Source organism: Burkholderia catarinensis (genome assembly GCF_001883705.2).
GTDB lineage: Bacteria > Pseudomonadota > Gammaproteobacteria > Burkholderiales > Burkholderiaceae > Burkholderia > Burkholderia catarinensis.
The window spans coordinates 282056-339726 of sequence record NZ_MDEQ02000005.1; the positions used below are offsets into that span (position 1 = coordinate 282056).

General features: G+C 66.3%; 50 protein-coding genes (2 of these 50 running past the window's edge). 32 read left to right on the plus strand and 18 right to left on the minus strand.

Annotated features, from left to right (window positions below; genetic code table 11):
• Positions 1–601, plus strand: the 3' portion of a protein-coding gene (locus BFF94_RS10430) for a mechanosensitive ion channel family protein (protein WP_128843937.1). 641 nt of this gene lie to the left of the window's left edge; only the last 601 of its 1242 coding nucleotides appear in the window; its start codon lies off the left edge, out of view; the stop codon is at positions 599–601.
• Between the two features lie 55 nt (positions 602–656).
• On the opposite strand, the gene BFF94_RS10435 is transcribed toward BFF94_RS10430, so the two are convergent.
• Complete coding sequence (locus tag BFF94_RS10435; RefSeq protein ID WP_219139292.1) at positions 657–2078, minus strand: aminotransferase-like domain-containing protein; 1422 nt, start codon at positions 2076–2078, stop codon at positions 657–659.
• Positions 2079–2232: 154 nt separating this feature from the next.
• On the opposite strand from BFF94_RS10435, the gene BFF94_RS10440 reads away from it, so the two are divergent.
• Both BFF94_RS10440 and BFF94_RS10445 read left to right on the plus strand, forming a co-directional pair.
• Positions 2233–4557 (plus strand): FdhF/YdeP family oxidoreductase, encoded by a 2325-nt coding sequence (locus BFF94_RS10440; RefSeq protein ID WP_128843938.1) that lies wholly within the window; start codon positions 2233–2235, stop codon positions 4555–4557.
• A gap of 12 nt (positions 4558–4569) precedes the next feature.
• A complete protein-coding gene (locus BFF94_RS10445; RefSeq protein WP_128843939.1) occupies positions 4570–5490 on the plus strand; it encodes a bestrophin family protein in 921 nt (306 codons plus the stop codon).
• Positions 5491–5512: 22 nt separating this feature from the next.
• Here BFF94_RS10445 and BFF94_RS10450 read toward each other — a convergent pair whose 3' ends face one another.
• A complete protein-coding gene (locus BFF94_RS10450; protein ID WP_219139293.1) occupies positions 5513–7543 on the minus strand; it encodes an FUSC family protein in 2031 nt (676 codons plus the stop codon).
• A 146-nt stretch (positions 7544–7689) separates the two neighbouring features.
• Here BFF94_RS10450 and BFF94_RS10455 point away from each other — a divergent pair, with 146 nt between their 5' ends.
• From BFF94_RS10455 to BFF94_RS10475, 5 genes are all read left to right on the plus strand, one after another.
• Positions 7690–8592, plus strand: coding sequence for a LysR family transcriptional regulator (locus BFF94_RS10455; protein ID WP_128846836.1), 903 nt, complete (start codon positions 7690–7692; stop codon positions 8590–8592).
• Positions 8593–8999: 407 nt separating this feature from the next.
• Positions 9000–10559: a DHA2 family efflux MFS transporter permease subunit gene (locus BFF94_RS10460; protein WP_128846833.1), complete on the plus strand. Its 1560-nt coding sequence runs from the start codon at positions 9000–9002 to the stop codon at positions 10557–10559.
• 175 nt (positions 10560–10734) lie between these two features.
• The gene (locus tag BFF94_RS10465) at positions 10735–11064 is read left to right on the plus strand and encodes a hypothetical protein (protein WP_128846830.1); all 330 of its coding nucleotides are present in this window, start codon (positions 10735–10737) and stop codon (positions 11062–11064) included.
• 257 nt (positions 11065–11321) lie between these two features.
• Entirely contained in the window at positions 11322–11654 is a 333-nt protein-coding gene (locus tag BFF94_RS10470) for a sugar ABC transporter ATPase (RefSeq protein ID WP_128846828.1), read from the plus strand.
• A 127-nt stretch (positions 11655–11781) separates the two neighbouring features.
• On the plus strand, positions 11782–13371 hold the full coding sequence (locus BFF94_RS10475) for an ABC transporter substrate-binding protein (protein WP_128848244.1): 1590 nt from the start codon (positions 11782–11784) through the stop codon (positions 13369–13371).
• A 115-nt stretch (positions 13372–13486) separates the two neighbouring features.
• Here BFF94_RS10475 and BFF94_RS10480 read toward each other — a convergent pair whose 3' ends face one another.
• From BFF94_RS10480 to BFF94_RS10495, 4 genes are all read right to left on the minus strand, one after another.
• Positions 13487–14794 carry an Nramp family divalent metal transporter gene (locus BFF94_RS10480; RefSeq protein ID WP_219139294.1) on the minus strand — a complete coding sequence of 436 codons (1308 nt, stop codon included), beginning with the start codon at positions 14792–14794 and terminating at the stop codon, positions 13487–13489.
• Positions 14795–14875: 81 nt separating this feature from the next.
• A complete protein-coding gene (locus BFF94_RS10485) occupies positions 14876–16132 on the minus strand; it encodes an oxalate decarboxylase family bicupin (RefSeq protein ID WP_128847106.1) in 1257 nt (418 codons plus the stop codon).
• A 414-nt stretch (positions 16133–16546) separates the two neighbouring features.
• On the minus strand, positions 16547–17881 hold the full coding sequence (locus BFF94_RS10490; RefSeq protein WP_128847109.1) for a type II toxin-antitoxin system HipA family toxin: 1335 nt from the start codon (positions 17879–17881) through the stop codon (positions 16547–16549).
• Positions 17882–17884: 3 nt separating this feature from the next.
• The gene (locus tag BFF94_RS10495) at positions 17885–18133 is read right to left on the minus strand and encodes a helix-turn-helix domain-containing protein (protein ID WP_128847111.1); all 249 of its coding nucleotides are present in this window, start codon (positions 18131–18133) and stop codon (positions 17885–17887) included.
• Positions 18134–18388: 255 nt separating this feature from the next.
• On the opposite strand from BFF94_RS10495, the gene sapR reads away from it, so the two are divergent.
• From sapR to BFF94_RS10540, 9 genes are all read left to right on the plus strand, one after another.
• Positions 18389–19267: a sap1 transcriptional regulator SapR gene (gene sapR, locus BFF94_RS10500; RefSeq protein ID WP_219139295.1), complete on the plus strand. Its 879-nt coding sequence runs from the start codon at positions 18389–18391 to the stop codon at positions 19265–19267.
• 17 nt (positions 19268–19284) lie between these two features.
• Positions 19285–19848, plus strand: a complete 564-nt coding sequence (ddpX, locus tag BFF94_RS10505) for a D-alanyl-D-alanine dipeptidase (RefSeq protein WP_162285520.1) — start codon at positions 19285–19287, stop codon at positions 19846–19848.
• Positions 19849–19912: 64 nt separating this feature from the next.
• Positions 19913–21514 carry an ABC transporter substrate-binding protein gene (locus tag BFF94_RS10510; RefSeq protein WP_128841228.1) on the plus strand — a complete coding sequence of 534 codons (1602 nt, stop codon included), beginning with the start codon at positions 19913–19915 and terminating at the stop codon, positions 21512–21514.
• A 10-nt stretch (positions 21515–21524) separates the two neighbouring features.
• Positions 21525–22595 (plus strand): ABC transporter permease, encoded by a 1071-nt coding sequence (locus BFF94_RS10515; protein ID WP_128841229.1) that lies wholly within the window; start codon positions 21525–21527, stop codon positions 22593–22595.
• A gap of 66 nt (positions 22596–22661) precedes the next feature.
• Positions 22662–23576 (plus strand): nickel transporter permease, encoded by a 915-nt coding sequence (gene nikC / locus BFF94_RS10520; protein ID WP_128841230.1) that lies wholly within the window; start codon positions 22662–22664, stop codon positions 23574–23576.
• A 1-nt stretch (position 23577) separates the two neighbouring features.
• Complete coding sequence (locus tag BFF94_RS10525) at positions 23578–24492, plus strand: ABC transporter ATP-binding protein (protein ID WP_219139296.1); 915 nt, start codon at positions 23578–23580, stop codon at positions 24490–24492.
• On the plus strand, positions 24489–25280 hold the full coding sequence (locus tag BFF94_RS10530; protein ID WP_219139297.1) for an ABC transporter ATP-binding protein: 792 nt from the start codon (positions 24489–24491) through the stop codon (positions 25278–25280). Before BFF94_RS10525 ends, BFF94_RS10530 begins: the two co-directional genes overlap by 4 nt.
• 130 nt (positions 25281–25410) lie before the next feature.
• Positions 25411–25665 (plus strand): GlsB/YeaQ/YmgE family stress response membrane protein, encoded by a 255-nt coding sequence (locus BFF94_RS10535; protein ID WP_114179635.1) that lies wholly within the window; start codon positions 25411–25413, stop codon positions 25663–25665.
• A 364-nt stretch (positions 25666–26029) separates the two neighbouring features.
• On the plus strand, positions 26030–26365 hold the full coding sequence (locus BFF94_RS10540) for a type 1 fimbrial protein (RefSeq protein WP_128841232.1): 336 nt from the start codon (positions 26030–26032) through the stop codon (positions 26363–26365).
• A 22-nt stretch (positions 26366–26387) separates the two neighbouring features.
• On the opposite strand, the gene BFF94_RS10545 is transcribed toward BFF94_RS10540, so the two are convergent.
• The 3 genes from BFF94_RS10545 to BFF94_RS10555 form a co-directional block, all read right to left on the minus strand.
• Positions 26388–27260: a LysR substrate-binding domain-containing protein gene (locus tag BFF94_RS10545; RefSeq protein ID WP_128841233.1), complete on the minus strand. Its 873-nt coding sequence runs from the start codon at positions 27258–27260 to the stop codon at positions 26388–26390.
• Between the two features lie 107 nt (positions 27261–27367).
• Entirely contained in the window at positions 27368–28267 is a 900-nt protein-coding gene (gene bla / locus BFF94_RS10550) for a class A beta-lactamase (RefSeq protein ID WP_219139298.1), read from the minus strand.
• A gap of 212 nt (positions 28268–28479) precedes the next feature.
• Entirely contained in the window at positions 28480–29337 is an 858-nt protein-coding gene (locus BFF94_RS10555) for a peptidoglycan DD-metalloendopeptidase family protein (RefSeq protein WP_219139299.1), read from the minus strand.
• 502 nt (positions 29338–29839) lie between these two features.
• On the opposite strand from BFF94_RS10555, the gene BFF94_RS10560 reads away from it, so the two are divergent.
• The 3 genes from BFF94_RS10560 (at position 29840) to BFF94_RS10570 (ending at position 33836) form a co-directional block, all read left to right on the plus strand.
• Positions 29840–30736 carry a LysR substrate-binding domain-containing protein gene (locus tag BFF94_RS10560; protein ID WP_128843924.1) on the plus strand — a complete coding sequence of 299 codons (897 nt, stop codon included), beginning with the start codon at positions 29840–29842 and terminating at the stop codon, positions 30734–30736.
• Positions 30737–30782: 46 nt separating this feature from the next.
• The gene (locus BFF94_RS10565) at positions 30783–31169 is read left to right on the plus strand and encodes an ester cyclase (protein ID WP_128843925.1); all 387 of its coding nucleotides are present in this window, start codon (positions 30783–30785) and stop codon (positions 31167–31169) included.
• 498 nt (positions 31170–31667) lie between these two features.
• Positions 31668–33836, plus strand: a complete 2169-nt coding sequence (locus tag BFF94_RS10570; protein ID WP_219139300.1) for a hypothetical protein — start codon at positions 31668–31670, stop codon at positions 33834–33836.
• A 102-nt stretch (positions 33837–33938) separates the two neighbouring features.
• Here BFF94_RS10570 and BFF94_RS10575 read toward each other — a convergent pair whose 3' ends face one another.
• Positions 33939–34679, minus strand: coding sequence for a sulfite exporter TauE/SafE family protein (locus BFF94_RS10575; RefSeq protein ID WP_128843926.1), 741 nt, complete (start codon positions 34677–34679; stop codon positions 33939–33941).
• Between the two features lie 495 nt (positions 34680–35174).
• Here BFF94_RS10575 and BFF94_RS10580 point away from each other — a divergent pair, with 495 nt between their 5' ends.
• From BFF94_RS10580 to BFF94_RS10590, 3 genes are read left to right on the plus strand one after another with little or no spacing between them, the layout of a single operon-like run.
• Entirely contained in the window at positions 35175–35420 is a 246-nt protein-coding gene (locus BFF94_RS10580) for a PAAR domain-containing protein (protein ID WP_128843927.1), read from the plus strand.
• Positions 35421–39275, plus strand: a complete 3855-nt coding sequence (locus BFF94_RS10585; RefSeq protein ID WP_219139301.1) for a type VI secretion system Vgr family protein — start codon at positions 35421–35423, stop codon at positions 39273–39275.
• Position 39276: 1 nt separating this feature from the next.
• Positions 39277–40131 carry a hypothetical protein gene (locus BFF94_RS10590; protein WP_219139302.1) on the plus strand — a complete coding sequence of 285 codons (855 nt, stop codon included), beginning with the start codon at positions 39277–39279 and terminating at the stop codon, positions 40129–40131.
• A 444-nt stretch (positions 40132–40575) separates the two neighbouring features.
• On the opposite strand, the gene BFF94_RS10595 is transcribed toward BFF94_RS10590, so the two are convergent.
• Entirely contained in the window at positions 40576–41592 is a 1017-nt protein-coding gene (locus tag BFF94_RS10595) for an aldo/keto reductase (RefSeq protein WP_219139303.1), read from the minus strand.
• 142 nt (positions 41593–41734) lie between these two features.
• Between BFF94_RS10595 and BFF94_RS10600 the strand changes: the two genes are divergently transcribed.
• Complete coding sequence (locus tag BFF94_RS10600; protein WP_128847555.1) at positions 41735–42646, plus strand: LysR family transcriptional regulator; 912 nt, start codon at positions 41735–41737, stop codon at positions 42644–42646.
• A 42-nt stretch (positions 42647–42688) separates the two neighbouring features.
• Here BFF94_RS10600 and BFF94_RS10605 read toward each other — a convergent pair whose 3' ends face one another.
• On the minus strand, positions 42689–43843 hold the full coding sequence (locus BFF94_RS10605) for a porin (RefSeq protein ID WP_219139304.1): 1155 nt from the start codon (positions 43841–43843) through the stop codon (positions 42689–42691).
• A gap of 379 nt (positions 43844–44222) precedes the next feature.
• On the opposite strand from BFF94_RS10605, the gene BFF94_RS10610 reads away from it, so the two are divergent.
• Together BFF94_RS10610 and BFF94_RS10615 are read left to right on the plus strand one after the other, a co-directional pair.
• A complete protein-coding gene (locus BFF94_RS10610; RefSeq protein WP_219139305.1) occupies positions 44223–45320 on the plus strand; it encodes an OpgC domain-containing protein in 1098 nt (365 codons plus the stop codon).
• Between the two features lie 61 nt (positions 45321–45381).
• Positions 45382–46317 carry an alpha/beta hydrolase gene (locus tag BFF94_RS10615; protein WP_128843181.1) on the plus strand — a complete coding sequence of 312 codons (936 nt, stop codon included), beginning with the start codon at positions 45382–45384 and terminating at the stop codon, positions 46315–46317.
• 126 nt (positions 46318–46443) lie between these two features.
• Here BFF94_RS10615 and BFF94_RS10620 read toward each other — a convergent pair whose 3' ends face one another.
• On the minus strand, positions 46444–47658 hold the full coding sequence (locus BFF94_RS10620) for an FAD-dependent monooxygenase (protein ID WP_128843180.1): 1215 nt from the start codon (positions 47656–47658) through the stop codon (positions 46444–46446).
• Positions 47659–47824: 166 nt separating this feature from the next.
• Here BFF94_RS10620 and BFF94_RS10625 point away from each other — a divergent pair, with 166 nt between their 5' ends.
• Entirely contained in the window at positions 47825–48769 is a 945-nt protein-coding gene (locus BFF94_RS10625; RefSeq protein WP_128843179.1) for a LysR family transcriptional regulator, read from the plus strand.
• Between the two features lie 138 nt (positions 48770–48907).
• Positions 48908–49666 carry an SDR family oxidoreductase gene (locus BFF94_RS10630; RefSeq protein ID WP_128843178.1) on the plus strand — a complete coding sequence of 253 codons (759 nt, stop codon included), beginning with the start codon at positions 48908–48910 and terminating at the stop codon, positions 49664–49666.
• A 123-nt stretch (positions 49667–49789) separates the two neighbouring features.
• On the opposite strand, the gene BFF94_RS10635 is transcribed toward BFF94_RS10630, so the two are convergent.
• Positions 49790–50125 (minus strand): H-NS histone family protein, encoded by a 336-nt coding sequence (locus BFF94_RS10635; protein ID WP_164497731.1) that lies wholly within the window; start codon positions 50123–50125, stop codon positions 49790–49792.
• A 327-nt stretch (positions 50126–50452) separates the two neighbouring features.
• Here BFF94_RS10635 and BFF94_RS10640 point away from each other — a divergent pair, with 327 nt between their 5' ends.
• The gene (locus tag BFF94_RS10640) at positions 50453–51079 is read left to right on the plus strand and encodes a TetR/AcrR family transcriptional regulator (protein WP_128843176.1); all 627 of its coding nucleotides are present in this window, start codon (positions 50453–50455) and stop codon (positions 51077–51079) included.
• 133 nt (positions 51080–51212) lie between these two features.
• On the opposite strand, the gene BFF94_RS10645 is transcribed toward BFF94_RS10640, so the two are convergent.
• Entirely contained in the window at positions 51213–51419 is a 207-nt protein-coding gene (locus BFF94_RS10645; protein WP_219139315.1) for a hypothetical protein, read from the minus strand.
• 483 nt (positions 51420–51902) lie between these two features.
• On the opposite strand from BFF94_RS10645, the gene BFF94_RS10650 reads away from it, so the two are divergent.
• Positions 51903–52340: a helix-turn-helix domain-containing protein gene (locus BFF94_RS10650; protein WP_128843175.1), complete on the plus strand. Its 438-nt coding sequence runs from the start codon at positions 51903–51905 to the stop codon at positions 52338–52340.
• On the opposite strand, the gene BFF94_RS10655 is transcribed toward BFF94_RS10650, so the two are convergent.
• Positions 52330–53307, minus strand: a complete 978-nt coding sequence (locus tag BFF94_RS10655; protein WP_128843174.1) for a quinone oxidoreductase family protein — start codon at positions 53305–53307, stop codon at positions 52330–52332. The two genes, BFF94_RS10650 and BFF94_RS10655, sit on opposite strands and share 11 nt — an antisense overlap.
• Positions 53308–53704: 397 nt before the next feature.
• Between BFF94_RS10655 and BFF94_RS10660 the strand changes: the two genes are divergently transcribed.
• Complete coding sequence (locus BFF94_RS10660; RefSeq protein WP_128843173.1) at positions 53705–54613, plus strand: LysR family transcriptional regulator; 909 nt, start codon at positions 53705–53707, stop codon at positions 54611–54613.
• Between the two features lie 292 nt (positions 54614–54905).
• On the opposite strand, the gene BFF94_RS10665 is transcribed toward BFF94_RS10660, so the two are convergent.
• The gene (locus BFF94_RS10665) at positions 54906–55073 is read right to left on the minus strand and encodes a hypothetical protein (RefSeq protein WP_158061941.1); all 168 of its coding nucleotides are present in this window, start codon (positions 55071–55073) and stop codon (positions 54906–54908) included.
• Between the two features lie 166 nt (positions 55074–55239).
• Here BFF94_RS10665 and BFF94_RS10670 point away from each other — a divergent pair, with 166 nt between their 5' ends.
• Complete coding sequence (locus BFF94_RS10670) at positions 55240–57114, plus strand: amidohydrolase (RefSeq protein ID WP_219139306.1); 1875 nt, start codon at positions 55240–55242, stop codon at positions 57112–57114.
• A 194-nt stretch (positions 57115–57308) separates the two neighbouring features.
• Here BFF94_RS10670 and BFF94_RS10675 read toward each other — a convergent pair whose 3' ends face one another.
• On the minus strand, positions 57309–57671 hold the end of the coding sequence (locus BFF94_RS10675; protein WP_128848098.1) for a mechanosensitive ion channel family protein. The gene runs 1101 nt beyond the window's last position; the window shows 363 of its 1464 coding nt (coding positions 1102–1464); the start codon falls outside the window, past its right edge — the gene reads right to left on this strand; its stop codon occupies positions 57309–57311.

A 57671-nucleotide genomic window follows, 5' to 3' on the forward strand; every position in this document is an offset into this window, starting at 1 on the left:
CACCGTCAAGGTCGCGAACTTCGATCACACGATCATCACGGTGCCGACCTGGAAACTGATCACCGAGAGCTACCAGAACTGGCGCGGGATGACCGAAGCGGGCGGCCGCCGCATCAAGCGCGCGCTGTTCGTCGACGCGACGAGCGTGCGCTTTCTCGCCGACGACGAGATCGATCGGCTCGAACGCCTGACGCTGCTGAAGGATTATCTCGAGGACAAGGTCGATGCGATCGAGCAATGGAACGGCACGCTCGGCGCGGCCGGCGACTGCCCGGCGAACCGCCGCCAGCTGACGAATCTCGGCACGTTCCGCGCGTATGTCGCGAACTACCTGAAGGGCCATCCGCGCATCCGCCGCGACATGACCTGCATGGCGCGGCAACTGCCGCTCACGGCCGAAGGCATTCCGCTCGAACTGTACTGCTTCACCGACACGACGACGTGGGTCGACTACGAAACCATCCAGGCCGACCTGTTCGACCACCTGATCGCGGTGCTGCCGGAGTTCGGGCTGCGCGTGTACCAGCACCCGTCGGGCTTCGACATGCGGCAGATGGCCGGCGCCGCGCAAGCCGGGCTGCAGGCGCCGCGCGCGGGTTGATGCACAACACGGCGGCCGGCCGACGGCCGCCACTTGCCGCTCGATACAGCGGCGCTCACCGCGCCGCGCACTCCGACGCGAGCCGCCCCAGCACCTTCAGCGCTTCCTCGATCTGCCGCGACCACGGATAGCTGTAGTTGAGCCGGATGAAATGCCGGTAATCGGTGCCGGCCGAGAACATGTGCCCGGGCCCGACCGTGATCCGCTGCGCGAGCGCAAGCGCATACAGCTTCATCGCATCGACCTGCGGCGGCAGTTCGACCCACAGCACATAGCCGCCCTGCGGCTGCGACAGCCGCGTGCCCTCGGGAAAGAAGCGCCGCACCATCGCGCTCATCAGGCTCGCCTGCTGCGCGTACTGCTTGCGCATGCGCCGCAGGTGGAAGTCGTAGCCGTCGTGTTTCAGGTACTCGGCGATCGCGAGCTGCTCGATCGCGGGCGTCGCGAGCGTGTTCAGGAATTTCAGCTTCTCGACCTGGTCGCGGTAGCGGCCCGGCATCGCCCAGCCGATCCGGTAGCGCGGCGACAGGCTCTTCGTGAACGATGCGCAATGCAGCACGAGCCCGTCGCGGTCGAACGACTTCAGCGCGCTCGGCGTCGTGTCGCCGAAGTGCAGCTCGTGATAGACATCGTTCTCGATCGCCGGCACGCCGTGCTTCGCCAGCAACTCGACGAGCGCACGCTTGCGCGCGTCGGGCATCTGGAAGCCGAGCGGATTCTGGAAATTCGGCATCACCATGCACGCGGCGATGCGCTCGCGCTCGAGGATCCGTTCGAGCGCGTCGAGATCGATGCCGTCGCCCGGGTGGGTCGCGACTTCCAGCGCGCGCATGCCCATCCGCTCGATCGCGTGCAGCATCGCGTAGAACGTCGGCGATTCGACGGCGATCGTGTCGCCCGGCCGCGCGACCGCCTGTAGGCACAGGTTGATCGCCTCGGTCGCGCCGATCGTCATCACGATCTCGCCCGGCTCGACCGCGATCCCGCGCTCCGCGTAACGCCGCGCGATCTGGCGCATCAGCTCCTGGTTGCCGGGCGGCAAATCGTCGATCACGCCCCAGCGCGTGCGGCGGCGGCCGATCGCCTGCGCATAGCGCGCGAGGCGCTGCACCGGGAACTGCGAAGCATCGGGATACGGCGAGCCGAGCGGCACGGCGTCGTCGCGCGCGATCGAGCGCAGCGTCGACAGCACGAGCCGGCTCACGTCCACCGCCGACGGCTCGGCGGCCGGCGCCGACATGTGCAGCTCGGCCTCGGCCGGCGCCACCGCGCGCGCCCGCACGAAATAGCCCGACTGCGGCCGGCTTTCGATCAGGCCGCGGCTTTCCAGCACGAGGTACGCGCGCAGCACGGTCGTGACGCTGAGCTGCTGCTGCCGGCTCGCCTGCCGCACCGACGGAATCCGCTCGCCGGGCCGGTACACGCCACGCTCGATCTGCGCCTGGAGATCGTCGGCCAGTTGTTCGTAACGCTTCACGCGCCTCCCTTTCAAATTCCCTTCAGCAACACAGTTGCGATCCGCACGGTATGAATGGCCGCAACTGTACTCTTTTTTGAAGTGAACAGGTGTACACACAGCCCGGCGGGCGCCCCGCGTACTCTGCACGCATCGCCCCGACACCCGCTGCATCATGAAAAAGAAATCCGCCACCGCGCGCATCGAACCGTACACCCACCCGGCCGCCGGCTGGGGCGCGCTGAAAGCCGTCACGATCAACCTGATCAAGGAAAAGGTCGCCGGCGGCAACTACCGCACGCTGCTGCGCCAGAACCAGCCGGACGGCTTCGACTGCCCCGGCTGCGCGTGGCCCGACCGCCAGCACGCATCGACGTTCGAATTCTGCGAGAACGGCGTGAAGGCGGTGGCCGCCGAAGCGACGAGCAAGCGCGTGACGCCCGAATTCTTCGCCGCGCACACGGTCACCGAACTGCTCGAACAGTCGGACTTCGAACTCGAACAGCACGGCCGGCTCACCGACCCGATGACGTACGACGCGCAGACCGACCGTTACGTGCCGATCGCGTGGGACGACGCGTTCGCGCTGATCGCGCGCCACCTGCGCGCGCTGCCCGACCCGAACCAGGCCGCGTTCTACACGTCCGGCCGCGCGAGCAACGAAGCGGCTTTCCTGTACCAGTTGCTCGTGCGGCGGTACGGCACGAACAACTTCCCCGACTGCTCGAACATGTGCCACGAGGCGACGAGCCGCGGGCTGCCGGCCTCGGTCGGCGTCGGCAAGGGCACCGTCACGCTCGACGATTTCGAGCACGCGGACACGCTGCTGATCTTCGGCCAGAACCCGGCGACCAACCACCCGCGGATGATGGGCGAGCTGCGCGAGTGTGCGAAGCGCGGCGCGACGATCGTGTCGATCAACCCGCTGAAGGAACGCGGCCTCGAACGCTTCGCCGATCCGCAAAGCCCGCTCGAGATGCTGACGATGTCGGGCACGAAGATCGCATCGACGTTCATCCAGCCGACGATCGGCGGCGATTTCGCGCTGATCAAGGGCATGGCCAAGCGCGTGCTCGAACTCGACGACGCCGCACGCGCCGCCGGTGCGCCGCGTGTGGTCGACACCGCGTTCATCGGCGAGCACACGGCCGGCTTCGACGCGTTCGCCGACGACCTGCGCAACGAAAGCTGGTCGGCGCTGACGGCCGAAAGCGGCGTGCCGTACGAGCAGATCGACAGTCTCGCGCAGCTCTATGCGCGCAGCGAGCGCGTGATCGCGACGTGGGGCATGGGCATCACGCAGCACAAGCATTCGGTCGCGACCGTGCAGATGCTGACGAACCTGATGCTGATGCGCGGCAACATCGGCCGCCCCGGTGCCGGCCTGTGCCCCGTGCGCGGCCATTCGAACGTGCAGGGCAACCGCACGGTCGGCATCGAGGAAAAGCCGTCGCAGGCGTTCCTCGACCGGCTCGGCCACGTGTTCGATTTCGAGCCGCCGCGCCACCACGGCTACGACGTCGTCGAGACGATCGAGGGGATGCTCGAAGGCCGCGTGAAGGTGCTGATCGGCCTCGGCGGCAACTTCGCGATGGCGACGCCCGACACGCCGCGCACGTGGGAAGGCATGCGCCGCTGCGACCTCTCCGTGCACATCACGACGAAACTGAACCGCAGCCACCTGATCCACGGCCGCGACGCGCTGATCCTGCCGACGCTCGGCCGCACCGAGATCGACCTGCAGGACAATGTCGCGCAAGGCGTGACGGTCGAGGATTCGATGAGCATGGTTCACGTGTCGTACGGGATGAACAAGCCGGCGTCGCCGAACCTGATGTCGGAGCCCGCGATCGTCGCGCAGATGGGCCATGCGCTGTTCGGCAGCGGCAAGATCGACTGGCTCGCGTACCGGGACGACTACGCGAAGATCCGCGACGCGATCGAGGCGACCCTCGACGGCTTCTACGACTACAACACGCGCATCGCTCGGCCGGGCGGCTTCCACCTGCGTGTCGCGTCGCGCGAGCGCGAATGGCTCACGCCGACGGCCAGGGCCAACTTCATCGCGCACGCGCTGCCGACCGACACGCCGATCCAGCGCGCCCGCGCGCTGCACGGCGAACGGCTGATGACGCTGATGACGACGCGCTCGCACGACCAGTACAACACGACCGTCTACGGGCTCGACGATCGCTATCGCGGCGTGTTCGGCCAGCGCCGCGTGGTGTTCGTCAACCGCGACGATCTCGCGATGCTCGGCCTGCGGGCCGGCGAATGGGTCGACATGGAAACCGTGTGGCACGACGGCATCGAGCGGCGCGCGAACGGCTTCCTGCTCGTCGAATACGACATCCCGCGCGGCTGCATCGGCGCGTACTACCCGGAAACCAACCCGCTCGTGCCGCTCGACAGCGTCGGCGACGTGTGCAACACGCCCACGTCGAAGTCGGTGCCCGTGCTGCTGCATCGCGCGGCCGCGCCGGCCTCGCTCGCCGCCTGACGGAGCACGACGATGATCGTTCGTCCGCGCGAGCACTGGCTGCGGATGCTGCTCGTCTGGAACGGCTCGGTGCTGCCGACCATCCTGCCGCAGCTCGTGCTGACGCTCGCGATCAGCCTCGTCGCGGTATGGGGCGGCGGCCGCGTGCTCGGCGAGAAGGTGCCGCTGAACCCGACGCCGTTCACGCTGATCGGGCTCACGCTCGCGATCTTCGCGGGGTTTCGCAACAACGCGAGCTACGACCGCTACCGCGAGGGCCGACAGCTGTGGGGCGGCGTGCTGACCGCCACGCGCACGCTGGTATCGCAGGCGCTCTGCTACGGCGCGGTCGACCGCGACGACGCATCGCGCCGCGCGTTCGTGCGCACGGTCGTCGCGTACGTCCATGCGCTCAAGCACCAACTGCGCGGTACCGATCCGGCCGCGGACCTGCGCGGGCTGCTCGACGGCGCCGCCTATGCGCGCGTCTGCGCTGCCCGGTTTCGCCCGGTCGCGATCGTGCACGCGCTGCGCGAAGCGTTCGCCGCGCGCGCCGATGCGGGCCGCCTCGCCGACACGCGCCTGTGGATGCTCGACGCGCGCCTCGACGAACTCGTCGCGATGGTGAGCGGCTGCGAGCGCATCGTGTCGACGCCGATCCCGTTTTCATACGACGTGCTGCTGCACCGGACCATCTATGCATACTGCGTGCTGCTGCCGTTCGGCCTCGTCGACTCGATCGGCGCGGCGACGCCGTTCGTCACCGTGTTCGTCGCCTATACGCTGATCGCGCTCGACGCGATCGCACATGCGATCGCCGAACCGTTCGGCGACGGGCCGAACCATCTCGCGCTCGATGCGATGACGCGGCAGATCGAGCGCACGCTGCTCGAACTGAACCGCGAGCCGTTGCCGGCGGAAGTCACGCCGGGGCCGGCCTATCGGCTCACCTGACGCGCCGCCCGCCGCGCACGGCTCAATCCCCGCGGCCGGTCAGAAAACGGCCGTGCCCGGCGAGCGCATCCGCGATCGTCCGCAACAGCACGACGCCGCGCAGCAGCGCGTGCCCGTCGTCGCTGTCGGGATCGGTCACGCGCCGCCGCAGCACGCGCGCCGCCCTATCGCAGGTCCGTTCGAGCCCGACGAAATCCGCCCGCCCGATCCGCCCCCGCACCACGGCAGCCGGGCGGCGCGCCGCCGGCTCGCGCACCGCCAGCGCGACGAGCGCCAGCAGGCTGTCGCCGATCGCCCAGATCGCCAGCAGGTCGCGCATGTCGCGTTCGATGAGCGTCTGCGGCAGGCTCCCGGCGAAGCCGAGCTCGCGCCCGAGGCGGTCGGCCGTGCGGCTCAGCCACGCGCTCGCCGGCCACGCGCGCGGGTCGTGCGCGATGCCGGCGAGGTCGCGGCGCACCGCGCGATGCAGGCGCCGCCGGCTCGTGCCCGGGTCGCCGGGAAACACGAGCGCGAACACCAGCGCGCCGAACGCGATCCCGAGCAGCGTGGAGAGCGCGGCATTGAGGAACGACGCGTCGCCGATGCGCGCCGTATTGTCCGGCGACGTGAAATTCCAGAAAAAGATCGAGAACGCGCTGCCCATCGCGGCGGTGCGCGGATGACGCATCGCGATGCCGGTGCCGATCAGGAACACGCCCAGGATGTAGGCCAGCATCTCGAAGCCCGATACCGCCGGCAGCAGGATGAAGTTGCACACGACGCCCGCGACCGCCGCGCAGGCCGCGCCCTTGAGGAAGCCGATGACGGCCCGTGCCGAATTCGGGCGGGTCGAGAACAACGCGCAGACCACGGCCGTGATCGCGACGAACCCGCCCCCCGACGGCCACGCGCTGAAAATCCAGATCGCCGATGCGGCCAGCACCGCGATGAACGCGCGGATGCCGTTGTGCCACGCGAGCACCGCATCCTGGTGGAACGCGTAGCGCACGCGCGACGCCGGCGGGTTCGGCAAGTCGATCAGCGTCTTGCTCGCGAACGCACGGTCGACCCCGGCGAGCAGCGCCGCCAACCGGTCGAGCGTGAGCAGGCGCGACGTGTCCGGGCCGGACGGTTCGGCAGCCGCGGCGCGCAGCGCGTCGTCCACGCGGGCCCGCAGCGCCGCCAGCGCGGGCCCGGCTTCGCCCGTTGCGGCCACGCCGTCGAGCACGCGCGCGGCATCGTCGACCAGCGGATCCGGCGCGTCGCCGCTGCGCGCGGCATGCTCGCGGATCGCCTGCCCCGCGGCCTGCGCGGACAGCACGCTGAGCGCCGCGGCGCGCAGATGGCCGATCGCGTTGCGCACCGGCGGCGCGCCGGCCGCCGCATATTCGGCGGCGGTGTCGAGTTCGAGCGCGTCCGCGAACAGCCGATGGACCGCCGCGGCGTTCGGCTCGCGGCGCAATGCCGCCGCGCCGACGCCGGCCGCGCGTTCGAGAAAGCGCGCGAGCCGCGTGCGGACGTCCTCGAGCGGCGAGCCCGGCGCGAACACCGTTTCGAACGCCGCGCCGCACAGAATGCCGACCACGACGTACAGGAACCGTGCGATCGCGATGTCGAACGCGTGCAGCGGCGCAGACACCGCGTCCATCGCGATGATCGCCGCCGTGTAGCCCGCGAGCACCGCCGCATACGCGCGGAAATTCCGCTGGAACGTCGCGACGCCCGCGCACAGGCCGATCCACGCCGCGAGCGCCGGCAGGAACAGCCCGGGCGTCTGCGCGAACGCGCCGGTCAGCGCGAGCGCGACGGCCGCGCCGATCGCGGTGCCGAGAATCCGGTATTGGCTCTTCGACAGCCCCATCCCGCGGCTGCCCTGCGCGACGATCCACACGGTCGACGCGGCCCATTTCGGATCGTCGAGGTTCATCCGGAACGCAATATAAAGCGCGAGCAACGACGCGGCCGTATTGCGCAGCGCGAACGCGACCGCACCGGCCGGCAGCGTCGGGCGTGCGTCGCGCAGCGCGGTTCCGATAGCCGCGAGCGGCGGCAGGCGGGGGAAGGCGAATTTCATCCGGCGAGCTTACGATCGCGCACCGGCCGCCGCTACGGGGCACCGGCGGGATGCGTTATTGCACCGGGCGGGATAATCGGCGCGACACGCAACGAACCTGCGCGCGACGGTAAGATGCGCACACATCGAACCCTGAAACGACCCGTATGGACTTCGAGAGCATCCGGATATTCTTGCGCGTGGTGGAACGCGGCAGCTTCACCTCCGCCGCCACGCAACTCGACATGCCGCTCAGCCGCGTGAGCCGCAAGGTCAAGCAGCTCGAGGACGATCTCGGCGTCCAGCTGCTGTACCGCACCACGCGCCGCGTGTCCGTCACCGAAGCCGGGCGCGACTATTACGAGCGCTGCCTGCGCGCCGAGGAGATCCTGCTCGACGCGGACCGCCAGGCCCGCGCGCTGCGCACGGAGCCCGAAGGGACGCTGCGCGTGCTGGTGCCCTACTCGATCGGCCTGTTCGAACTGGAGCCGGCGCTCGCCGAGTTTCACCGGCGCTACCCGCGGGTCCAGCTCGTGCTGATCTACGACAACAGCGCGCTCGACCTCGTCGAGCACGGCTTCGACGTCGCGCTGCGCGTGGGCGTGCTGACCGATTCCGGCTATGTCGCGCGTTCGCTCGGCTGGTCGCACGCGAAGCTCGCGGCCAGCCCGCACTATCTCGACCGCGCCGGCCGGCCGCAAACGCCGCAGGATCTCGCCGATCACGACATCCTGTTCGTCGGCCGCGACACGCCCGGCCTGACGCTGCGGCTCACCAACGCGGCCGGCGAAGTGGCCGACGTGGCGGTCCGGCCGGTGCTGATCTCGAACGAATCGATCACGGTGCTGCGCCAGGCCGCGAGCGGCGGCGGCATCGCGCTGATTTCCACGCATTACACCGCGCGGCGGCTCGAGAAGAACGAACTCGAGATCGTGCTGCCCGACTGGCACCGCACCGACGACGTCGAGCTTCATGTGCTCTACCCGCGGCGCGCCACGCTCGACAGCAAGGTGCGCGCATTCGTCGAGTTCCTGACGGAGGTCTTCACCCCGTGGCGGACCGTGCCGTAACCGGCACCGCGCGACCGGTAACCGGCACGCGCCGGCCGCATTATTGCGGCGCGCGAAAGGAATTAATGAGCGCGCGAGCGTTGATCGGCGTCCGCCGCATCGTTAGCCTGTGTCAATGCAAAACGACCCCACCCGCTACGGCAGCCACGTGCCCGCTGCCCGCCGGCGCGTCACGCGCGTCGCGCCTTCCTGACCGGCGATATCCCGCCTCGCGAAGCCCGCCACGGCTTCGCCGATCCGATTGAACGATTGAACCGCACGCTGCGCGCGGACGGCCCCGCTTGCCGGGCCGCCCGCGCGCGGTGCGCATCCGTCCGTTTCGCGGCCCGCCCGCGCAGGCGTCGCGCGCGCGTGCGCGGCCGTCAACGCGCACGCCGCCCGGTCATCCTCCATCACGCAGGAACATCATGTCCTCTCCGTCATCCCCGGGCCCGCTGTCGGGCGGCCGGCTCGCAATCGGCACGATCGCGGTATCGCTCGCGATGTTCATGAACGTGCTCGACTCGTCGATCGCGAACGTCGCCATTCCGACGATCTCGGGCGACCTCGGCGTGTCGGTCGACGAAGGCACGTGGGTGATCACGATCTTCGCGGCCGCGAACGCGGTGTCGATTCCGCTGACGGGCTGGCTCACGCAGCGCTTCGGCCAGGTGCGCCTGTTCGTCACGTCGATCCTGCTGTTCGTGTTCGCGTCGTGGCTGTGCGGAATCGCGCCGAACCTGCCGACGCTGCTCGCCGCGCGGATCCTGCAGGGCGCCGTCGCGGGGCCGCTCGCGCCGCTGTCGCAGGCGCTGCTGCTCGGTGCGTGGCCGCGGCAGAAATCGTCGAGCGCGCTGGCGCTGTGGTCGATGACGGCGCTCGTCGGCCCGATCGCGGGGCCGTCGCTCGGCGGCTGGATCACCTACGACTACAACTGGTCGTGGATCTTCTACATCAACATTCCGGTCGGCTTTTTCGCGGCGGCGGTCACGTGGATCGTGTTCCGCGACCGCGAATCGGCCACGCGCCGCACGCCGATCGACACGATCGGCCTGCTGCTGCTCGTGCTGTGGGTCGCGTCGCTGCAGATCATGCTCGACAAGGGCAAGGATCTCGACTGGTTCAACTCGCCCGTCGTCGTCGCGCTGGGCATCGTCGCGCTGATCGGCTTCGCGTTCTTCCTCGTGTGGGAGCTGCACGAGGCCAATCCGATCGTCGACCTGCGGCTCTTCACGCAGCGCAATTTTGCGGGCGGCACGATCGCGATCTCGGTCGCGTACGGGATGTTCTTCGGCACGCTCGTGCTGCTGCCGCAGTGGATGCAGGGCTATCTCGGCTACCGCGCGGTCGATTCGGGGCTCGCCACTGCACCGCTCGGGCTGTTTGCGGTCCTGCTCACGCCGGTCATGGGGCGCCTGCTGCCGCGCACCGATCCGCGCTATATCGCGACGCTCGCGTTCGTCGGCTTCGCGGTCGTGTTCATGATGCGCACGACGTTCTATACCGACGTGTCGCGCTGGGATCTCGTGCTGCCGACGCTGCTGCAGGGCATTCCGATGGCGATGTTCTTCGTGCCGCTGACGTCGATCATCCTGTCCGGGCTGCCGCCGGAAAAGATCCCGGCCGCCGCCGGCCTGTCGAACTTCGGCCGCACGTTCTGCGGCGCGGTGGGCACGTCGCTGATCAGCAATGCATGGAACGACCGCACGATCCTGCATCACGTGCGGCTCACCGAACAGGCGAGCGTCACCAACCCGATCTTCGCGCAGCAGGTCGACACGACGCGCTCGCTGCTGCACCTGAGCCCCGATTCGGCGCTCGCGTTCTTCAATGCGTCGGTCGATTCGCAGGCGGCCGTGATGGGGTTGAACGACATCTTCTACGTGTCGGCGATCATCTTCATCGCGATCATTCCGCTCATCTGGATCACGAAGCCGTCGCGCTCGGGCGGCGGCGATGCCAATGCGGCGGCGGCCGGCGCGCATTGATCCGCACCTGTTGCGGGCAGGCCTCGCGCCGCGCCCGCCGGCGCCCGCGCCGCAACCCGCAGAAGTAATAAAGACTTGCAATCGATACAGGCAGAAACGTCAACAGCCGGTGCCCTCTCCGCGTTTTTTGGACAAGCGCCCACGATCCGGACGCGCAACGACAGGAGAAAACACCATGCGAGCCCTTACCCGCCATTTCGCGATTGCCGCCACCCTGATGTCGGTGCTGACCGGCACCGCGTTCGCCGACACGCAGTGGCAACAGGCGCATCCGCGCCGCGAAGAGGTCAACCAGCGCCTCGCAAACCAGAATCGCCGCATCCATCACGAAGTGAAGGAGGGCGAGATGTCGCACGCACAGGCCGCGCGCCTGCACCGTGACGACCGCAAGATCCGCCAGGAAGAGCGGGACATGGCTGCGCAGGATCACAGCCACATCACGAAGAGCGAAAAGCACGTGCTGAACCAGCAGGAAAATGCGGTCAGCCACAAGATCGGCCAATAACATCGACACACCGGCAAGCGCCCATTCGCCATCGCCTGAAACGCCCGCTGCCGCCGTGCGGCAGCGGGTGCTTGTTGTTGTATCGAATCGTTTCAACGCGCCAACGGCGTCAAATGCCGCGGGTATACTCCGTCGTCAGCCGCCTGCCGTCTCGTCGTCCGTCAAAAACGGCCCGATTCCGGGCGGTTTCGTCGCGAAGCTTCGCGTTTCGCGTACCCCGCGCCCCAGCCTCGATACGAGACACACGACGACCGACCATGAAACGATTCCTGCTGCTCCTTCCCGCCGCCCTGCTCGCCGCCTGCGGTTCCGCTCCCTCGTCCGACTCGGCCGACTCCGGCGCGGCGCCGATGATCTACGTGTCGTCGCAACGTCCGGCCCACGCGATCGCCAACTGCCTCGACAGCCGCCTGTCCGACACCCGGCAATCGCAGCACAACGGCGCGACCGACATCGCCGTCGGCTCGAACGCGTACTTCGTCACGCTGACGCCGTCGGGCAACGGCTCGGTCGTCAAGGTCGTGCGCGGCTCGGGCAGCGAGCCGGCCGAGGAAGCGATGCGCTTCGCGATCGCGCGCTGCGTGATCTGACGCGTTCCGGCGCCGGGCGCCCGCCCGGCCCGCCCCTGCGCGCCCGCCCGGCGCGCACGCCGAATATTTTCATCCGGCCGCCGTCGATGAGAGAATCGCACCACGATTCCTTTCCGATGGAGCCTGCATGAAACACCTGCTGTCCCGGCTGTTCGTCAGCGCCGCGCTCGTCGCGCTTGTTCCGGCGCTGCCGGCGCAGGCTGCCACGCCGCCCGGCATCTTCGTGGTCGCCACGCAGCTCGGCGAATTCACGACCCTCGACCCCAGCGGGATCTACGAACTGGTGCCGTCCGAGTACGTCGCGAACACCTACGAACGGCTCGTGCGCGTCGACCTGAAGGACCCGACACGCTTCGACGGACAGATCGCGCAATCGTGGACGGTCGGCGCCGACGGCATGACCTATACGTTCAAGCTGCGCCCCGGCCTCACGTTCCATTCCGGCAACCCGGTGACCGCCGACGACGTCGCGTGGTCGCTGCAGCGCACCATCCTGCTCGACAAGGGGCCGGCCGGCGTGCTCGCCGATCTCGGCCTCACGAAGGCAAACGTGATGCAGAAGGTGCGCGTGGTCGATCCGCAGACCGTCGTGCTCGAAACCGACCGCAAATATGCGCCGAGCTTCGTGCTCAACGTGCTGAGCGCGTGCCCGGCATCGGTCTTCGACAAGAAGCTGCTGCTGTCGCACCAGCAGGGCAACGATTTCGGCAGCGGCTGGCTCAGGACCAACGATGCGGGCTCGGGTCCGTACCAGCTCGTCAAGTGGACGCCCAACGAGAGCATCGTGCTGCAGCGCTTCGAGAAATACCGCACGCCGTACCCGATGAAACGCGTCGTGCTGCGCCATGTGCCCGAAGCGTCCGCGCAACGGCTGCTGCTGGAGAACGGCGACGCCGACGCCGCGCGCAACCTGAGCCCCGACAGCCTCGCCGCGCTGACGAAGGCCGGCAAGATCAAGGTCGCGTCGTGGCCGGTGTCCGCGCTGCTGTACCTGAGCCTGAACACGAAGAACCCGAACCTCGCGAAACCGGACGTGCAGCAGGCGATGAAATGGCTGGTCGACTATGACGGCATCCAGCGCAACATCGTCAGCACGACCTACAAGGTGCATGAGACCTTCCTGCCCGAAGGCTTCCTCGGCACGCTGAACGCGCGGCCGTACAAGCAGGACGTCGCGAAAGCGAAGGCGCTGCTCGCGAAGGCCGGCTTGCCGAACGGCTTCGACGTGACGATGGACATGCCGAACGACTATCCGTACCTCGAGATCGCCCAGGCGCTGCAGGCGAACTTCGCGCAGGGCGGCATCCGCGTGAAGCTGATTCCCGGCGATGCGAAGCAGGCGATCGGCAAGTATCGCGCGCGCCAGCACGACATCTTCATCGGCGAATGGTCGCCCGACTACATGGACCCGAACAGCAATGCGCGCGGCTTCGCGTGGAATCCGGACAACTCGGACCAGTCGCCGACCAAGATGCTCGCATGGCGCAACAGCTGGGACATTCCGCAACTGACGAAGGACACCGAGGCCGCGCTCGTCGAGCCGTCTCCCGCGAAACGCGCGCAGCGGTACGAAGCGCTGCAGAAGGCCGTGCTCGCGAACTCGCCGTTCATCATCATGTTCGAGAAGGTCGTGCAGGTCGCGACGCGCCCCGGCGCGACCGGGCCGGAAATCGGGCCGATCAACGACCTCGTGTCATACCGGACGCTCGCGAAGTAATCGCGGCTGCCCGCGAGGCCGGCCATGCCGGTGCGCGGGTAATCGCGACGCCCCGCCGTGCCGGCGCTATGCCGTGGGGCCGCGGCGATCGAGGGGAGCGCCGGCCCGCTGCCGTTCAATTGAATGCTGCCCACACCAGGTACGCATTCAACCCGACGATCACGATCGTCGCCGCGCCGGCGACGATCCGCAGCGGCATCCGCATCGCATACGCACCCATCACGTCCTCGCGCGCCGACAGCATCAGCAGCGCGATCATCGGCATCGGCAGCACGAAACTCAGCACGACCTGGCTCGCGACCATCGCGCGCGTGACGTCGCAGCCGAGCGCGACCACCGCGAAGGCGGGCGCGATCGTTACCGCGCGCCGCACCCAGACCGACATGCGGCGGCGGATGAAGCCCTGCATCACGACCTGCCCGGCCATCGTGCCGACCACCGAACTCGACACGCCCGACGTCAGCAGCGCAACGAGAAACAGCGCGCCGGCCGCCGGCCCGAGCACCGGGATCAGCGTGTGATACGCGGCGCCGATGTCGGTCATGCCCGGCGCGCTCAGGTGGAACGCCGACGACGCCATCATCACCATCGCGAGATTCACGAACCCGGCCAGCCCGAGCGCGACGACGACCTCGCGGTTCGAAAAACGCACGAGCCGCCGCCGCTCCGTATCGTCGCGCGGCGCGGTGCGATCCTGCGTGAGGCCCGAATGCAGATACAGCGTGTGCGGCATGATCGTCGCGCCGATGATCCCGACCGCAATCGTCAGCGCCGCGTGATCCGGAAGCTGCGGGACGACCAGATGGAACGCGACCGCGTGCCAGTCCTGCGGCGCGATCAGCAGTTCGCCGAGATAGCACGCGCCGATCACGCCGACCAGCGCCGCGATCGCGGCTTCCAGCGGCCGGAAGCCGCGCTTTTCGAGCGCGAGGATCGCGCAGGTCGCGAACGCCGTCGCGATCATCCCCGCGAACAGCGACAGGTGGCACAACAGCCCGAACGCGAGCGCGCCGCCGAGGAATTCGGCGAGATCGGTCGCCATCGCGGCGATCTCGGACGCGACCCACATGCTCCACACGACCGGCGCGGGAAACCGGTCGCGGCACAGCTCCGCGAGATTGCGGCCGGTCACGATGCCGAGTTTCGCCGACATCGCCTGGAACAGCATCGCGATCGCGTTCGCGGTCAGCACGACCCACAGCAGCCGGTAGCCGTACGCGGCGCCGGCCTGGATGTTGGTCGCGAAGTTGCCGGGGTCCATATAGCCGATCGACGCGATCACGGCCGGGCCGACGAACGGCAGCAGCGCGGCGACGCCGGTGCGCCGCCCTTCCAGCGCGGCGCGCGCCGCGCCGTCGGTGCGCTCGGTGGACCGGCCCGGCAGCGCGAAGCCGCCGGCGGGTTTGCTCGGGACAGGAATCATGGTGGTGTTCCGTTCGAATGAGGAAGGCTGACTCGGGAGCGGGCGCCGCGGCCGGCATGCCGCCTGCCGGCCACGGCCGCGTTACAGCGGCACGACGTCGGGACGGTTGCGCGGAAACTGCGCGATCACGTCCGGCGCGACGTTCAGGTGCGCCTCGACGAGCTTCGGCGGCGTATGCGCGAGCCAGTCGGACAGCGACACTTCCGCATAGCGGTCGGTCTTGAAGATCTCGAGGAACACCAGGTCGGTGTTGCCCGTGTTCTGCACGTAGTGCCCGAGGCCCTTCTTCACGTACCCGACGTCGCCCGCGCGGAAGTCGGCCGTCTGCGCCTTCGGCCCCGTGTCGAACACGGTCATCCGCGCCTCGCCCTGCAGGTAGTACTGCCATTCGTCCGCGTTCGGGTGCCAGTGCAGCTCGCGCATGCCGCCCGGATGCACGGTGACGAGCGCCGCCGCGACGGTCGTCGACACGTTGAAGTTCGTGCTGTCCGCGATCCGCACTTCGCCGCCGCGCGTCTTCCTGACCGGTTTCATGCCGCCGAGCGAGAAGATGAACGGATGCGGCGGCGCACCGGCCAACGAAGCCGACGCACGCTGGGCTTCCCCGAGCGGGCCAGGCTCGTCGCCCTGGAAGATCCACAGGTTGTCGAGCGGAATATTCCTGAACGCATCGGCCGGCACGCCGAAGTTGAGCGCGAGCACGTCGGGCGGTGTGTGCGCGACCCAGTCGGTCAGCAGCAGCGTGTTGAATTCCGACGCACGGCCGTTGTCGAACGCGAGCAGGAATTCGGCGCCGTCGGTGCCGACACCCTGCAGCGAATGCGGCAGGCCCGGCGGGAAATACCAGAGATCGCCGGTTTTCACGTCCTGCACCGACGGCCGCCCCAATTCGTCGAGCACCGTGATCCGGCAGCGGCCGTCGAGCATGATGGCCCACTCGGCCTGCTGGTGCCAGTGCATCTCGCGAATGCCGCCGCGCGTCAGGCGCATGTTGACGCCGGAAATGGTTTCGGAAATCGCAAAATCGTCCTGCGTGACTTCGCGCGCCCACCCGCCATTTTGAATTCTTTTATGCGCATTATTGAAAGATGCCCAGAATAACGGCATCCCGTTGATATCGGTGGCCGGCGGATCCTGAAAAGACGGAAACTGATTCGCGATTGCCGGATTTTTAGGACCCGGGTCGGTCAGGCCCTGGCGGTTGCGCGCATTCACCGCGCCTTCCGGCGGGCTGTCCGGATTGCCGAACGATGCGGCCTTGGCCGATACGGCAATTCCCGCTGCGGCAATGGCGCCGGCCGCGCCCGCCAGCATCCTGCGTCGAGAAAGATTCGTCATGATTTCCTCTTCATTTCTGCAATTAATCGGATTTCCATTACGGAACACATGCCGTTTTTCAGATTATTGAAAATCGAACATCCCGTGACGCAAGTTAAATCCAAATCGGATAAAAACTTAAATGAATAATTTATCTGAATTAATGATTTAATCTGCTGGATTTAATTTTGTAATTATTGTGGTGCCGCGGGATGTCTGCGGCAGATACCGGTGAACCGGTCGATTCCGGTAAATGCGGAAACACGGCCGGGCGCGGCTGTCATGCCCGGAACGGCGGCAAGAGGAGATTTGATGTGCGCAGCGCGCGATCACGTTGCGGCGCAATCGATCCGGACAACTGATCATCCGGCTGGAAGCTTGCGAATGCCGAGACGTCGAACGTGGGCTAGCCCGGCCGCGCCGAAGAGAGGCGGCTCACTCCCGCGGCATGTCGGCGAGACGCTGCGCGGCGAACTGCAATCCGCCCAGAATGCGCTCCGCGACCCTCGCCGGAAACCCGGGAGGCAATGCAGCACCGACCGACTCGATCACTTGCGGCGTCATGGCGACGAGCCGTTCGACGATCGGCGTCGCGATATCGCCGAGCAGGCAGGTTTCGGCCATCGCGCTGAAGTGCCGGCGCGTAATGTCGCGCATCGCATAGTGCTTGCGCTTGCCGTGCACGGCCATCGCGAGTTTCGCCTTGTGCCACGACCACTGGTTCGCGCCGTCGCCTTCGACCGGCCAGATCGACATCACGTCGTAGAGCGGCGTGAGGCGAAAGCGGCCGCCCGGCAGCAGGCGCAGGCTGAAGTTCTTCGCGTGCCCGTCCGGTGCAGCGAGCATCCAGAACACGATCAGCGCGGCGAACAGCGTGTCGAGATCCTGCTGCGCCGCTTCCGAACGGCGCAGGATGCCGGCCAGGTCGGGCACGCCTGGGCCGCCCTGCGACTCGTATTTCAGGTGAGGCGGCACGCCGAGCGCCTGACAGAAGTCCTCCTGCGGCAAGCGCAACAGCCATCCGCCGTCACGATGCAGCGCACGATCGAAACGCTCGACCGACAGCACCTTGTGCCCGCCGAAACGCACGATTTCCGCCCGCGCCGCCGGCAGGCCGAATGCGCGCAGGATCGCGAGACACAGCCACTCGTTCTCGACGGAGGCCGTGAGATCGGCTCGCTTGTTGCCGACCAGCCCGAGCGGCAACTTGAGGATATGCGTCGTCGGCGTCGCACCATGCGGGCGCATCCATCGTCCGTCGTGGAAAAGCAGTGCCGTTTTTTCCTGCGCACCGGCCAGTGACAGCCGGAAATCGTCGTCGTCCCCGCCCGCCGCCGCCACACCGCTCGCCTGATCGAGCACGCGTGCAACGTCATCGTCCGACAGCGGCGTACCGTCGATGCGATCCAGGCCGGCAGGCGCATCGTCTTCGCCGAGCAATTGCACCGCCCCGACGCAGTCGCGACCGAGCGCGGCGAGCAGATCGAACGGCTCGATCGTCGCCGTGCCGAACCGGGCGGCCAATCGGCGCCGGATGGCGTCGCTGTCCGGAAGCAGGTTGTCGAAATAGTGATTGACGCGTTCGCCGCGCAACGGTGCGTCGCCGACACCAAACGGCAGCGACAGCGACAACGGGCGGCCGACGGCCGACTGCTTCCAGCCGGTGTCGTACCGCAGTTCCATGTCGCCGCGCGCGGGAATCCGCCATGTGCCGACCCGCTGGCCATTCGCCCAGATCGACAACGCGCGGGTGTGCGATTTGCGGCCCATTGCTTACCACTCGACGTCGGCTGCGTCGCGCCCGTCCTTCGTGCGGATGCTGAGCTCGAGACCGTACAGCGCGGTCAGTTCGAGCAACTGGCTGAGCGACAGGCTTTCGGCACGCGTGGATTCGAGCGACGACAGACGCGACTGCCCCACGCCGATTCGCGCCGCCGCTTCGGCTTGCGTGAGGCCCTTGGCCTGACGCGCGGACGACAGGATTTCGCCCAGTTGCGCGGGGGTATTGACGATGAAATTCACGGCGTGGATTCCGGTAGGCAATCCCTGCAGTATATTGCTGTCAGGCATAAACGCAAATTATCTCTGTCAGACATAAACGTAAAATATTCCTGACAGAGATAAAACCCCCGTTTGCACGCGTCTGCCTGGCTCTTGATCACGCTTTCGACCCTATCACCTATCCTCCGACCATAGTTTTTCCCTGCTGGCGCGAATGATTTTGGCTTTGTTAGATGGATGACATTCGATCATCAAACGACAACGATCTAACATCCGATGACCTGCGCGTTCGCCCATACCGTCGAATCCCGCTACGCCGAGCTGACGCCGACCGCGAAGCGCATCGCGAGCTACATGCTCGCGAACCTCGACCGGCTCGGGCTCGAGACGGCCGACCAGATCGCGCAGCAGGCCGGCACCAGCGGCATCTCGGTCGGGCGCTTCCTGCGCAGCGTCGGCTACCGCAATCTCGACGACCTGAAGCGCGAGCTGCGCGGCGGCGGCGATCGCCCGTGGATGATCACCGACCGGCTCGACGAATACCGCCGCGTCGCCGGCGCGCAACCGGCCGAAGGCAACAGCAACGGCAACGGCACGCTCGCGTCGTCGCTCGAACGCGAGCTCGATGCGATCCGCCACGTGTACCGGCTCGCCGAAGGCCCGGTTTTCGCGCAGGTTGCCGACCGGATCGCGCATGCCGATGCCGTGTTCATCCTCGGCATCCAGTCGACGCGCGGGATCAGCACCGCATTCAGCAGCTACCTCGAATACCTGCGCCCGCGCGTGTTCTATTCCGACGGCCAGTCGGGCTCGTATGTCGATTCGCTGAATTCCGAATTCGAGCGGCCGTACTGCATCGTCACCGACACGCGCGCGTATTCGCGCAGCGCGCGCCGCTATTGCCAGGCGGCCGCCGAGCGCGGGCAGCCGTTCGCGCTGGTCACCGATCTCTCCTGCCCGTGGGCGCGCGAATGGCCGGCCGACCTGCTGCAGGTGAAGACCGACGTCGGCCAGTTCTGGGATTCGCTCGCGCCGCTCACCTGCCTGTTCAACCTGCTGATCACGGCCGTCGTCGACCGCCTCGGCCCCGCAATCGACCGGCGTGTCGCGCGCAACCGCGAACTGCAGCATACGTTCGACCAATTCGAATCCTGAGCGAACCCACCCTGCCGATGAACGATCACCGCCTCGTCGAAATCACGCCAGCCACGCATCGCGTCGAACTCGATCTCGTCTATGCGACCGACCGCAATTTGACCGGCAAGCCGATCTACCGCCGCGCGCACTGCCTGCTGCTCGCGCCGGCCGAAGCCGCGCTGCGCCGCGCGGTGGACGTCGCCGAGCAAGCCGGCTTCACGCTGCGCATCTACGACGCGTACCGGCCGCCGCAGGCGCAGCAGGTGCTGTGGGATTTCCTGCCCGATCCGGACTTCGTCGCCGATCTCGGCCGCGGCTCGAATCACAGCCGCGGCACCGCGCTCGACCTGACGCTGGTCGGCGCGAACGGCGAGCCGCTCGACATGGGCACGGGCTTCGACGAGATGGTCGCCGCGTCGGGCCACTTCCACGCGGGGCTGCCCGACGCCGTGCAACGCAACCGGCTGCTGCTGCTCGGCGTGATGCATGCAGCCGGCTTCGCGCACATCGACAGCGAATGGTGGCACTACGAACTGCCCGGCTCGCGCGCATTGCCGCAGATCGACAACGCGGCAAGCGGCCCGTGGCGCCTGATGTGATGGCCATGCACCTTTCCCTCACCGTTCACGTTCAATGACTTCAACAACAGATGGAGCAGCGCACATGAAACTCCTGACATCCCGGCTCGTCGCGGCGCTGGCCGCCGCGTCCGTTCTCGCCGCCGTTCCGCTTTCCGCCGCGCGCGCGGAAACGCCGAAGGACCTGTTCGTGATGGCCACGCTGCTCGACGAATTCACGACGCTCGATCCGGGCGAGATCTACGAGCTGGTGCCGGAGGAATACGTCGCGAATACATACGACCGGCTCGTGCGCGTCGACCTGCGCGATCCGTCGAAATTCAACGGCGATGTCGCGCAGTCGTGGACGGTGAGCGCCGACGGGCTGACCTACACGTTCAAGCTGCGCCCCGGCCTCAAGTTCCACTCGGGCAACCCGCTGACGGCCGACGACGTCGCGTGGTCGATCCAGCGCGCGGTGCTGCTCGACAAGGGCCCGGCTGCCGTGCTGACCGGTATCGGCCTGACGAAGGCGAACGTCGCGGCCAATGTGAAGAAGCTCGACGACCTGACGGTGTCGGTCACGACCGACCGCAAGTACGCGCCGACCTTCGTGCTGAACGTGCTCGGCTCGTGGCCCGCATCGGTGCTGGACAGGAAGCTGCTGCTGTCGCACCAGCAGGGCAACGACTTCGGCAACGCATGGCTGAAGACCAACGAGGCCGGCTCCGGCGGCTACAAGCTGGTGAAATGGACGGCCGGCGACAGCCTCGTGCTGCAGCGCTTCGACGGCTACCGGCTGCCGCTCGCGATGAAGCGCATCGTGCTGCGCCATGTGCCCGAAGCCGCGAGCCAGCGCCTGCTGCTGGAAAACGGCGACGTCGATGCGGCGCGCGACCTGAGCCCCGACGATCTCGCGTCGGTCGTGAAATCCGGCAAGGCGAAGGTCGCGGCATCGCCGCAGGCGACGCTGCTGTATCTCGGCCTGAACACGAAGAACCCGACGCTCGCGAAACCCGACGTGCAGGAAGCGCTGAAATGGCTCGTCGACTATGCCGGCATCCAGGGCAATGTCGTGAAGACGACCTACAAGGTGCACCAGACCTTCCTGCCCGAAGGCTTCCTCGGCACGCTGAACACGAACCCGTACAAGCTCGACGTCGCGAAGGCGAAGGCGCTGCTTGCGAAGGCCGGCGTGCCCGACGGCTTTTCGGTGACGATGGATGTGCGCAACGACTATCCGTACACCGAGATCGCGCAGGCCGTGCAGGCGAACTTCGCGCAGGCGGGCATCAAGGTGCAGCTGATCCCCGGCGACAACAAGCAGACGCTCGCGAAATACCGTGCACGCCAGCACGACATCTACATCGGCGAATGGTCGGCCGACTACATCGATCCGCACAGCAACGCGCAGGGTTTTGCGTGGAACCCCGACAATTCCGACAAGTCGAGCTATAAAATGCTGGCCTGGCGCAACAGCTGGGACATCCCGCAACTGACGAAGGAAACCGACACGGCGCTCGCCGAACCGACTGCCGCAAAACGGGCGCAGCGCTATCAGGCGATGCAGAAGGACATGCTCGCGCGCTCGCCGTTCGTGATCATGTTCGAGAAAGTCGCGCAGGTCGCGACGCGGCCCGGCGTGAGCGGGCTCGAAGTCGGGCCGATCAACGATCTCGTGTCGTACCGTAACCTGAAGAAGCAATAAGATTCGCCGCATGTCGACTCCCGCCTCCTCCCTCGAAGCACTGCGCACGCTGCCCGCGCGGCGCCCGGCCGTGCGCTGGGCACTGCGCGTGCTGCGCTGGGCGCTCACGCTCGCCGTCACGTTCACGGGGCTGCTTGCGCTGACGTTCGTGATCGGCCGCAAGGTGCCGATCGATCCCGTGCTCGCGATCCTCGGCGATCGCGCGTCGGCCGAGGCGTACGCGGCCGAGCGCATCGCGCTCGGGCTCGACAAGCCGCTCGTCACGCAATTCCTGATCTACGCGCGCGACGTGCTGCACGGCAATCTCGGCATGTCGCTGCTGACGGCGAACCCCGTGCTCGACGACATCAAGCGCGTGTTCCCGGCCACGCTCGAACTGGCGACGATCGCGACGCTGATCGGCATCGCGATCGGCGTGCCGCTCGGCGTCGCGGCCGCCGTGAAGCACAACCGGCCGATCGACCACATCGCACGCTTCGTCGGGCTGATCGGCAATTCGGTGCCCGTGTTCTGGCTCGGGCTGATGGGGCTGCTGCTGTTCTACGCGCGGCTGCACTGGGTCGGCGGGCCCGGCCGGCTCGATCCGGTGTACGACGGAATGGTCGATCCGCGCACGGGCAGCCTGCTGATCGATGCGGCGCTCGCGGGCGAGTGGGATGTATTTCGCAACGCGGTGTCGCATATCGCGCTGCCGGCGGCGATCCTCGGCTACTACTCGGTTGCCTACCTGAGCCGCATGACGCGCTCGTTCATGCTCGACCAGTTGACCCAGGAATACATCGTCACCGCGCGCGCGAAGGGCCTGTCCGAGCGCCGCGTGATCTGGCGGCACGCGTTCGGCAACATCGCGGTGCCGCTGCTCACCGTGATCGCGCTCACGTACAGCAACCTGCTCGAAGGCTCGGTGCTGACCGAGATCGTATTCGCGTGGCCGGGGCTCGGCTCGTACCTGACAGGCGCGCTGCTGAACGCCGACATGAACGCGGTGCTCGGCGCGACGCTCGTGATCGGCGCGATGTTCATCACCGTCAACCTGCTGACCGACGCGCTGTACCGCGTGTTCGATCCGCGTGCGCGCTGAGGGCCGCCCCGACATGTCCGCTTCCACCCCGTTTCCGTCATCGCCGATGCCCAAGGTCGTCCAATCATGAACGCCGAGCGCCTCACGCTGCGCGCGTGGCTGCTTTCCGACGCGCCCGCGTCACGTTCGCAGGCCGCGCTCGGCCTCGCGTACCGACGCTGGCGCCGTTTCGCCACCAATCCGCTCAACCTGTTCGGGCTCGCGATCCTCGTCGGACTGATCGTCGTCGCGATCGTCGGCCCGCTGATCATGCCGCACGATCCGCTGCGCCAGGTGCTGTCCGACCGCCTGCTGCCGCCCGGCTCGCCGTCGCACTGGCTCGGCACCGACCAGCTCGGCCGCGACATCCTCTCGCGGCTGATCGCCGGTTCGCGCCTCACGCTCGGCATCGCGCTGCTCGTCGTCGCGATCGTCGTGCCGATCGGCCTGCTGATCGGCACGACGGCCGGCTATTGCGGCGGCTTCGTCGACAGCGTGCTGATGCGCATCACCGACGTCGCGCTCGCCTTCCCGAAGATCGTGCTCGCGCTCGCGTTCGCGGCCGCGCTCGGGCCCGGCGTGATCAACGCGGTCGTCGCGATCTCGATCACCGCGTGGCCCGCGTATGCGCGGCTCGCGCGCGCGGAGACGATCCGCATCGCGCAGGCCGACTACATCCACGCCGCGCGGCTGCAGGGCGCGTCGGGCCCGCGCATCCTGCTGCGCTACATCGTGCCGCTGTGCATGTCGTCGGTGATCGTGCGCGCGACGCTCGACATGGCGGGCGTCATCCTGACCGTCGCGGGCCTCGGCTTCCTCGGCCTCGGCGCGCAGCCGCCGAGCCCCGAGTGGGGCTTCATGGTCGCGTCGGGCCGCAACGTGCTGCTCGACGCGTGGTGGGTCGCGACGCTGCCCGGCATCGCGATCCTGCTCGTGAGCCTCGCGTTCAACCTGCTCGGCGACGGGCTGCGCGACGTCTTCGATCCCCGCCATGGAGCGTGACATGCCGATGAATTCCGCCACCGCGCCCGCGCCGCTCTGCGAGATCGACGGCCTGAAGATCGGCTTTCGCGGCCATGACGGCGTCGTCTCCGATGCCGTGCGCGACCTGTCGCTGACGCTCGCGCCCGGCGAACGGCTCGGCATCGTCGGCGAGTCGGGCTCCGGCAAGTCGCTGACCGGCCGCGCGCTGCTCGGCCTGCTGCCCGACGCCGCGCGCTGCTCGGCGCGCACGATGCGCTTCGCGGGCCACGATCTGCTCGCGATGTCGCCGCGCGAACGCCGGCGGCTGTGCGGCAGCCAGATGGGCATGATCCTGCAGGACCCGAAATACTCGCTGAACCCGGTGATGACGGTCGCGAAGCAGATGGGCGAGGCGTTCCGGCTGCACGAGCCCGGGCTGCGCGGCCGCGCGCTGCGCGAGCGGATCGTCGACGCGCTCTCGGCCGTGCAGATCCGCGACCCGGCGCGCGTCGCCGATGCGTATCCGCACGAGCTGTCGGGCGGCATGGGCCAGCGCGTGATGATCGCGATGATGGTGTCGACCGGCCCGCGCCTGCTGATCGCCGACGAGCCGACGTCCGCGCTCGACGTCGCGGTCTCGATGCAGGTGCTCGCGGTGCTCGACGCGATGATCGCGCGGCACGGCACGGGCCTGATGTTCATCAGCCACGACCTGCCGCTCGTGATGTCGTTCTGCGATCGCGTCGCGGTGATGTATGCGGGCCGCGTAGTCGAAACCTGCGCCGCGCGCGACCTGCGCGACGCATCTCATCCCTATACGCGCGGGCTGCTCGCGGCGAACCCGCCGCTCGCGAACCCGCCGGACGAACTGCCCGTGCTGCAACGCGATCCGGCGTGGCTCGACCCCGCGTCGCACGCCATCCCGCCCGCCGATCGACAGGAGGCCGCACGATGATCGACGTCGATCACGCATCGATCCGTTTCCCGACCCGCACGGGTCACGTCGACGCCGTGCGCGACGCGAGCTTCGCGGTGCGCGACGGCGAAGTGTTCGGGCTCGTCGGCGAATCGGGTTCCGGCAAGTCGACGCTGCTGCGCGCGCTGACGGGCCTCGTGCCGCTCGCGTCCGGCGGCCTGTCGATCGACGGGCGGCCGGTCGGCGGCACGCCCGATCGCGCGCTCCGCCGTCACGTGCAGATGGTGTTCCAGGATCCGTACGCGTCGCTGCATCCGCGCTTCACGGTCGACCAGACGCTGCGCGAGCCGCTGTCGATCCACGGCATGGGCCGCCCCGCGATCGGCGATGCCGATGCGCGGATCGCCCGTGCGCTGTCCGAGGTCGGCCTCGGCCCCGCGTTCCGCTTCCGCTATCCGCACCAGTTGTCGGGCGGCCAGCGGCAGCGCGTCGCGATCGCGCGCGCGCTGATCGTCGAGCCGCGCGTGCTGCTGCTCGACGAGCCGACGTCCGCGCTCGACGTGTCGGTGCAGGCCGAGATCCTGAACCTGCTGCGCCGCCTGCATCGCGAGCGCAACCTGACGATGATCCTCGTCAGCCACAACCTCGCGGTGATCGGCTTCCTGTGCCAGCGCGTCGCGGTGATGCAGCACGGCGAGATCGTCGAACTGCTGCGGATCGAGGACGTGCGCGCCGGGCAGGTCGCGCGCGACTACACGCGCACGCTGCTGCGCGCGACCGAAGGCTACCGCCGTCTCGACCCGGTGACGGACGCGCCGGCGGCCTGACATCCGCGCGACGCACCGGCCGTGCGATACTCGGCACGCCAAGCGTCGGCTTGCCGCCGTATGGAACCCTTGTGCGCCGCACGGGTCAACTTGCTTTCGTCAACGAATCAACAGCAATAGGGAGGCGTTCATGCTGCAATTCATCGAAACCCTGGTCGTCGGGCTCATCGTCGGCCTCCTCGCCCGCGCGCTCAAGCCGGGCGACGACAAGATGGGCATCCTGATGACCATCGTGCTCGGCGTCGTCGGCTCGCTGGTCGCCGGCTACGTCGGCCGCGCCGCCGGCTGGTATGCGCCGGGCCAGGGCGCGGGCTGGATCGCGTCGATCATCGGCGCGATCGTGCTGCTCGTGGTTGTCGGCGCGGTACGCAAGCGCGCGGGCTGAACACCGCATCGCCCGCTCCGGCGCAAAACGGCCGCTCGTCATCGCGAGCGGCCGTTTTCTTTTGGCGCACCGCCAGTCGCAAGATCATCGACGCGTCGAGCCCTCTGCGATTCACCTGCAAACCCCGTATCCGTTGACGCCTCTCCCACGAGCTTATGTCACCGGCAATACCCTGACTTGCGGTCGCACAAATTTGAGATAGATTGATAGAAGGAATGCGGCATCGTTTGCTCATGGCCGCCATTCCCGATTTTTTTATTCAAGAGGTTCGATGAAATTGCCGTTTACGCAGACAGCATTGCAGCGTTGACGGACTGCCATCCGAGCGGCCCCGCTGCGACGCGCTTCCTCTCTGGAGCCTGTCATGAAGCATCGCCTGTTCGCCGCCTCGCTCGCCCTGGCTGCCTCGCTTCTGGCCTCGTCCTCTTCGTTTGCCGCCGGCACGTCCGGCATCATCCACTTCACCGGCATGATCGTCGAGCCACCCTGCTCGTTCGCGCTCGATACCACCGACGCCGCGCATGCGCACGTGCGCCCCGACTGCCCGCGCCCGGCGACCGGGCAGGTCGCGTTCGTCGACGCGGCAAGCCTGCGCACGCTCAAGACCACGACCTTTACGCAGGCCTCGCGCGCAATCGTTTTACCTGACCGTCCGGGCAGCGCCCGGGCACCGATGATCGCCGTCGTGACCTACCAGTAAGAGCCGCCGCCGGGCTCGCGCGTCAGTCGCGATGGCGCGCGATCCAGTCGCTGAACGCACGGATCTTCTGCTGGCTGCCGATGTTCTCGGGATACACGAAGAAGTAGCGCGCGCCGGTCTCGAGCACGATGTCGAACGGCCGTTCGAGCCGGCGCGCGCTGACGTCGTCGTCGACGAGCGTCACGTCGCCGATCGCGACGCCGAAGCCCTGCATCGCCGCGTTCGTCGCGAGATCGAGCGTATCGAACGTCGGCCCGCGCGCGGGATCGACGCCGCGCTCGCCCGCATGATCGAGCCACGCCCGCCAGTCGCGATGGTCGCGTGTCGGATGCAGCAGCGTATGGCGCGCCAGATCGCCGACCGCGTCGAGCGGCGACGCTTGCCGCAACTCGGGCGCGCATACGGGCGTCAGCCGCTCGTCGAACAGCGGCAACGCGAATACGCCCGCGCCCGGCGACGTGCCGTAGACGACCGCCGCGTCGAACGGCTCGGTCGAGAAATCGACGACGTGCTGCCACGCGGTCGTGATCTGGACATGGAGATCGGGATGCTCGCCCTGGAAGCGCATGATGCGCGGCAGCATCCAGCGCATCACGCAGGTCGGCACCTTCAGCGCGAGATCGGTGCGCTGCCGCGTGAGCTTCATCGAGATGTCCTCGATCCGCGCGAAGCTCTCGTTGACGACCGGCAGCAGTTGCTCGCCCTCCGCCGTCAGCGTGAGGCCCTTCGCATGCCGTTTGAACAGCGGAAAGCCGTAATGCGCCTCGAGCGTCTGGATCTGCCGGCTCACCGCGCCCTGCGTGATGCACAGCTGCTCGGCCGCGCGCGTGAAGCTGCGGTGGCGAGCCACCGTCGAGAAGATCTGCAGCGCGTGCAGGGGCGGAAGTCGGCGCATGGCGAAGGGAAAACGGAAAAACGGCGCGGAAGGACCGCGCGCCGACACCGGCGCGCGCTGACCGACACGATAAGCCAAACGCCCGTTTTGCGCGAGGCGCGGGAAACTCAGGCCGTCGCGGTGAGCGCGCCCGCCGCGATGCGCGCCGCCGACGCGACGACGTCCGCGCGGGCCGCGGCGTCGGCCTGCGGCTGCGTGAACGACACGGCCATCACGAGCGGCGCGCGCGACGGCGGCCACAGCACCGCGATGTCGGTCGTCGTGCCGTAACCGCCCGTGCCTGCGTTGCCCGCGATGCGCCAGCCGGGCGGCACGCCCGCCGCGATGCCGGTCGCGCCGCGCGCGCCGCCGGCCATCCATTCCGTCAGTTGCGCACGCTGCGGTTCTTGCAGCGTGTCGCCGAGCAGCAGCCGCTGCAGCGTGTCGACCATCGCGACCGGTGTCGACGTGTCGCGTTCGTCGCCGGGCGCTACCTTGTTCAGTTCGGGTTCCCAGCGATCGAGGCGGAACGTCGTGTCGCCGCTCTCGTGCGCGAACGACGTGACGGCCTGCGGGCCGCCGAGCACGCCCATCAGCAGGTTGCCCGCGCCTTTGTCGCCCGACTGCAGCATCGCCTCGCACAGCTGCGCGATCGTCATGCCCGTGTCGACGTGACTTTCGGTAATCGGCGAGCCCGACACGATTTCATAGCGGCGGTACAGGATGCGGCGCGGCAGCAGCGACGCGTCGAGCGAGCCGCGCGCGAGCATCGCGGCGGCCGCGACGACCGCATACGTGCCGCACAGCGGGAAGCGCTCGCGCGCATGGTGGGCGATGCGCACGCCGTTCGACGTATCGAGCGCGGCCACGCCGAGCCGGCCGTTCGACGCTGTTTCGAGCGCGGCAAGTTCGGCTTGCGCGGCGTGGGCACGCCCCTGGTCGGCGACCGGGGCGGACGTGCATGCGGCGACGAACGGCGCGGCAACGGCGGCAAGCAACAGCGAGCGGCGTGTCGGAGAGTGTTCCATGGATGAGGTGTGTTCTGTCGGAAACGGTGGCACGAAGCAACGCGCGCGCGCCTCGGCGAAGCGCGCGCGTTCACGCCGACGGCCGGCCCGCGACGGCATTCGCCGCGCATCCCCGAAAGACGCCCGTCGGCCCCGCGCGATGCACGGGACTCGCGTGAACAGACCCTAGCGTAGCAGCGACCGCCGTCGCGTTCCAGCGAAACGACCCCGCTTCACCCTTGCGACGAAGGCAGGTACGGCATCGGATTGACCGGCTTGCCGTCGCGCCGCACCTCGAACAGCAGCGCGACGCGCGAGTTGTCGAGGTCGCCCATCTCGGCGATCTCGTCGCCCTGCCGCACGATGTCGCCCGTCTTCACGAGCAGCTTGCGGTTGTGCGCATAGGCGGTGAGGAAATCCGCGTTGTGCTGGACGATGATCAGGCTGCCGTAATCGTTCAGGCCGGTGCCCGCATACATCACGCGGCCGTCGGCCGCGGCGCGCACCGGGTCGCCCGGCCGGCCGGCGATCTGGATGCCGCGGTTCTGCCCCGGCCGGAACCCGTCGACGATCTTGCCGTTTGCGGGCCACTTGAGCGCGACACCGCCCGCATGCCGCTTCGTTTCCTTGACGACCTGATGGTCGCTCGCGGTCGATGCGGTGGCTTGCGCGGCGGTCGGGTTACCCGCCGTGCCATCGCTCGCGGCGGCCTGCGTGCCGGCAGCGCCCGACGGCGGCAGCGGCTGCTGCTTGACGATGCGCAGCACCTGCCCCATACGCAGCCTGCCGTTCGCGCCCAATTTGTTCCAGGTGCGCAGGTCGGCAATGCTGCAGTCGTTCGCGGACGCGATGCCCGACAGCGTGTCGCCGCGCTTCACGACGTACTTCTGCGCGACGAGAATCGGCGCCGGCGGCGGTGTGACGGACGTGGCGGCCGACGGCGCGGCGGCGGGCCGGCTCGACGGCGGCGACTGTCCCGCCAGCGTATCGCTCGGCGGAACGGACTGCGTGCTTGCACAACCGGCCATGACGAGCACGGCGGCCAGGCTCGACAGCCACGCCGCATTGCGGTGAAACTCGCGCGTTTTCATGGACGATTCGACTCCGGTTTGACAATCTTTCAAGCATCTCAAAAACGGAACGGCCGACGTGTAACCGGATGCAAAGAATGATGACAAACGATCACGAACCGGACGCCGGACGGCATTCGCTACCGGTAATACGGTCCGATCCGGAAAAACTTGATGGTCTTTTTGCGCGAAAGCGGAAGAATTTTCGTTTTTAAAAACTATGACCGATTTATTTCAATAGGCACACCCGCCACGTTCAACCCAACCAGGCGGCGAGTTCGGAACAGGCCCACGCGATGCCGATGCACAGGAACAACAAATGCAGCGCGATCTTGAACGACACGCCCCACGACGAATCGATCTGCATGACAGGCTCCCCGGTTGATGTGCGGTCATGATCGGACATCGATCGCGCCCCGAAAATGCGGAACCGGCGAACCGGGCCTCAGGCTGCACCTGAGGCCGGGGCGGCCGTTCCCTGCTAACTTATCGGCCATTCCAACGTTATCGCTCCCCGCCCATCATGCGCTTCGACCTGACCGACCTGCGGCTCTTCCTGAACATCTGCGAGGCAGGCACGATCACGAGCGGCGCCGAGCGCACGCACATCACGCTGCAGGCCGCGAGCGAGCGCATCCGCGGCATGGAGGACGAGCTCGGCGTGCCGCTGCTGCACCGGACCAAGTCGGGCGCGCAGGCGACCGATGCGGGCCGCGCACTCGAACACCACGCGCGCACCGTGCTGCAGCAGATCGACCACATGCGCGGCGAACTGCAGCAATACGGCCAGGGGCTGCGCGGGCATATCCGGCTGCTGTGCAACACGGCGTCGCTGAGCGAATACCTGCCCGACGCGCTGGCCGATTACCTGCCGCATCATCCGAAGCTGTCGATCAGCGTCGAGGAGCGCTCCAGCCAGGAGATCGTGCATGCGATCCGCAACAAGACGGCCGAAGTCGGCATCGTCGCCGATTCGGTCGGCCTCGGCGGGCTCGAACAGAAGCCGTTCCGCGAGGACTGGCTGATCGTCGTCGTGCCGGCCGCGCATCCGCTCGCGTCGCACGACAAGGTCGCGTTCGACGCGATCGCCGACGCCGACTTCATCGGCCTCACCGACGGCAGCGCGCTGCAGGTGCATCTCGCGGACCAGGCGCGCGCGCTCGGCAAGCGGATCCGCTATCGCGTACAACTGAAGAGTTTCGACGCGATCTGCCGCGTGATCGCAAGCGGCGTGGGCATCGGCATCGTGTCGCGGCATGCGGCCGAGCGCGCGATGCAGACGATGGACGTGCGGCTCGTCGAGCTGTCCGATCCGTGGAGCCACCGGAAGCTGACGCTCTGCGCGCGGTCGTTCGATGCGCTGCCGAAGTACACGCGGGAATTCGTCGCGTTCTTGTCCGGCGCAACAACGCCGCGGTGACGCGCGCCGCACTCCACTCACCCCGTCGACACACGGAGGCACGACCATGACCGCTACCGATCTCGCAACCCGCTATCGCGCGTACATCGACTGCCTGAACCGGCAGGACTGGCCGGCGCTCGGCGAGTATGTCTCCGACGACGTGATCCACAACGACCGGCCGCTCGGCCTGTCCGGTTACCTCGCGATGCTGGAACAGGACTACCGCGACATCCCCGATCTCCGGTTCGACATCCGGCTGCTCGCGTGCGAGCCGCCGCGCGTCGCGTGCCGGCTTCGCTTCGCCTGTTCGCCGCAAGGAACGTTCATGGGGCTCGCCGTCGGCGGCAGGAAGGTCACGTTCTCCGAGAACGTGTTCTACGAGTTTCATGACGGCAAGATCCGCCAGGTCTGGTCGGTGATCGACAAGGCGGCGATCGAGGCGCAGCTTTAGGATCGCCGGAACGGCCGGGCGCCGTCCGAGATCGGCGCTCCGATGCCCGGCCGAATTCACTTCGATCCTAATGGATAACGTTTTCTCTTATCATTGATCGGGAATACGTCACCGCACCACCTTCCTGCCTGCCGCTTCGGCACCCGCCTCTCGCGCCACGTTCGATCAATCATCGAAAAAATCCCCGGTAATTTCTGCGCGATCCTCATCTCGCCGCTCGCCCCTTCGTTTCCACCATCCGGGTTTTTACCGGCGCATCCAGCGTGAAAGTTCATTGACATCACGCCGATCGATGCCTAAATTTGGAAAACGTTTTCCAACACTTCAACGCGACGCCGGCCAGGCCCGCGCGGGGAGAACGTTTGCCCGCTCGGGTTGTGATTCGGGCCATTCGTATCCAGGGATCAGGGTTGCGAGGCGGAGGCCAGGCACGGGCATCGAGCGCGGCAACGGCCATACCTGCCCGTGCTTCATCACTATTCGAAAACTGGAGACACAATGCATCCGCGCAGCAGATTCGCGCTCGGCGCCGCGCTCAGCGCCTGTTCCGTCCTGTTCGTCAGCGCGTGCGGCGGCAGCGACGTGACCGACACGCCGCCGCCGTCGCCCACCCCCACCCCGTCGACGCCCTCGCTCGCGTCGAACTCGCTGCAGGCGCTCGTCTACGGCGCGCCCGACACCAGCGTGCCGGCCGGTACGAACATTCCGGTCACGATGATGGGCCAGATGCGCGCGCTGTTCGACCTGATCCGGAAATCGCCCGACTTCACGCAGGTCGTGATGGATCTCGGCGACGGCACGCCGGTCCACGTGCTCGACACGAACACCGGCGACAAATTCCTGCCCGGCAAGCTCGCGCTCGGCCTGTCGTACATCCTGATCGACATGAAGTCGAAGGGCGACCCGCAATACGCGAGCTACCTCGCGACGTACCGGACGATCACGACCGCGATGATGGCGCAGTCGGGCAGCAACTACACGTATGCGAATACGTCGTGGGGCGAGTACTACTATCTCGTCACGCTGAACAACCTGAAGGCGCACGGGATGCTCAACGAAGTCTTCAGCGACGCGATGCTCGCGACGCTGCAGCAGCGGCTCACCTTCTGCGACATGTTCGGCCCCGACGCGAGCGGCAAGACCAATACGTGCCCGGCGGCCGGCACGCCGATCGACATCGCGTCGCTCAACACCGCGCAGAACTACTATGCGGTGTCCTACGGAATTGCCGGGCTGCGCCAGAAGCTCGGCTGGAGCAGCCCGTCGTTCGCATCGAAGACCGATCCGTCCGTCGCGACGATGGGCGCGCGCGACGCGCTGCTGTACACGCTGACGAACCACATCCGCAACGACTCGTCGGGCGGATTCTCGGACGAAGCGTCGAACACGCACACGACCTACTACGACCAGGCGCGCTTCGACCGCTACAGCACGCTGCTGATCGGCGAAGTGGTCGAGCGTACGTTCGAGATGGGCAACGAGGCGAATCTCACGCCCGAGCTGAAAGGCTATCTGCGCAAGTCGGTCGACCTGATCCTGCCGCAACTGAACGCCAACGGCCAGGGCTTCGACTACGGCCGCTCGATCGGCCCGTACGGCGACTCCGCGTTCATGGAAGTGCTGACGGCCGCGGCCAACGCCGGCGTGCTGTCCGACCGGGAGAAGCAGGTTGCGTATGCGTTCATCTACCAGGCCGCGCATCGTTTCGATACATACTGGTACGACCCGTCGCTGCCAACGCCTTCGGTGAACATGTGGGTCAAGGGCCGCGGCACGGACGCGTATCGCGGCAAGCCGCGCGTGATGGGCGAGAACTTCAGCCTGCTGCACCAGTACCTGTACGTGAACGCGTGGTGGAACAAGCTCGGCTTCGGCGGCAAGGCGCCGATGGCCGATTCGGACTACGGTGCATGGCTCGACGCGCTGCCGCGCTATACGCTCACCTGGTACAACCAGCCGGGTGACACCGCGCATCCGTACAGCGCAGCACTGATCACCGTGCGCGACGGCCGGCGCGTGATCAACCTGAACCTCAGCCAGGCGCCCGACTACAACTCGTACACGCCGTACTACCCGGTGCCGTTCTCCGACAAGCTGATCTACGGCACGACCGATCTCGGCTACGCGTTGCTGGTGCCGCAGGTGTCGTACAACGCGAAAACCTATATTCCCGTCACGTACTACAAGAACCTGAACGTGCAGCAAAGCAATGGGCAGGTAATCGTGTCGTTCGATACGACGAAGTTCCGGCTCGCATCGAAGAACGCGGCGTACACGACGGATCTCGATCTGCAGGTGCATACGGTGCTGACGTTCGCGCACGGCACGCTCGCGCGCAGCGATACGCTGAGCACGGGCACGCTCGCCGGCAACCTGGCGGTCGAAACGGACTTCACGTCGTTCGCGGATTTCGCGTCGACGCAGGCCAACGGCGACGGCGTGTCGGTGACGTACGCGAACAGCGCCGCGACCGGCTATGCGGCGTCCGGGTTCGACAACTGCGCGCTGTCCGCCTTCGATACGGCGAACGGCACGACGAATCCGCTGTCGACCACGCCGATCGGCCAGCTGCATTCGAACTTCGCGTGCACGACGAAGCCGTTTGCACTCGGCGCGGGCGCGACCCGCACGTTCGGATGGACGCTGAAGTACGCCGATCCGGCCTGAGCGGTGTGAGCGTCGTCCCGTGACGCCTCCCGAAGCCGGCTTTCGAAACCGGCTTCGGGATCTTCAGGGGCAGCGGGCATCACGCTCCCCGGCGATGCCCGTTCACCGCCACCCCGAAGCCGCCATGTACACGCCCAGCGCAATCAGCCCGACGAAAAAACAGCGCTTGAACGCCTTCTCGCTCATCACGCGGCGTGCATATTGCCCGCCTGCCATCCCCGCCAGCGCCGGCACGAGCGCGAGCGCCGACACGCCGAGATCGACCGTCTGCAGCGCACCCGTCACGCGCAACTGCAAGCCGAGCGCGATCGTCGACGCGGTAAACGACAGCCCGAGCGCCTGGATCAGGTCGTCCTTCGACAGCCGCAGCGCCTGCAGGTACGGCACGGCCGGCACGACGAACACGCCGGTCGCGGCCGTCACGACACCCGTCAGGTAGCCGACCACGGCCGATAGCCACTTCTCATGGCGCCCCGGCGCGGGCAGCCGTGCGGCAGCCAGCCCCCACAGCCCGTACAAAATCAGCACCACGCCAAGCGCCGCGTGGGTCCAGGTGCTGCCGGCCGCGAGCGCGGGCAGCCCGCCAGCCAGCGTGCCGATCGCGAGACCGGCTAGCAACGGCCACAGCCGGCGCAGCAGCGGCCCGAACGACGGGCCGAGCCACAACTGCCACACATTGGTGATGAACGACGGCACGAGCAGCAGGCTCGCCGCGGCCGACGGCGGCATCGCGAGCGTGAGCAGCCCCATCGCGATCGTCGGCAGCCCGAGCCCGATCATTCCCTTGACCGCGCCGGCCAGCAGGAAAACCAGCACGATGATCGTCAGCGTATGAATGGGCATCGCAGGCATTCCGTCCGGTTGAATACGGCGCCGATGGTGAACCACCGTCACGCCGCCCGCCATCTGGTTTTGCCTGAGGCTGGCTAGGGCCGGTCGGGCGGGGCTGACACCGCTACCGCCAAGCAAACGTTTCGAACAGGATATGCCGTGCACCGAGCCCGGCCTGGGTCACTCGACTTGACCGCATCGAAGCCGGTCGGACGCCGCGCGACGACGCCGATGTCATTGCCACCGCACACGCTGAATGCCGGGCGCGCTGACCGCGCCATGCAGTGCCTGGTGCGGAAAAGCATACGGAACCAATGCGCCGCCATCTGACACGTTGCGCTCTCAATGTGTCCGTCTTGCCCTCGCCTTTTGAAATTGCCCCGAATAGGCGTAATCCAATATTGAGAAATGGTTTGAGCGAACCGCTGTAGAGTTTTCCGCTCGCATCGCAGTACATATCTTTGCGACGAAACAGGAGGGCGAGTGAGAGACCAGCACGGACGGGACATGGTCCGCTTGGGCGACACCACCGACCACGGCGGCGAAGTTATCGAGGCGGCCAGCGATTTGAAGCATATGGGGATTGCCGTCGCGCTTGACGGCCACGGGGTGAGGTGCCCCCGATGCGGCGGAGTGTTTCCGCTGCTTGCAAGCGGTCCGCGCACGCATCGCGGTCGACGTGTGGGTTATCACGGCGACAAGACCGGTTGCGGCGCGACCATCGTCGGTCAGCGAACGACGGGGGCAGCGTAAATGGCGATGTTTACTCAGGCTCGCACGCTGTCCATCGCGGGTGCGTCGTTGCCGACCTATGGGATGGATGCGCTGCCGGTATTCGTTCCAGTGCGCTTGCAAGGTACCGAAACCATCGGCCGTCTCGATGAATGCCGCTACCAAGTCACGTTGCGAACCGACGGCGCTTATGCGGTCTCCCCAAGTCGCACAGCCGATCTTGATCTAGACAAATTGGTCGGCACGGAAGTCACCGTGTCGATCCAGCTCGAAGGTAAAGGGCAGTTCATTCCGGGGCTGGCCGGTGCCGCAGGACTCGGCAACATCGGTGCAGGCACGCGTGAGATAACGGGACTGGTTGAAGCCGCCCGAATTGCCGGTCAGGATCGCGATGCAATCCTGTATGAACTGGAGCTGCGCCCGTGGCTCTATCGCGCGGCGCTGACGCAGGATTGCCGCCTGTTTCAGGATATGACCGTCGTTGAAATCACCGACGCGGTGCTCGCGAAATATCCCTACCCCGTCGATAAGCGTCTGGGCGCATTCCGGGGCGTCTATCCGAAACGCGACGTGCAGCGACAGGCGTTTGAATCGGACTGGGCGTTTCTGCAACGCCTCTGGGAAGAATGGGGGATCTGGTGGTGGTTCGAGCACGACGATGGCCATCACCGTTTGGTCTTGTGCGACTCGATGGGCGGCCATCATCCGCACGGCGCGGCCTATGAGACGCTGCGTTATCTGCCGCCCGATGGTCAGCGTATCGATCAGGAACACATTCACGCGCTGTCCGTGACCAGCCGACTGACGCCGGGGCGCGTGATCGTGACGGACTACGACTACACCCGCCCGCGCGCCAATCTGGCCGCCACGGCGGAAGACCCTCGCCCGACCGCAAGCGCAGATGGCGAGCTATACGGTTGGGGCGATTACAGTCAACCGCTCGCCGGCGCGCAAGGGCTGACCGGCCAGCCGAACGATACGGAGCGGGAGGCGCGGCACTTCGCGCAAGTGCAGCTTGAGGCGAAGCGTTGCGCGGGGCTGCGCGCGAACGGACAAGGGAATCTGCGCGGCCTGACGGTCGGGCGCACCTTTACCCTCACGGGCTATCCGCAGCAGGCGGCAAACCGTGAATATCTCGTCGTGTCGTGCACGCTCGACATTGAGGACATTGCGGGACGGACCAGCGGCGCGCAGACCTATCGCGTCGACGCGCAATTCGAACTGCTGCCGACAAACGAACCGTTCCGTCTGGAACGCAGCGTCCGCAAGCCCATCATGAGCGGGCCGGAGAAGTCTATCGTGGTTGGGCCCGCCGGGCAGGAGATCTGGACGGACCAATACGGCCGGGTCAAGGTTCAGTTTCAATGGGACCGGCAAGGCCAGCACGACGAGCATTCGGGTATCTGGCTGCGCGTGCTGTCGCCGTGGCAAGGCGTGGACATGGGGGCGACGTTCATTCCGCGCATCGGTCATGAAGTCGCGGTGTCGCACTACTACGGTGATCCGGATTTACCGGTGATTATCGGCAGTGCCGTCAACGCGCTCCGCCAGCCTGCGTTGGACCTGCCGCACAATCATGCGCTGTCGGTACTGCGCGGCAAGGAACTCCACGGCACCGCATCCGGCCACGTGGCAATCGATGATACGCGGGAGCAAATCCAGACGCAGATAGCCAGCGACGCGGGCGCGTCCCTGCTGAGTCTCGGCAACCTTCGGCGTATCACCCGAAAGAAGGGCCGCGCCGATGCACGCGGCAAAGGATTTGACCTTCGCACCGACGATTGGGGCGTTGTTCGGGCGTTAAAGGGATTGTTCGTGTCGACAGACGGTCAACCGGGCGGCCCCGGCCATGCGAAGGACGCCAAGGAGGCTGTAGGCCGGCTGACGCAGGCGTGCGAGCTACAGGAAAGCCTCACAGGCTTGGCGCAACAGCACGACGCACAACAACGCGGCACGGATCAGAGCGACGTGACTCGGGCGCTCAAGGCACGCAACGATGCGATCAGAGGCAATACGCCAGCCGGCCCGGACGAGTTCCCGGAGTTGACGGAGGCCGATATTGTGCTGGCTGGGCCGGCTGGCATCAGTCTGGTGGCCGAGCGTAGCGCTCATATCGCAAGCGGTGAGGATGTCGCGGTGACGAGTGGCCGGCATGTCGGGATCGCCGTGGGGCGTTCGCTGTTCGCGAGCATATCGAATACGTTCTCGCTGTTCGTACACAAGGCAGGCATGGCACTCGTCGCCGCCGCGGGGAAAGTGCGTATCGAGGCGCAGACCGATGGTGTCGACGTGACCGCTAAAAAGGCAATCCAGATCACGAGCACGACCGACAGTATCCATCTGCATGCGGCAGAGGAAATCGTGCTGCACGCAGGCGGTACGGAGGTTCGCATCAGCGATCAAGGTTACGTGGTACGAACCGCCGGCGAGCACACGATCCATGCAGGCAGTCATCAGACAGACGCTGCGCAGGTGCGACCGATGCGCCTGCCGGTCACGCCCGAATACCCGGGGCAGTATGCCGCGCACTTCGTGCTGCTGGAGCACGACAGCGGGTTTGCCCTGCCGAATCAGCCGTACAGGGTCACCCTCGATAACGGTCGCGTGATTGAGGGGGTGAGTAACGAGCTGGGCGAAACGGATGTGGTGACAAGCCATGACATCGCATTCGGCACGGTGGAGCTGCTGGCGGCGAGCGATCCGGACAAGGTGATTGCGGTGAACCGGGCAGCCGTCGTGCGCGACAACACGACGCCTTACACCGCCCAAGCGCCGAGCGCCGACAAACGCACCACAACGATCAAGGGCAAGAAGGTCAGCCCCCCGGAACAGGGGGCTACGTCCGAGAGTCAGCCGGCCGCGTTTGCGACCTGCGATCCGCTCAACTTCGGGTTGCGCTTCCATCACTTCATCGACGGGGCTAGGCAGGGCGATACGCGACCCGACATGCCGGTGCGCCGCGACGTTGAGTATCCGGTGACGAAGACCTATACGGCGGCGGTCAAGAAAGCACTCTATGGGATTGAGTGGAGCAAGTTCAATACGTTGAGTGGAAAAATACCAAACACGCTAAAAAATAATATCAAACTCGCGGTTGGCGATATATTGAATACTGCCCTCCGCACGGGACCTTTCGGGTTGCCGCGAGCGGGTACTGGTGATTTTTCAACATCAGACGGCACACTTCCCGGAATCGATATTGTCAATGCAGATGACGGCGCAGCCAAATACAACATGCGCTCGGATGTCAGCGCATCATTTATCGGCAGATACTGGACAATAGCTATCCAGGAGCGGGAAATCACGAAGATCATTGCATCGCCGAATAATGCGACCACCTTGGATGGCACCCTGAAGTCATTTGCCGACCTTCTTTATCATGAGGCACGGCATTGTCAACAGGCATTCTGGATGATGGCGCTATTTAGGCAACATCCAACCGATTATGCAATGTTTGCCCATGCAACAAAAGTGTACAAGGGCAACACGCAGGAAGATGTGTTCAACGTGGCCAAAAATGCCGTCATCCCAGACGACGCGCGAGTGACTGCGGGGCTGCATCGCATGTTGATATTTCACTATTACTGGATGATTTCCTACATGCAAAATCAGATGGGCGGAGCCTATGTGAAGCCCGACGTGCCGATTGCACAGGCTGAAGTCTGCCAGCTGTTGAGGGTGCCGCGAGAAATAGCGGCCAAGATGGCGAGTTTCGAAGAGGGTTACCGGAGCCAGTTACATGAAGAAGATGCCTACGCATGTGCGGAAGTGGTGCAGGATTATTGGAACAAGCCTGATCGTACTTTCGTGCGTAATCCCGGCACATGCACAGGGGCCTACAGTGAATCACTTCGAGCCATTAGAGGAGGGATTTAGCATGTCCGCAACCGCTGACGAACAGCGAGCCGCAGTACGAAGCATCCTTAAAACTGCGATGGCGATCCTGCGCGACGATCAGCCATTCGATCCAAGAAGCACGGCCATTGGGCAGCTCTTTTCGACATGGACTCAGAAATCCGCCTATGGTGCTCTTTATCATTATGCCAATCGTTCCTTGGCTGAGACTACAATTGAACTTTTAACACGAACCGACCCGGAAGATTACAGTGATGATCGTTCGAAGGTTAAAATCGTGCCGGCCAAAATAAGAATCTACTTTAGCCCTATGATCGCCGGCTTGCCCGATGCAGAAATTAAAGCCCTACTTCAACTAGAGGACTATTGGGTTGACGGAGATGGGAATCGTGAATACGGGAATGAAATAATGGGGCGCACCCCCGACGCTCCCAATTTACAGTCCTTTCGCTACCGCTCAAAATATATTCCAGGAAGTAAATTCCCTATTGATGTCGATCTTGGTTACATAAATCCAGTGGATGGATCATTTCCGAAAAAATTGTGGATAGTCGATATACGCCGTGCATACAAAATCTTGACGCCGGAGGAGCGCGAACAGCACCGCTTGAAAGAGCAACAAGCGAAGCGCCACAAATATGGGTTGATGAATCTGTGTACAGGCATGCTGTGCCCAGAAACAGGGATATGGCAGGGATACACCAAGACTTCCAGTTCGGATATTCATCTGATCTGGAAGGGGCAAAAATTTCCCGATGTCCGCAAGCTCACCCCTTGGGAGCAAGCGGAACAGAACCAGTACACGAACCTGTTTGAGCCGGGCCAGTGGATGTGGGTAGAGGAGTACGTGGAGCCGGAGTGGATGAAGGAAGGCTGACCTAGAAATTGGGGCATGGGCTGGGGGCGCTTCCGAGAAAAATCTCGCGTTGCCGGACACCGCCCGCCCTCCTTCTCTTTGCGAAGTATCGACTTTTCGGCTGAAAATTTCGGGTGGATTGCCCGGCTACCGGAGGGACATCGATATGCAAAAAGGCAAAATCCGGTATCCACCCGACCGGCTCGCCGATGCACGTATAGGTAGCACGTGGCGACGAATCATGCGCGACGCGACGCCCGGCCCAATCCGAACTGGCCACGCTGTCCGTGATCGTCGATGCACGATGCCGCGCCGCGGCTCGCCGACTTCAGCAGGAAGCCCCTGCGCTGCACTACACGGCGCCCCGTCACGTCTGGCATGTTTCGCCAATTCCCTTCCCGCAAAAATATAAGGAAGCGACGGATTTGGTCGGACCGCGCGAGACACCACCGCTACCGCCAACGATTAGTCCTCGTGAGATGCCCCCCGCCCCTGCTCGCTGTCGAGGTGCGCCATCTGTGCGGCCGGATAGCGCTCGCCGGCAGCCGCCCCGGCGGGAACCGCCGCTTCGATGCGTTCGAGTTCATTGACCGTTAGTTGCAATTTAACCGCAAGCAATCCGTCCTGCAGTTGCGTGCGCTTGCGCGCGCCGATCAGCGGCACGATATCGCCGCCGCGCGACAGCACCCACGCGATCGCGACCTGGGCCGGATTGCTGCCCCGCTCGTCGGCGATCGCGCGCAGCGCGTCGACGAGCGCCAGGTTGTGCGCGAGGTTCTCGCCCTGGAAGCGCGGGCTCGCCGCGCGAAAATCGCGCGCGCCCTGCCGTGCCGCGCTCCAGCGCCCGCCCAGCAGCCCGCGCGACAGCACGCCGTAGGCCGTCACGCCGATCCCGAGCTCGCGGCATGCGGGCAGGATCCCGTCCTCGATGCCGCGCGACAGCAGCGAGTATTCGATCTGCAGGTCGGAGATCGGCGCGACGGCCGCCGCGCGGCGGATCGTATCGGCGCCGGCTTCCGACAGGCCGATGTGGCGCACATATCCGGCCTTCACGAGATCGGCGATCGCACCGACCGTGTCCTCGATCGGCACCGCCGGATCGACGCGCGCCGGCCGGTAGATGTCGATATGGTCGGTGCCGAGCCGCTTCAGCGAATACGCGACGAAGTTCCGGATCGCCGCGGGCCGCGCATCGTAGCCGGCAAACCCGCCGGCCGGATCGCGCAGCGCGCCGAATTTCACGCTGATCAGCACCTGGTCGCGCGTCCGGCCGCGCAGCGCGTCGCGGATCAGCATCTCGTTGTCGCCCATCCCGTAGAAATCGCCGGTGTCGAGCATCGTGATCCCGTTGTCGAGCGCCGCGTGCAGCGTCGCGATGCTTTCGTCGCGGTCGGCCGGCCCGTAGAAATCCGACATCCCCATGCAGCCGAGCGCGATCGCCGACACCTGCGGGCCCGTGCGGCCCAGTTGACGCGTATCCATGTCCGTTTCCTTCCAGTGATGAGTGAGTAGACCGGATTCTGGGCGCATCGCGACGCGCAATAAACCCGAAACGCTCCACCAAACCATTCAACGCTGATTAACAATGGAGGCTGTCCCATTCCCGCCGAGGCTCCCGTCCCGCATGGACCATCTGCAAGCAATGCGCATCTTCGCGCGCGTCGCCCATCTCGGCAGCTTCACGAAAGCGGCCGAGCAACTCCAGTTGCCGCGGCCGACGGTCAGCAACGCTGTCCAGTATCTGGAAAAACACCTGAAGGCCCGCCTGCTGCAACGCACGACGCGGCGCGTCGCGCTGACGGCCGAAGGCGCAACCTACTACGAGCGCTGCGTGCGGTTGCTCGCCGATCTCGACGATACGGAAACGCTGTTCGAGGACGCCGGCGCGTCGCCGCGCGGCGTGGTCCGCGTCGACCTGCCCGAGCGCTTCGCGCTGAACCAGGTGATTCCGGCGCTACCGGATTTCCACGCGCGCTACCCCGACCTGCGCGTCGCGATCAGCACGACCGACCGCTTCGTCGATCTCGTCGCGGACGGCATCGACTGCGCGGTGCGGGTCGGCATGCTGTCCGACACGTCGCTCGTCGCGCGGCGCATCGGCGAGCTGGCGCAAATCAACTGCGCGTCGCCCGCGTATCTGGAGCGCCACGGCATGCCGCGCTCGCCGGACGAACTGCCCGACCACATCTCGGTCGGCTATTTCTCGAGCCGCACGGGCCGCGAGCTGGACTGGGAATATGCGGATATGGATTCGGGCGAGCTGCACGCGGTGAAGATGCACAGCATCGTATCGGTCAACAGCTCGCAGGCGTATCTTGCGTGCTGTCTCGCGGGCCTCGGGCTGATCCAGGCGCCGCGCGACGGGATTGCGCCGCTGCTCGCCGACGGCTCGCTGGTCGAGGTGTTGCCCGAATGGAGTGCCGCGCCGCTGCCGGTGTCGGTGGTGTTTCCGACCGGCCGGCATCTCGCGCCGCGCGTGCGGATCTTCGTCGACTGGCTCGCGGAAACGCTCGGCGGCATGCACCGGGCGGACTGACGACGGCCGGCGCCGGGGCGGTCGGCCCCGGCGGCCGCCCGATCAGAACTTGTGGCGGATCGCGGCGCGCACCGCGAACTGGTTCGCCGACGCCGACGGGCCGTCCGTCCCGACGACGTAGCCGCCGTCGGCCGCCGTGCCGGTCTTGTCGCCGGCGACCTTCTGCCATGCGCCCTGCAGGTAGACGTCGGTGCGCTTCGACAGGCTGTAGTCGGCCATCAGGCCGACCGTGTGGTATTTCGGCTTGAACGAGCCGGCTGCGGCATCGAACTTGCCGTCGGTGTACACGTACTGAGCGCCGAGATAGAAATCGGGCGTGAGCTGGTACTTGCCGTTGATCTCGAAGTTCTGGAACTTCGTCGCGCTCAGCCCGAGGCCGGCGAACGTCGATGCCGGCAGGTAGACGGTCGACACCGGGTTCTTCACGTCCGTCTTCGTGTAGACCAGGCCGACCGTGGCCGGCCCGAACGTGTAGTTGACGCCGCCGCCGAAGATCCGCAGGCGATCGGCGACGAAGTTCGCGTCGTCGGCCGAGATCGCGCCCGCGCTGCCGATGCCCGGGTTGTTCGCCTGCAGGTACGCCGCCGCGACCTGCAGTCCGGCCAGCGAATACTGCGCGCCGATGCTGTACTGGCGGTTGTTCGAGAAGCCCGTGCTGTTGCTGAAGCTGTACGTGCCGCCGAACGTCAGGCCGTTCCAGTCGGGGCTCGCGTACTTGACCGTGTTGTTGACGCGGAACGAGTTGTCCGTGTTGTCGTTGTCGAACGGGTGCGAGAACAGCGTGCCGCCCCAATTGCCGTTCGCGGTCAGCGGCGCGAGATAGTCGACGACCGAGTCGTACTGGCGGCCGAAGGTCAGCGTGCCGAAGCGCGACTCGCTCAGCCCGACGAACGCCTGACGGCCGAACATGCGGCCGCCCTGCCCGAGCCGGCCGTTGTTCACGTCAAAACCGTTTTCCAGCGTGAAGATCGCCTTCAGCCCGCCGCCGAGGTCCTCGCTGCCTTTCAGGCCCCAGCGGCTGCCCTGCGCATAGCCGCTCGCGAGCTGGTAATTCGTCTTTCCGACCCCATTGACGTTCACGTTGTTCGTGTAATTGAAGCCTTCGTCGATCACACCGTACAGCGTCACGCTGTTCTGGGCGAAGACCGGCGCGGCGAAAGCGGCGAGCGCGGCGGCAAAAATGACGTGCTTCTTCATGACGGATCTCCGGAGCCCGTGCCGGGCGGGCGAGCGCCTGGCGAATGTTTGGTCTGTTGTATGGGTGGCCCGCAGGGCGGACGACGCGGTGTGCGGCCGCGTGAGGTCAAAATGGTGTCACGTCGCAAACCGTCCGTCCATCGGGGTACGTGAACCGCGCGCAAAGCGTTGCGCTCTTCCAACTGCCCCGTTGCGCAGACAGCCTGACCGGGCTTAACGGCAGCGGCACGCCGGCCCGCCATTCGCGTAAACCCGGCAGGCGCCGCATCGGTGGCACAATGCGCATCCGTTCGTCATTTCTTCACGAAGTCATGCTTCACCCCGATTCCTGCGCGGCGTGTGCCGGCCGCGCACGCGGCCCGCGCCGGGCGGCGGCCCGATGACCGCGCCCGCCCGGGCCGGCCGCTACGCCGAACTCGATTTCTTCCGCGGCCTCGTGCTGCTCGTCATCGTCATCGACCATATCGGCGGCAGCATCCTGTCGCGCGTGACGCTGCACGCGTACGCGCTGTGCGACGCGGCCGAGGTCTTCGTGTTCCTCGGCGGCTTCGCGACCGCGATCGCGTACAACTCGCTCGCCGAACGGCACGACGAAGCCGCCGCGCGCCAGCGCTTCATCCGGCGTGCGTTCGAGATCTACCGCGCGTTCCTCGTGACGGCCGGCCTGATGCTGCTGATCACGGCCGCGCTGAACGCGTTCGCGATCGACGGCCCGAACATGCCGACCAACGACCTCGACGGCCTGCTCCACAAGCCGCTCGCCGCGCTGCGCGACATCCTGCTGTTCCGCCGCCAGCCGTACCTCGCGTCGGTGCTGCCGATGTATGCGTTCTTCGCGCTGCTCGTCCCGCTCGCGCTGCCGCTCGCGCGCACGCAGCCGTGGCTGATGCTCGCGTTCAGCGGGTCGCTGTGGTACGCGGCGCCGCACATCGCGCGCTTCTTGCCGACCGTCGAAGGCGCGCCATGGGACTTCAACCCGTTCGCGTGGCAGTTCCTGTTCGTGCTCGGCGTGATCGCGCGCTGCCAGCCCGTCTACCAGACGCTCGCGCCCAAGCCGCAGGGCTGGCTGCTGACGGCCGTCTCGCTCGCGATCGTCGCGGCCGGCGCGTACTACCGGCTGCGCATCGAGCCGTTCCCGACCGATCCGTCGATCAAGCAGAACCTCGGCGCGCTGCGGCTCGTGAACTTCCTCGCGATCGCATGGCTCGCGGCCAAGCTCGTGCACCTCGGCTGGATGAAGAAAGTCGCGCACGCGATGCCGTGGATCGGCACGATCGGCCGGCAGGGGCTGCTGTGCTTCGTCGCGGGCACCGGCATCTCGCTCGCGGTCGATTCGCTGCTCTACCAGGCGACCGAAGGCTATCTCGACGTGCCGCTCGGCCTGACCGCCGACGTCGTCGCGATGGGCCTGCTGTATCTCGTCGCCAAACTCTACGGGCCGCTCGTCGCGCGGCTGCCGTTCCGTTCGCGGCGATGACGCGCCGCGCCGTCATGCGCCGCTGCTACGATAGCCGGCGCCTCTCCTGAAACGATTCGCCATGCGCCGACTCGCCCTTCCGTTCGCCGTCGCCCTGATCGCCGGCTCCATCGCCACCGCCCGCGCCACGCCGGCCGCGCCAGCGGCATCGCCCGTGCCGCCGCCCCCGGCCGTCCAGACCGCGACGACTCCGTCGGCCGCTCAGGAGCCCCCGCTCAATCCGGGCAGCAGCGTCGTGCTGCGTTCGTTCCGGTCCGCTTCGCTGAAGCGCGACTGGTCGTACACGGTCTACCTGCCGCCCGGCTACAACCCGGAAGGCGCGCGCTATCCGGTGATGTACCTGCTGCACGGCAATGCCGGCAACGCGAACGACTGGGTCACGCAGGGCCGGCTGCAGGCCACCGCCGACACGCTGATCGAGCGCCACGAGATTCCGCCTGTCGTGATCGTGATGCCGCAGGGCGGCACCGACTGGTACGTCGACCGCAAGGAGAAGATGCAGAGTGCTTTCCTCAACGACCTGCTGCCCGAAGTCGAAGCGCACTTCGCGGTGTCGAACCAGCGCGCGGGCCGCGCGATCGGCGGCGTGTCGATGGGCGGCTTCGGCGCGCTGCGCTTCTCGCTGCTCGAACCCGGGCTGTTCTGCGGCGCGATGCTGCTGAGCCCCGCGATCTACGCGAACGAGCCGCCGCTCAATTCCGCCGCGCGCTATGTGGGCGTGTTCGGCGAACGGCAGTTCGACTCGCGCATATGGCACGAGCTCAATTATCCGGCGCTGATGCGCGGCTATTTCGCGCGCAACTGGCGCGTGCCGATGTTCATCGCGGTCGGCGACGACGACCTGACGATCCAGGCGGAATCGAGCGTGCTGTACACGCAACTGCGCCGCGCGCAGAACCCGGCCGAACTGCGCATCGTCGACGGCGGGCATACGTGGGACGTGTGGCGCGGGCTGCTCGGGCAGGGGTTGAAGTACGCGCTCGAATGCGTGAAGTGACGACGGGCGGCCGTTGCCCCGCCCGTTCTCGTCAGGCCGGCCTGTAACCGACCGGCCGCCGGCCATCGACAGGCGCCGTGCCCTGCGCGCGCCATCCGGGCGCGCCCGTCGGGCCCGATTCCGGGCTCAAAGCCACGTGCCGCCCTGCCGTTCGTTCGGCTCGTCGACCAGCGCGTCGAAATCGTGAATCCAGTCCAGGTGGTGCAGCACGCTGTCGCGCTCGGCCAGCCGCGCATTGCGCGCCTGTGCGGCCGGCCCGTCGGGCAGGTGCAGCACGTCGGCCACGGAGATCGACGCGTACTGCACCTTGCGCGTCCGGCCGCGACGCAAGCGCTCGTACGCTTCCTGCGCTTCGCGCCAGTTGCCCGGCCCGGCCTTCGCCAGTTGCGCCGCCAGCACCACCGCATCCTCGATCGACTGGTTCGCGCCCTGCCCGTGGTGCGGCACCAGCGCATGCGCGGCGTCGCCGATCAGCGTCACGCGCCCGCGGCTCCAGCGGCCGAGCGGCGGACGATGGAACAGCCCCCAGCGCTGGCTGATCGGCACCGCGGTGATCATCTGCACCACCGCCGGATGCCAGTCCCTGAACACGCGCAGTTGCTCGCCTTCTTCCGACGGCATGACCCAGTCGCGCGACGGCCACGGTGACGGATGCCGCTCGACCAGCAGGAAATTCTGGTCGCCGTTGTCGCCGATCGGATAGTGCAGCAGATGCCCGTGCGGCCCGACCCAGTACTGAAGCGTTTCGGGATCGGGCAACAGGTTCAGGCGTTCGGCCGGCACCACGCCGCGAAAACCCGAACAGCCCGAATACAGCACATCGTCGTAGCCGAGCATCCAGCGCCGCGTGATCGAACGCGCGCCGTCCGCGCCGATCACGAGATCGGCTTCGACGCGCGCGCCGCTGTCGAACGCCAGCGTGACGCGATCGGGGTACTGCGCGAGATCGACCAGCCGATGGCCGAGATGGATGCGATCGAGGCCGACCGCCTGCGACAGCACGGCCTGCAGATCCGCGCGATGCACGCCCCAGTACGCGCCGCCGAATTGCTGGCGGTAGTCGGGGGCGCCGCGATGATGGCCGATCACCGCGCCGCTGCGCCCGTCCCGATAAACGAGGCCCGGGATATCCGCGCACACCGCGTCGAAGGCATCGCGCAATCCCATGCGTTCGTAGAAGCGCGTCGCATTGGCCGACAGCGCGACGGCCGCGCCGACTTCGCGCAATGCATCGGTCTGCTCGTAGAGCTGCGCGTCGATACCGTGCTCGCGCAGTGCGAGCGCGAGCGTCAGGCCGCCGATGCCGGCGCCGACGATCGCAATCCTCAGGTTGGTCTGCATGATGAAGATGTCTCCGATATTCAGATGGGGGGCCCGCGGCCTGCGCAGCGGTCATGTCGAATGCATGTGCCGTATCGGTATTTTCAGGACTGGACTTTCATCCCGCAATAAAATGAAATGAATCTGCTTCATCACCGGATGCAATGAACCAGGCAATGCGAAACCCATGGAACTGAGCGATATCGACCTCAACCTGCTGCTGCTGTTCCAGCGGCTGATGCAGGAGCGGCGCGTGTCGAGCGTCGCGGAGCAGATGAACATGAGCCAGCCGGGCGTCAGCAACGCGCTCGCGAAGCTGCGCCGCCGGCTCGGCGATCCGCTGTTCGTGCGCGGGCCGGGCGGCGTCGTGCCGACACCGTTCGCGCTGCGTCTGGCGGAACCCGTTTCGCACGCGCTCGCGACGCTGCATGCCGCGCTGAACCCCGAGACCGGCTTCGATCCGCTGCGCGCCACGCGCACGCTGACCATCGGCATGACCGATATCGGCGAAGTCGTGTTCCTGCCCGCGCTGCTCGAACACCTGTCGCACGCGGCGCCGGGCATCGCGCTCAATACCGTGCGCGACACGAGCATCAACCTCGGCGACGAAATGGCCGACGGCCGCGTCGATCTTGCGATCGGCCTGCTGCCGCAACTCAAGGGCGGGTTCTATCAGCGCCGGCTGTTCGATCAGCGCTATGTGTGCCTGTTCCGGCGCGGGCATCCGCTCGAGGACGCGCCATTGACGGTCGATGCGTGGCGCGACGCCGGGCATCTGGTCGTGGTGTCGGCCGGCACCGGCCACGGGCAGGTGGACGAATGGCTGAGGCGGCGCCGCGTGAAGCGCCAGGTGCGGCTGACGGTGCCGCATTTCATGAGCGTGGGCTACATCCTGCAGCGCACCGACCTGATCGCGACCGTGCCGGAGCATCTCGCGCAGCAGCTCGCCGCGCCGTTCTCGCTCGGCTGGCGCGCGTTGCCCGTCACGCTGCCCGGCGCGCCGATCCATATGCTGTGGCATGCGCGGGTCAATCAGGATGAGGGGAACCGGTGGCTGCGCGACGTGGTGGTCGACCTTTTTGCAGAGACGGGCGAGCGGGCACGGAAGGCCGCGCCCGGGCGGAAGAAGTAGTCGCGGTTATCGCTCAACCGGGTGCGTGACGATGCCACGTGACGATGTGCCCCGCGCATTTCGACTACATTGCCGAAGTGTCGATGATCCCGGTCATCGACCGCGTCGCCCCTCCTTCAACCAGCGGGAAATCAAACCATGTCTGTCACGAAGAAATTCGCAGCCGTCACGGGCGCCGGATCCGGCATCGGTCGCGCAGCGGCCATCGCGCTCGCCAACGCGGGATTCACCGTCGCGCTGCTCGGACGCAAGGAAGCGTCGTTGCGCGAAACGCAGGACGCGATCCGCGCCGCTGGCGGCGACGCGCAGGTGTTTCCCGCCGACGTCACCGACGAGGCGTCGGTCGACCACGCGTTTGCGCAGATCGCGCAGCAGTTCGGCCGGCTGGATGTCCTGTTCAACAATGCCGGTCGCAACGCCCCTGCGGTTTCCCTCGACGAATACGATTTCGACGTGTGGAACAGCGTCGTCGCGACGAACCTGACCGGCGTCTTTCTGTGTGCGCGGGCCGCCTGGCGCCTGATGAAAGCGCAAACGCCGCAGGGCGGCCGGATCATCAACAACGGCTCGATCTCGGCGCACGCGCCGCGCCCCGATACGATCGCGTACACGGCCACCAAGCATGCGGTGACCGGGATCACCCGGTCGCTGGCGCTGGACGGCCGCGCGTACAACATCGCCTGCGGCCAGATCGACATCGGCAACGCAGCGACATCGCTCACGGAACGGATGACGCAAGGCGTCCCGCAGGCCGACGGCAGCGTGGCGCCCGAGGCGCGCATGGACGTCACGCATGTCGCGAACGCGATCGTCCAGATGGCGAATCTGCCGCTGGACACGAACATCCTGACCATGACGATCATGGCGACTGCGATGCCGTTCGTGGGGCGTGGGTAAGCGCGGGTAGCGCCGGGGCCGGGCCCGGCACGAGCACGCGCCGGGGAAAGCGCGCCGTTTGCGTCGCATCTGCCGCATGCGTACGTCGCGCCGGCCACCGGGCGGCGCTTCCGTCACGCTCCGTCAACGTGCCTTGGCCTTCTTGCCGGCGGGCGGAGGCCTGCATATGACGAACTGACGGCGGTCCTTGCCCCTGATCCAGAGCGGCGCATTGCCGCGCCCGCTCCACTCCTTCCCGCTCGCCGGGTCGCGATAGCGCGCCGGCAGGACTTTCACGACGTACGAGCCCCGGCGGCCGTTGCGGCCGACCAGGTCGCGATGCTTGATCGCGTAGGTATCCATCAGCGAGTGAACCTTCTCGATCGCATCGATACGTTCACGTGCGCGGGCGCGCTCGATTTCCTCGTCCAGTTCGGCCAGCTCGGCAACGAGCTGCGCATAGGTCTTGCTCACGCTCATCTTCTGCTTCCTGCCATGCATCCGCATGAGAATCGATATGATTCGCATGACTAACAGATTGTTTCACGATGCCCCGCAAGGGCGCATTCACTTCATCGGCAAGCGGCTATCCCGCTGCATCGGACAACGCGACGCGACGGGCGCAGCGATCGGCGACACACCGTCACCGCGGCGACGGCCCCGTGCCGAAACGATCGTCGGCCCGGGCCCGGCCCCACTACGGACATTCGGGTGCACAATCGCGCCGTACGTTTCAAATTTCGAGTGATATCTGAAACGGGATCGTAATGGTATCCATCTCAAATATCAACTGATATCCTTCCTGCCATGAACATGGCGCCCCCTCCGCCGCGGCTGAGCCGCGAAGCAAGTCGACTGCAGACCCGTGCACATTTGCTCGCCGCGGCAAAGCGGCTGTTCGTCGATCGGGGGTTCGGCGCCACGTCGCTCAGGGATATCGCGGCCGAAGCCGGCTACACGCAGGGTGCGTTCTATTCGAATTTCGCCAGCAAGGAAGAATTGTTTGTCGAACTGATGCGGGAGCGCTCACAGACGCAAGTGGCCGACATCGCCCGGGTGCTGAGCGACCCGTCCGCGTCCGGGGACGACATCCTGGATGCGCTGGAAGTCTGGTCGCGGACAGTCGATGCCGAGCCCGAGTGGTCGGTGCTGGGTGTCGAGTTCAAGCTTCAGGGGCGCCGCAACCCCGCTTTTGCAACCGCGTCGCAGGCATTGCTGGACGGCCATCGCGATGGCCTCGCCTATTGCATCGAACAGATTTTCGCGAGGCTGAAGAAAGTGCCGCCCGAATCGCCGACCGTGCTGGCCGTATCGTTCATGGGGCTCTCGCAAGGGTTGTCGCTGCAGGAGTCGATCCTGTCCGAGGTGCCGATCGGACACATGATCATGGTGTTCCTGCGCAGTTTGCTGGCCACGGCTGCGCCTGTGCGTTGACCCGCGAGATAGCGGGCGCAGGCGCGTCAGGATTGACCGGCTACGCGATGGCGCCGGATCGCGAATGACGCGGTGCGACCCGTGATGGCCGCACGCCATTCACGAACGCTGCAACGCATGCAAACGTGCGGCGTCACGCCCGCGGGACACGCTCGAACGGCACGCGCCCTTTTCGAAGTTCGACCCTCTCGTCGCTCCCGAAGCCGATATGGCCGCTGTTCAGCCCGCGATTCAGCCCGCGATTCAGTTCGATGAATCCGTCGATGGCCGAGGATGCGTTGCGCGCGAACCGGAACCCCTGCATCGATAAGCGCCTGGGCCACGCCGTCTCGCTCGGCATGTCGCGTTGGCGATGCCGGTCACGCTGGTGGAATTGCCGGTCGAGGGCCGCCGTTCACACGGTCGATGATCTGGCATGAACGCACGCACGACGATCCGGCGCATGGGTGCCCGATGCCGCCATCGCAGCACTTGACGGCATGGTCAATTCAACGCCCCGATCAGATAAAACCTGTTCAAAGAAGCACCCCGGCGCCCTATCGGGCGTTCCATCGGCTACGCAGCACGCACGTGTGCTTCCCCTGGCGTCGGCAGCATCCTCCGGCATGACGGCATCGCTCGCCGCACGCGGTACCCCACCCGTTCCCCCGGCGCCACTCGCGCCGAACGCGTAGTGCTCACATACCTGAGGAAACCGGCCATGATTCTTGATTTTAATTCAAATATGTCTTGACTTCGGATGTATGTAAATCGGCCCTCCCGTGAGGCAGACTGCCTCCGCACCGGTACGAGACACGCCCCGACGAACGGAGGACAATGAAAAATGACGGCAGAGCAAACCGAAGCTGACACCGCTGCAGTACGCAAAGCGAAGGCAACCCCCTGGCTTTCCAGTGCTCTACAGGTTTTGGCATCCGATTTGACGGCCGAACTTTCAATGGCGGATATCGCTGCCGTCGTCAATCTCTCGAAGACACATTTTTTTTCTTCATTCAGGCGATGCATCGGGCAAACGCCTCATCAATGGAGACTGAAAGTGCGCATTGCCGCCGCGCAAGCCGACCTCATCGAACTTCCCCTGTGCATGGCTGAAATTGCACAAAAATACGGCTTCAGCGATCAGGCCCATTTCACGCGATCTTTCCGGCAAATCGTCGGAGAAACGCCGGGTTCCTGGCGGATCAAAAACAGGCAGGATCGGTTCGGTGCAGCGGCAAACAGCACCGGCCCGGCATTGAAACCAGCCATGTTCATGGCTTGAGCACGACACGTCGGACCGCACCGCGATACACGGTCTGATAGGCACGCGCCGCGTCGCAGAGATCGAACAGACCGTTTTCGTCGACCGGATACGGTTTCAGCGCACCGCGCTCGAACGCGGGCAGCAACTTGTCCAGGATGGCTGCCCCCTTGCGCGCCACGACAGCGAGCGCATCGACCCCGACATAGGTATGCTGACCGCGCTGAAAGTGGAAGATATCGAACGGTACCGACTGCCGAATCGCCGAAGTGAAAATCTGCTTGCCGCCCACCGCCATCGCACGATTCGCACGTTCGAAATACGCGCCACCGACCGGGTTGAACACGATGTCCGCGCCATGCCCATTCGTCATGTCGAGTAGGAGCTCGTCGAAGTTGCTCGACGACGCGTCGATTGTCGCCATCTTGCTGCTCGCGTGACCGACATACGGCCGCGCGTGGCGTACGGCGCCGATCGTCATTGCGCTTGACATCGTGGCGAGCTGAACGGCGGCCTGCCCGACTTCGCTGTTTGCGCCGAGCACCAGCACGATGTCGCGCTTCCTCACTCCGCCTGCACGCCAGAATCCTTCGAATGCGGTAACGAACGGCAAGCCGACCGAACCCGCCTCGTCCATCGTCAGGCTAACCGGTTTCTCGCGCACGCTGCATGTCGGCACGGCAAGGTAACGCGCATGCGTGCCATCGCGCCTGATGCCGAGCTCGCCGCCACTGCCCCATACGGCTTTTCCGAGCAGTGCGGGCGGGCCGTCGATCACGCGGCCGGCGTAGTCGCGCCCCGGTATGCGCGGCCAGGCCGCGTTCGCCACGAAATCCAGCATCGACTTCACGTCGCTCGGATTAACCGCGGCGCTGACGACTTCAATCACACATTCGGCGTCGCTCCGCGGAGGAACAGGCTGCTCGTCAATCCGCAGCGCCAGCGAATCGATATCGCTGCCCCTCTCCAGGATGCGGACGCTTTTCATAGAGTTGTCTCCTCCGGACAGTCCGGGATGTACGTTGTGATCCGACCGCCTGCCGAATGGAATTCATACTGAAGCCCTCGATGGATCTCTCCCGTCAGCAGGCCAAACACGGCTGCATCATGAGTTGCCCACGTGCCGGTGCGGCATCGTGTCGACATGCTAGGCGAGCGCCGGTCGAATGTCCTGAACGGCCTCTGAATTTCCCTGACCCGGCGGCGGCAATCCGGTGGTTCCCGTGGCCCGACGCGCGACACGGCCCGATTCGTGCCGGCCGCCACGGACATGACAGCACCGATTCCGAAATTCACGACTGAAAACTTCTCGAGCGCATGGGAGAATGGCGGCGCGTGACGATAGCAAGACCCTCCGACGTACTCCCCACTCTCTGGATTCCACGATGAAGCTGTCATTCGATGCACTCGAGGCGCTGGACGCAATCGACCGCACCGGTACGTTCGCCGAGGCAGCCGAACTCCTGCACCGCGTGCCATCCGCGCTGACCTATCTGGTACAGAAACTCGAAAGCGATCTCGACATCATCCTGTTCGATCGCAGTGGCAGGCGCGCGAAGCTCACGCATGCCGGTCGCGTCGTCGTCGAGGAAGGTCGCCGGCTGCTACGCGCTGCCGAACAGCTCGAATTGAAGGCACGGCGCGTACAGGAAGGATGGGAAACGGAACTCCGCATCTGCGTCGACGAGATCCTGCCGTTCGAAGCGCTCTGGCCTTACGTGCACGCGTTCTACGGGCTCAATATGGACACGCGGCTGCGCCTGTCGACCGAAGTACTCGGTGGCACGTGGGACGCACTGATCTCGCGCCGCGCGGATCTCGTCGTCGGCGCGGCCGGTGAACCGCCGATCCTGCCGAACATCATTACGCGCCCGATCGGCATGCTGAAACACGTATTTGCCGTTGCGCCCGATCATCCGTTGGCCGACCTGCCGGAGCCGCTGTCGATGACGTCGGTGATCCAGCACCGGGGCGCGGTGATCAGCGATACGTCGCGAGAAGCTCAACCGCGCTCCGTCGCGATTGACGCGGGCCAACCCTATCTGGCGGTGCCGACCCTTGCGGCGAAGCTGGCTGCGCAGTGCGAAGGGCTCGCGGTCGGCACGCTGCCCGAGTGCATCGCTGCGCACGCAATCGCGAGCGGCAAGCTTGTCGCGCGCAACGTAACCGGCATGCGTGACGTCACCGCGTGCTATCTCGCATGGCGCGACGACGAAGCGGGACGCGCGCTGGACTGGTGGGTCGAGCAGCTCGACCGTCCGGACCTGGTCGGACGCTTCACCGCCCTGATTTGACCTTGTCGCCGGCGAACGAGCCGAACCCGTTCCGAACGGACGGCGCGATGTGCGCCGCTCGCGCGAATTCGGCGCGCAGCCGTTCAAGTCCGGCGACGAGCCACCGCGCGCCTGTGGCCTCGGCGCAATCATGACGATGTCGGCCGCGCCCTCGTCGTTCCGGCAACGCGTATAGCAATCGAACCCGCAGCAAGCAAGCCACGTCGAGCGTCCAGAACGCGTCGCCCGAGTCTGCAAGACCTCCGTACCCTGCGCCTCCATGCCGGCCACGCCGGCGATCCGGGCCACCGGATCAATCAAAGGCTCGCAGTTGTCGAACCGGATCGGCATGCGCCGCCTGGAACGGATGTGCCGCCGGCATTCCGAACATTTCCCGATTGATGCTCGCGCGCGCCAGCAGGGATGGCTCGAAACCCGATGAACCGCGTTTCGCACAGCGCTCGCGCCGCGGCAGCTGCATGCGACCGCTCGGCCATCGAACGAGACGAAGCGAAGCGTTCAGAAGATTTCAGGCGCGACCCATGACATTAATTGCCTGCAGGTCTAACGTGGGCCACGACGCCGGCATGCAGGCACGCCGGCACGCCATCACGGCTCGTCACACGAGCATTCAACGGAAGCGGACGATGACAACCCAGACGAACGACGCGGCAAAAGCAGACACGATCTTTTTCAACGGCAAGATTGCAACGCAGGACGACAAACGTTCCTTCGTCACCGCGCTCGCGGTGAAGGACGGCCGGATTCTCGCCGCCGGCAACGAACACGAAGTCATGCGGCATGCGCGCGACGGTACGCCGCGCATCGACCTGAACGGCCGCACGGTGATCCCGGGCCTGAACGATTCGCATCTTCACGTGATTCGCGGCGGCTTGAACTTCAACATGGAGCTGCGCTGGGACGGCGTGCCGTCGCTCGCCGACGCACTCGACATGCTGCGCCGCCAGGTCGCGCGCACGCCCGCACCGCAATGGGTGCGCGTCATCGGCGGCTGGAACGAACTGCAGTTCGCCGAAAAGCGCGGCCCGACGCTCGCCGAGATCAACGCGATCGCCCCCGACACGCCGGTCTTCATCCTGCACCTGTACGACAGCGCGCTGCTGAATGCTGCCGCGTTGCGCGCAGCCGGCTATACGAAAGACACGCCCGACCCGGTCGGTGGCGAGATCCAGCGCGATCGCCACGGCAATCCGACCGGGATGCTGATCGCCCGTCCGAATGCCGGCATCCTGTACTCGACGCTCGCGAAAGGTCCGAAGCTCGGCTACGAGGACCAGAAGAATTCGACGCGGCACTTCATGCGCGAGCTGAACCGCCTCGGCATCACGAGCGCGATCGACGCGGGCGGCGGCTTCCAGGCGTATCCCGACGACTATGCGGTGATCATGGAACTCGCGAAGCGCGGCGAACTGACGATGCGCATCGCCTACAACCTGTTCACGCAGAACGCAAAGCATGAAATCGAAGACTTCGCCAAGTGGGTGAAGATGACGAAGCCCGGCGACGGCGACGAATTCCTGCGCGTGAACGGCGCGGGCGAAATGCTGGTGTTCTCGGCCGCCGACTTCGAGGATTTCCTCGAGCCGCGTCCCGATCTGCCGGCCTCGCTCGAGGAAGAACTCACCGGCGTCGTGCGACTGCTGGTGCAGAACCGCTGGCCGTTCCGGCTGCACGCGACCTACGACGAGTCGATCAGCCGTTTCCTGAACGTGTTCGAGGCGGTCAATCGCGAGGTTCCGTTCAACGGGCTGCGCTGGTTCTTCGACCATTGCGAAACGATCTCGGAAGCGAACATCGCACGTATCGCCGCACTCGGCGGCGGGATCGCGGTACAGCACCGGATGGCCTACCAGGGCGAATACTTCATCTCGCGCTACGGTGCCGAAGCCGCTGCCCGCACGCCGCCGATCCAGGCGATGCTCGCGGCCGGCCTGCCGGTCGGTGCGGGAACCGACGCGACGCGCGTCGCGAGTTTCAATCCGTTCGTGTCGCTCTACTGGATGGTGTCGGGACGCACGGTCGGCGGCACCGCGCTGTATCCGGAGCGCAACCGGCTCGACCGGATGGAGGCACTGCGCCGCTACACGGTCGGCAGCGCGTGGTTCTCGAGCGAGGACGATCGCAAGGGGGCGCTGGTGCCGGGCCAGTACGCGGATTTCGCCGCGTTGACGGACGACTACTTCACGATCGACGAAACGGAGATCAAGTACCTGTCGTCGGTGCTGACGGTCGTCAACGGCAAGGTCGTGCATGCGGACGATGAGTTCGCACCGCTGGCACCGCCGGCGTTGCCGGTCAGCCCCGAGTGGTCGCCGGTCGCCGAATTTGGCGGTTACAGCCGCTACCGTCCGGTCGCGTCGGCTCGCGCGTGCGTCGACGGCTGCGTGAATCTGTGCGGCGTGCACGGACACGGACACATGTTCGCCTGGCACAACAACGTGCCCGTGAGCGACGACAAGGGCTTCTGGGGCGCGCTCGGCTGCAGCTGCTTCGCGTTCTGATCCAGCGCGGCCTTCGCGCGTTCGACACGCTCCCCGTCGCCGGGCCGGATCACCGGTCCGACCCGGCCCGGCGACGGGAGTGCCGATGCAGCGGCCCACCGCCAGGTGTCGCACGCGATGACGTGCTATGACGTGCTGCTGCACCGCGACGCACTCACGCGTCGTTCGGAAACATCCCGGAAGCCGCGCCCATGTCAGCGGATCGCCTGATGGAAGAGCCGCATTTCCTTTTCGAGCCAGGCGACGAGACTGAACGAAGCACCCTCCTTTGCCGCCGGCGGAATCATCAGCCGTTCTTCCGTTGCGATGTGCTCGGTGAGCGACTGGCACATCAGCTTGCCGAGTTCGGGCGTCCTGCCGATCAGCGGCGACAATGCATTGCTATCCAGCTGGTAGACCCTGACCGGCGTCATCGCGTAAGCCGTGGCATGGAGCTTCGTCCCGGCCAGTACGACGGACTGGCCGATCGCGTCGCCGGGCGCCATGCGCCTGACCTCGACGTTGCCTGCGCTACCGGGCACCACCACCGAAACGACGCCGGCTTCGAGCAGGGTCAG

Coding starts and splice junctions, on each gene's coding strand:
- BFF94_RS10440 (WP_128843938.1), top strand. CDS start 2,233: ATGAAAAAGAAATCCGCCACCGCGCGCATCGAACCGTACACCCACCCG.
- BFF94_RS10445 (WP_128843939.1), top strand. CDS start 4,570: ATGATCGTTCGTCCGCGCGAGCACTGGCTGCGGATGCTGCTCGTCTGG.
- BFF94_RS10450 (WP_219139293.1), bottom strand. CDS start 7,543: ATGAAATTCGCCTTCCCCCGCCTGCCGCCGCTCGCGGCTATCGGAACC.
- BFF94_RS10455 (WP_128846836.1), top strand. CDS start 7,690: ATGGACTTCGAGAGCATCCGGATATTCTTGCGCGTGGTGGAACGCGGC.
- BFF94_RS10460 (WP_128846833.1), top strand. CDS start 9,000: ATGTCCTCTCCGTCATCCCCGGGCCCGCTGTCGGGCGGCCGGCTCGCA.
- BFF94_RS10465 (WP_128846830.1), top strand. CDS start 10,735: ATGCGAGCCCTTACCCGCCATTTCGCGATTGCCGCCACCCTGATGTCG.
- BFF94_RS10470 (WP_128846828.1), top strand. CDS start 11,322: ATGAAACGATTCCTGCTGCTCCTTCCCGCCGCCCTGCTCGCCGCCTGC.
- BFF94_RS10475 (WP_128848244.1), top strand. CDS start 11,782: ATGAAACACCTGCTGTCCCGGCTGTTCGTCAGCGCCGCGCTCGTCGCG.
- BFF94_RS10480 (WP_219139294.1), bottom strand. CDS start 14,794: ATGATTCCTGTCCCGAGCAAACCCGCCGGCGGCTTCGCGCTGCCGGGC.
- BFF94_RS10485 (WP_128847106.1), bottom strand. CDS start 16,132: ATGACGAATCTTTCTCGACGCAGGATGCTGGCGGGCGCGGCCGGCGCC.
- BFF94_RS10490 (WP_128847109.1), bottom strand. CDS start 17,881: ATGGGCCGCAAATCGCACACCCGCGCGTTGTCGATCTGGGCGAATGGC.
- sapR (WP_219139295.1), top strand. CDS start 18,389: ATGACCTGCGCGTTCGCCCATACCGTCGAATCCCGCTACGCCGAGCTG.
- ddpX (WP_162285520.1), top strand. CDS start 19,285: ATGAACGATCACCGCCTCGTCGAAATCACGCCAGCCACGCATCGCGTC.
- BFF94_RS10510 (WP_128841228.1), top strand. CDS start 19,913: ATGAAACTCCTGACATCCCGGCTCGTCGCGGCGCTGGCCGCCGCGTCC.
- BFF94_RS10515 (WP_128841229.1), top strand. CDS start 21,525: ATGTCGACTCCCGCCTCCTCCCTCGAAGCACTGCGCACGCTGCCCGCG.
- nikC (WP_128841230.1), top strand. CDS start 22,662: ATGAACGCCGAGCGCCTCACGCTGCGCGCGTGGCTGCTTTCCGACGCG.
- BFF94_RS10525 (WP_219139296.1), top strand. CDS start 23,578: ATGCCGATGAATTCCGCCACCGCGCCCGCGCCGCTCTGCGAGATCGAC.
- BFF94_RS10530 (WP_219139297.1), top strand. CDS start 24,489: ATGATCGACGTCGATCACGCATCGATCCGTTTCCCGACCCGCACGGGT.
- BFF94_RS10535 (WP_114179635.1), top strand. CDS start 25,411: ATGCTGCAATTCATCGAAACCCTGGTCGTCGGGCTCATCGTCGGCCTC.
- BFF94_RS10540 (WP_128841232.1), top strand. CDS start 26,030: ATGAAGCATCGCCTGTTCGCCGCCTCGCTCGCCCTGGCTGCCTCGCTT.
- BFF94_RS10545 (WP_128841233.1), bottom strand. CDS start 27,260: ATGCGCCGACTTCCGCCCCTGCACGCGCTGCAGATCTTCTCGACGGTG.
- bla (WP_219139298.1), bottom strand. CDS start 28,267: ATGGAACACTCTCCGACACGCCGCTCGCTGTTGCTTGCCGCCGTTGCC.
- BFF94_RS10555 (WP_219139299.1), bottom strand. CDS start 29,337: ATGAAAACGCGCGAGTTTCACCGCAATGCGGCGTGGCTGTCGAGCCTG.
- BFF94_RS10560 (WP_128843924.1), top strand. CDS start 29,840: ATGCGCTTCGACCTGACCGACCTGCGGCTCTTCCTGAACATCTGCGAG.
- BFF94_RS10565 (WP_128843925.1), top strand. CDS start 30,783: ATGACCGCTACCGATCTCGCAACCCGCTATCGCGCGTACATCGACTGC.
- BFF94_RS10570 (WP_219139300.1), top strand. CDS start 31,668: ATGCATCCGCGCAGCAGATTCGCGCTCGGCGCCGCGCTCAGCGCCTGT.
- BFF94_RS10575 (WP_128843926.1), bottom strand. CDS start 34,679: ATGCCCATTCATACGCTGACGATCATCGTGCTGGTTTTCCTGCTGGCC.
- BFF94_RS10580 (WP_128843927.1), top strand. CDS start 35,175: ATGGTCCGCTTGGGCGACACCACCGACCACGGCGGCGAAGTTATCGAG.
- BFF94_RS10585 (WP_219139301.1), top strand. CDS start 35,421: ATGGCGATGTTTACTCAGGCTCGCACGCTGTCCATCGCGGGTGCGTCG.
- BFF94_RS10590 (WP_219139302.1), top strand. CDS start 39,277: ATGTCCGCAACCGCTGACGAACAGCGAGCCGCAGTACGAAGCATCCTT.
- BFF94_RS10595 (WP_219139303.1), bottom strand. CDS start 41,592: ATGGATACGCGTCAACTGGGCCGCACGGGCCCGCAGGTGTCGGCGATC.
- BFF94_RS10600 (WP_128847555.1), top strand. CDS start 41,735: ATGGACCATCTGCAAGCAATGCGCATCTTCGCGCGCGTCGCCCATCTC.
- BFF94_RS10605 (WP_219139304.1), bottom strand. CDS start 43,843: ATGAAGAAGCACGTCATTTTTGCCGCCGCGCTCGCCGCTTTCGCCGCG.
- BFF94_RS10610 (WP_219139305.1), top strand. CDS start 44,223: ATGACCGCGCCCGCCCGGGCCGGCCGCTACGCCGAACTCGATTTCTTC.
- BFF94_RS10615 (WP_128843181.1), top strand. CDS start 45,382: ATGCGCCGACTCGCCCTTCCGTTCGCCGTCGCCCTGATCGCCGGCTCC.
- BFF94_RS10620 (WP_128843180.1), bottom strand. CDS start 47,658: ATGCAGACCAACCTGAGGATTGCGATCGTCGGCGCCGGCATCGGCGGC.
- BFF94_RS10625 (WP_128843179.1), top strand. CDS start 47,825: ATGGAACTGAGCGATATCGACCTCAACCTGCTGCTGCTGTTCCAGCGG.
- BFF94_RS10630 (WP_128843178.1), top strand. CDS start 48,908: ATGTCTGTCACGAAGAAATTCGCAGCCGTCACGGGCGCCGGATCCGGC.
- BFF94_RS10635 (WP_164497731.1), bottom strand. CDS start 50,125: ATGAGCGTGAGCAAGACCTATGCGCAGCTCGTTGCCGAGCTGGCCGAA.
- BFF94_RS10640 (WP_128843176.1), top strand. CDS start 50,453: ATGAACATGGCGCCCCCTCCGCCGCGGCTGAGCCGCGAAGCAAGTCGA.
- BFF94_RS10645 (WP_219139315.1), bottom strand. CDS start 51,419: ATGCCGAGCGAGACGGCGTGGCCCAGGCGCTTATCGATGCAGGGGTTC.
- BFF94_RS10650 (WP_128843175.1), top strand. CDS start 51,903: ATGACGGCAGAGCAAACCGAAGCTGACACCGCTGCAGTACGCAAAGCG.
- BFF94_RS10655 (WP_128843174.1), bottom strand. CDS start 53,307: ATGAAAAGCGTCCGCATCCTGGAGAGGGGCAGCGATATCGATTCGCTG.
- BFF94_RS10660 (WP_128843173.1), top strand. CDS start 53,705: ATGAAGCTGTCATTCGATGCACTCGAGGCGCTGGACGCAATCGACCGC.
- BFF94_RS10665 (WP_158061941.1), bottom strand. CDS start 55,073: ATGCAGCTGCCGCGGCGCGAGCGCTGTGCGAAACGCGGTTCATCGGGT.
- BFF94_RS10670 (WP_219139306.1), top strand. CDS start 55,240: ATGACAACCCAGACGAACGACGCGGCAAAAGCAGACACGATCTTTTTC.